The organism is Brevibacillus schisleri (assembly GCF_055685845.1).
This window is the reverse complement of record NZ_JBVNDM010000001.1, coordinates 5,972,501-6,030,171: the sequence shown is the minus strand read 5'-3', so window position 1 is coordinate 6,030,171 and position 57,671 is coordinate 5,972,501. Positions and strand designations below refer to the sequence as shown.

The window sequence follows — 57,671 nt, the reverse complement described above, 5'->3', positions numbered from 1 at the left end:
GTAAATCTAAAAGATCGTCAAGGCCAACCCTTGGCGATCTTCTTTAAAATCTAAGGCAAACAAAAAAGCAGGTAGGTCAAATATCTGACTACCTGCTAATGTGTTTATTATAGCGATCATAAACAAAAAGATATGTTTGTTCCTTACATTTTTAAATCAATGGTTTTTCCTAACAGTGGATGAGATGCCTGTACGACTTGTTGAGAGTTTTGCTGCATTGCCCCTAACATCGTATCCATTTGTGCTTGAGCCACTTCCTGAACCTGCTTAGTCAAACTAAGACTAACAGCTTGTTTCAATTGTATCGCGTTCATAGATGGTCACCTCTTTGCTAGATTTGCCTTACCCTATCTTTATCGGCATTTCATGTATCTTCCTTACATAATCCAATCGAATGTTTGTCTCATCTCGCTTCCACCATCTGCTATAATTTAAGAACAACTTGCTGAAAAACTAGGAAGGTGAAACACTTGTGTCCACAAAACGCCGCTCACTCGTCTTAATCGGAGCCGTCCTCCTCATCTTCATACACGCGGTCTACCTAAACGGAACCTTATCGGACCTCCTCAACGTAACCGCCGTCGAGCTAGTCGCGCTCTCCGTAGTCATGTCCTACGCAGTTAAACGCAAGCATCTCGACTTGAAAAAAATCTGGCGCCTGCTCATTCACGGTCGGCAAAGCAACGTCGAAGAAACGATCAAGCGCTTCTACTACTACGCGCTCGTCCAAAAGGAACAGGGCCATATCGCGCTCGAAAAGGAGCTGCAACAAGAATCCGATTCGTTTGTCCAGCGAGGTTGCTTACTGGCGGTCGAGGGTGTTCCCGAAGAAGAGCTGCGTCTGATCCTGGAGAACGAGCTCAAGGGCGAGCAGTATCGCTACCAACAGTCAGCAGGGTTCTTCCGTCTGATCAGCTTGCTGGCACCGGGGATGGGGCTGGTCGGTACGCTCTTGGGGATGACAGGTGTACTGAAGTCGCTAGAAGACATGGCCTTGACCGGACACAGCCTGAGCGCAGCGGTCGTGGCGACGTTGTATGGCGCGCTCTTGGCGAACTTGTTCGCGTTGCCATGCTACTACCGCCTGATGGATCTGTACGACCGGGAAATGTTTGAAAAACGTCTTTTCATCGAAGGGTGTGTCGGTCTCCAGCGCATGGAGACACCACGCTTGTTGTTTGAAAAGCTGAACTCCTTCTTGCCAGGTGACCAAAAGCTGGTGCTGATTAAAGAAGCAGGCAGCATGAAGGGCACGATTGAAAGGCAGGACCGCTATGCATGACGAACGGCTATACGACGAAAAAGAGCTAGAAAAAAGCTGGCTGCTTAGCTACAGTGACCTGATTACGTTGTTGTTCGTGATCGTGATTATTATTGCGGCGACACAGACGAAGAGCATTCAGTCACAAAAGGAAGATGTCCAAAAGGAAAAAGCGAGCTTGGAGAAGGTGCATGAGAGTCTCGATCTGCTCAACCTGCAAAAGCTGGAGCTGCAGCGAGAGGTCTACCAATTGGAGGCTCGCCAGAAGGAGCTCAAGGGCGAAAAAGGAAAAGAAGGCTCCGAAGACACCGTAAACGTGCCGAAGCGGCCGATGGGCATGTCTGACTCGAGTGAGCGCGATATGGAGACGGTACGCAATCAGCTATCCTCCGCTTTGGCTGAGCTGAATCTCGACTACGAGGAGACCGAAGAAGGCTTGCGTATCCGTTTGCCGGAAACGATCTTGTTTACGAGTGGTTCGGCAGACCTACAGACCCAAGGGAAGCAAGTCGTCGGGACGGTAGCAGGGGTTTTGAAGCGTTTTGAGCACAAGGTGCGAATCGAGGGCTACACAGATGATGTGCCGATATCTCGTAGTTCCTTCCAATCCAACTGGGAGCTATCCTCAGCGCGCGCGATCTCTGTCATGCGTGAAATGGTGGATGCTAACTCCTTACCCGCGTCTCGCTTTACAGTGGCTGGCTTGGGCGAGTACAAACCGCTTGTGGATAACTCCAACGCGGAGAACCGTGCGAAGAATCGCCGGGTAGAGATCGTGATTTTGGGGGAAAAAGAATAATTCATTATTTTCAGATAAAAGCAGGATTTTTATATGCAGGATAGAACTATATCCCGTATATATGAATCCTGTTTTTTTGCTGCTAAATATACTTATTTTCCCATTTCTTTCCCCTTACTTTCGTACTAAAGTGGCAGAATATACAGGAAAATAGTTATGCCCAGCTTGTGCACAAGGGTATGTGGATAATGTGGATAACTCTGTGGAGAACGCAAAAAATCCGTAATTTCCATGTGGACATTGCTGGGGACAAAATGGGCAGATAGAGAGACACAAGGGGGATTTCGAGATGCGTATCGGGACAAATTGGTTCAAATCGCTCGCGTTGGTCGTCGGTGTGGGGATGCTCCTCGCAGGCTGTGGATCGGGTGGTCAGCAAACGTCTGGTAGTGGCGGAGCGAGTGGTGGTTCGGGTGACAAGGTTTACGTAGTGGGTACAGATGCGGCATATCCACCGTTCCAAATGCTTGAGGCAGACAAGATTAGTGGCCATGACATCGATGTGATGAACGCGATCGCAGAAGCTGGCGGATTCAAGATCGAGTGGAAAAACACCGGGTGGGACCCACTTTTTGATGGACTGGACAAAGGGACGGTTGATATTGGGATCTCGTCTATCACGATTACAGAGAAGCGCAAGGAGAAATACGATTTTTCGGACTCATACTTTGAAGCGAATCAACTCATTCTGGTAGCGGAAGATTCTCCAGTGACGAAGCTGGCAGATTTGAAAGGGAAGAAGATCGGGGTTCAAGCTGCGACTACGGGTGAAGAAGTGGTCAAAAAAGCGTTTGGAGATACGTATGAAGGCTTGAAGGGCTATGATGATATGCCATCCTCCGTCGATGACTTCTTTAATGGTCGAGTCGATGCAGTGATTGGCGACAATGGGGTTTTGTCATACTACGTGAATAAAGTAAAAGATAAGAAGTTTAAGCTGATAAAAGATGATTCCTTTGAAAAGGAATTTTACGGAATTATCGTGAAAAAGGGCAATGCCGATGCGATTAACAAAATCAACGACGGATTGAAAAAGATAAAAGAAAATGGAAAGCTGCAGGAAATTTACACCCAGTACTTTGGCAATAAGTAGGCAGCAAAATGGCCGGGTGCGTCTTTCGACGTAGCCGGCGTTTGTTCGCAGCTTGGCTTGCTGACAGGAAGAAGGGAGGATGAGCCATTGGACTGGAGTGTCATCTACGACTACCGTGAACTGTTTATCCGAGGCATCATGAATACGATTTTACTAACGGCAGTGGCTACGGTTTGCGGAACATTTTTGGGGTTGTTCATCAGCTTGGGCAAAATGTCCTCCAAGCGAATCTTGCGTTGGACCTGTTCGATTTACGTAGAGCTGTTTCGGGGAACTCCGATGCTGGTCCAAATTTTGCTGATTCATTTTGCGGTGATTCCGTCGATTTGGGGTATTCTGTATCCGGGAGCGAGCAGCCCGGAAGCGATTTATTCAGGCTTCGTCGCGCTTTCACTCAATGCGGCTGCCTATATGGCGGAAATCTTTCGGGCCGGCATCCAATCAATTGATCCGGGACAAATGGAAGCGGCACGATCACTTGGCATGAACAAGGGCCTTGCGATGCGCCAAATTATACTTCCGCAAGCGTTTACACGAATGCTGCCTGCGATCGGAAATGAGTTTATTGCTCTTTTGAAAGATTCATCTCTTCTGGCAGTAATCGCGACACCGGAATTAAACTACGCAGCCATGAACGTGGCGAAAAGTACATTTGAGCGCTATCCCCCGTATTTAACGGAGGCGGCTGTTTACCTGGTGCTTACGTTGTTCTTGTCCCGTGTAGTCGTGAGAGGACTAGAGAAAAAATATTCCACGCGGTAGTGAGTGAGCCTGTGAAGACGAAACAATAGCAAAATCCCCCTGATTCCTTAATCGGACAGGGGGATTCGTTTTTTTTCACGTGTTTAACTGATCATTCTTTGAATGCGTAGCGAACGCTGGAGTCTCAGGTCTATAAATTCATCCCCTCTACGAACGAGAGGGCGCATCGGCTCATCAGTATGAATCATAATGATTTCGACGTGGTCGCCATTGTTCAAAAGCGCATGGGAGCCGACGTAAAGTAAGATAATGTAATGGATAAAACGAGACACAATCATCGGATTTAATTGGCCTGTACAAGCTGACTCCCACAGAATATTCGCGGCTTCAAAGGGAGAGGTTCCCTTCCGATACACGCGATCTGTGCATATCGCATCAAATGTGTCTGCGACACTGATGATTTGGCATTCAAAAGGGATGCCATCTTTTTTTTGTCCGAGAGGATATCCACTTCCATCCCAACGTTCGTGGTGCATCAGGGCGCACTGTGCCAGCAAGTTGTCGGCATCGTCCATGGTGCGCAGAAGCTCGTAGCCGTATACGGTATGCTTTTTCATTATCGTATATTCTTCGTCTGTCAAACGTTCTGGCTTGGACAGTAGCTCATCGGGAATTTTCATCTTGCCGATGTCATGAAGAAGACCTGCAAGGCCCAAAAAATGAACATCACGTTGCGGCAATCCTATGATTTTTCCGATTAAAGCTGCCACGATACCTACATGCAGGGAGTGGCGATACGTATAGCTTTCTGTTCCTTCATTCAAATAAATGAAGCGCAGAAATCTCATGTGATGAAGAACTTGATCGAGCATAGGGTGAACAGCGTCGCTAAATTGTTGCAGTTTGGGAGTACCCCCATTTGCGAGCTGGTTAAATAAATACTCGGTTTTTTGTACGGCCACCATATAGGCCTTTGCAGCCTCCGACTCACTCCAATAAAGGAGAGGGAAGGGCATTTCGGGTGCTTCCGAGTCTGTAGTAACGTGTACGGCTTCTACCTGGTGGGCCTCTAGTAGTCGTATATCACTAAGATGAAGGATTGCACCAGCGGGTAGTAAAAGCAGCCCGTATTCATTGTAGACGTCTTGAGCGAGCGTTGTTCCGATAAGTGAATGGGAAGGTTTTACCTCTGCCATGAGGACTCCTCCAGTGCGATGTACGACCGCGATATAGGATGGGATGATTACATGTCCTATTATAGCATAGGGAATCTAGTAAGTATTGGTAAAATAATGTCGGATATTGATGGTTTGTAAAAGATTTGCAAAGATTTTTTTAAGCTGAGTGGAAGGATTATTTACAGAGGTGGCGAATACGTATGTATAGACGGAAGGAGGTTGGAACCATGAAATTTAACATTCGTGGAGAAAACATTCAAGTCACCGCTGCACTTAGAGAATATGTCGAAAAGAAAGTCGGCCGTCTGGAAAAATATTTTGAAACTCCACAGCCTACAGAAGTACAAGTCACCATGCATGTACACAGAGGAGAAGGCACGATCGAGGTAACGATCCCGTTGAGTGGGGTGATTATCCGAGCGGAGGAAACGCACGAAGATATGTATGCTGCTATCGATCTGGTAGTAGAAAAGCTGGAACGTCAGATTCGCAAACACAAAACGAAGCTGATGAGGAAGCTTCGAGTGGATTCGACTGGAAGAATCGCACAGCGTGAGAGTCAGCCAGTAGCAGTCATGATCCCGGATGTGGATGAGGAGGATATCGACATCGATATCGTTCGAACCAAACGCTTCGATCTGAAGCCGATGGATGCACAGGAAGCGGTCATGCAGATGGATATGCTGGGACACAGCTTCTTCGTTTTCCAAAACAGTGACACCAATGACGTCAGTGTGGTGTATCGCCGCAATGATGGGCGTTACGGATTGATCGAACCAAAATAACGAAACTTTACACATTCTCATTCGTATAAGACTAGGGAGTTGCTATTGGCAACTCCCTTTACTTGTGTAGAGGATGCTCTATTTGATAAAATACCTTTTTAGAAAGTATTATTTTCGTAGAATCGGTATCCTTTTTTATTATTGGACTCATGCCGGCTTGTGCATTTTTGTTTGGCAGTATATGGAAGGGGTGTCCTCATGCTAGGACTCGTTAAAAAGATATTCGGCGATAGCAATGAACGCGAAGTAAAGAAAATGTTTAAGCGTGTAGAAAGTATCAACGCGCTGGAACCAACGATTAAGGCACTCTCGGATGACCAATTGCGGGAGAAGACAGCTGAGTTTAAGGCTCGCTTGGCAAATGGAGAAGAACTGGACAAAATTTTGAATGAAGCGTTTGCCGTTGTACGTGAAGCGTCGATCCGTGTACTGGGCATGCGTCACTTCGACGTCCAGATGATTGGTGGTATGGTGCTTCAGGAAGGTCGTATCTCCGAGATGAAGACGGGGGAAGGTAAAACGCTGGTTGCGACACTGGCGACATACCTGAATGCCCTGATGGGAAAAGGCGTGCACGTCGTTACCGTGAACGAATACTTGGCTGAGCGTGACTCGAACATCATGGGTAAACTGTATAACTTCCTCGGGCTGACAGTCGGTTTGAACAAGAATGGACTGAACCCAGAAGAAAAGCGGGAAGCATACGCATGTGATATTACGTATGGTACGAACAATGAGTTTGGCTTCGATTACTTGCGTGACAATATGGTTCTGTACAAGGAACAAATGGTGCAACGTCCACTCTTCTTCGCTATCATCGACGAGGTGGACAGCATTTTGATTGACGAAGCACGTACGCCGTTGATCATCTCCGGTTCTGCTAACAAATCGACAGAGCTGTACTACATCTGCTCGCATTTTGTGAAGCGCTTGGAAGAAGAAAAAGATTTCACAATCGATGAGAAGCTGAAAATCGTCAACCTCACAGATGATGGTGTAAGCAAAGTCGAACAGGCATTCAACATCGACAACCTGTACGATACGGCACATATCACGTTGAACCACCACATTACGGCCGCGTTGAAAGCACAAGTGCTGTTCAAGCGCGATGTCGATTATGTGGTGCAGGAAGGCGAAGTGGTGATCGTCGATGAGTTCACCGGCCGTCTGATGGTTGGACGTCGCTACAGCGATGGCTTGCACCAAGCGATTGAAGCCAAAGAAGGTCTGCGTGTTCAGAGCGAGAGCATGACACTGGCGACCATTACCTTGCAAAACTACTTCCGTATGTATGAGAAGCTGGCGGGTATGACAGGTACAGCGAAGACGGAAGAAGAAGAGTTCAAAAAGATTTACGGTCTCGATGTTGTGGTTATTCCAACGAATAAGCCAGTACAGCGTGTCGATTCACCTGACCTTGTTTTCAAAACAGAGGCAGCTAAATATCGTGCGGTTGTAAACGACATTGTGGAGCGTCACAAAAAGGGCCAACCGATCCTGGTAGGTACCATTTCCATCGAAAACTCGGAGCGCTTGTCCCAAATGCTGAAGCAAAAAGGCGTACCGCATAACGTATTGAACGCGAAGCAGCATGAGCGCGAGGCAGAAATTGTTGCACGTGCAGGTGTGTACGGAGCGGTGACCATTGCCACAAACATGGCGGGTCGTGGTACGGACATTCAGCTTGGCGAAGGTGTTGCGGAGCTGGGCGGTCTTCATATTATCGGTACAGAACGCCACGAGAGCCGCCGGATTGACAATCAGCTGCGCGGTCGTGCCGGTCGTCAGGGGGACCCGGGTTCATCCCAGTTCTTCCTCTCGATGCAAGATGAGCTCATGCGTCGTTTCGGTGCGGACAATATCATGAATATGATGGATCGTTTGGGTATGGAAGAGGATATGCCGATCGAGAGCCGCCTGGTTACTCGTGCGGTAGAATCCGCGCAGAAGCGTGTAGAGGGATCGAACTTCGATGCACGTAAAGGCGTTCTCCAGTACGACGACGTGATGAATCAGCAGCGTCTGGTTGTCTATAAACAGCGTAAAGACATCCTGGAGCAGGAAAACCTCAGCGATGTTGCTTTGAATATGATCTACGCAGTGATGGAGCGTGCAGTGTCTCTGCATTGCCCAAAAGAAGAGGTACCAGAGGATTGGGATCTGCAAGCATTGGCCGATGCTGCCAATAATGGATTCCTCTATGAAGAAACGATTACGGCTAAAATGCTGAAAGGCATGGAAGCAGAGGAAATTCTCGAGCTGTTGAAAGCAGAAGTTGATAAGCAGTACAAACAGCGTGAAGAAGAAATCGGCGAATCGATTCGCGAGTTTGAAAAAGTCGTTATTCTGCGTGCTGTCGACAGCAAGTGGATGGATCACATCGATGCAATGGATCAGTTGCGTCAAGGGATTCACCTGCGCGCCTACGCACAAAACGATCCGCTTCGTGAGTACCAGTTCGAAGGATACGAAATGTATCAAGGTATGCTGGCTGCTGTTCAGGAAGAAGTCGCTATGTATATCATGAAGGCCGAAGTTAGCCAAAACTTGGAGCGTCAAGATGTCATTCGCGGTCAAGGAATCGATCCGGACAACTTGCAAACCTCCGGACCATCTGATCGTCCAGATCCGGAGACCTCCGGTGATGCTGATCGGAAAAACCGTGCACAGCGTCGCGCTCAGGAGCAGGAACGCAAACGCCAAAATAAGAAACAATAAGCAATAACAGAACATTCTTCTCGTATCGGCAAATTCGGTACGAGGGGAATGTTTTTTTCTTGCCCATTCCTAATGCCTTGACAGTATTCGTCCTCATCTATTCTTCCTCGTCTGATATTAACGATCTATTTGTCTAACACTGGTAAATGTGATCGAACGATTCAGGTGGTAATTATCTGAAAAATAAATAGAATCGTAAGTACAACACTTTTACCAAAAATTCACGAAGACGGGGGAATGAACAAATGAGAACGTCAGTGAACGTGATGGGGATACAAACGAAGAATACGATGGAGCGCATTTCCGTTACTTTAAAAGCAGTCCTAAAGACAGGAAAAGAAAATAAAAAAGTACAGCTCATTGAAAAAGAGGAGGGAATTGAATTACCGAGAGTCATCTCAGCGCAAGACCCAGTATTTGAGGACAAGCGACTGATGGAGGAAATTCCGGAGCCGAATTGGAACGAGGCTTTGATCGCACCGCCGAGTGGAATGGTGGATCGAACGCGTGAAAGTCCGCTAGCCAAAACCTATCGAAAAACACACAACTGGAAGCGACAAGCTATCATCAAGCAAGCATACCAGCAAAAAGCAAGTGAAGCTCGGCGTACCCATCTCAATCTGGTTGCTGCACCACAGGCGGAAAATAAACAACGACATGAAATCCGAGACCTGAGATCCTCGCCATCACCACCTGTGGTAACGTAAAAAAGGTAGCGGCGAAGTCCCTTTTCGAAACGTGACAAGCTACCGTATTTGCGCATCCGGCAAATTACGTTACAATAAAACATAGCTTACGTAAAGAGAAGGTGATTCGCAACATGGCATTAATCGATATTGCGGACATCAAACAAGAGATGTCTAGCATGGCTAAGCGTTTAGCGGATATCAGGGGGTCTCTTTGACCTCCCAGTAAAACAGGAACGAATCGGTGAACTGGAAGAGCGCATGCTGGCACCCGATTTTTGGGATGACAACGATGCAGCGCAGAAGACAATCAGTGAACTGAATGCAATCAAAAGCCTCGTGGAGACGATGGCCAAGCTGGATTCCCAGTACGAGGATCTCCAGGTAATGTTGGAACTCGTCATCGAAGAAGGGGATTCCTCCCTCATTCAAGATCTGTATGACAGTACGCAGGAGCTGCGCAAGTCATTTGAGAGCTTTGAACTGGAATTGCTTTTGAGTGATGAATACGACAAAAACAACGCCATTCTGGAGCTGCATCCGGGAGCGGGTGGTACGGAGTCCCAAGATTGGGCGTCCATGCTTCTGCGTATGTATACACGTTGGGGGGATGCCAAGGGCTTCAAGGTCGAAACATTGGACTATTTGCCTGGCGATGAAGCCGGTGTAAAAAGTGTCACTCTCCTGATTAAGGGCTACAATGCGTATGGCTACCTCAAATCAGAAAAAGGGGTTCATCGTCTTGTGCGGATATCTCCGTTTGATGCCTCTGGACGTCGTCACACATCGTTTGTGTCTTGCAACGTCCTGCCGGAGATCGAAGACGATAACGTGGTAGACATACGTACTGAGGACCTGAAAGTCGATACGTATCGTTCCAGTGGTGCGGGTGGTCAGCATATCAACACGACTGACTCCGCTGTAAGGATTACTCACTTGCCTTCAGGAATTGTGGTGACGTGTCAAACAGAACGCTCCCAGATTAAAAACCGAGAGCGTGCTATGAAGATGCTGACGGCACGACTGTTTGAGAAGAAACGGGAAGAACAAGAGAAAACGTTGGCCGCGATTCAAGGTGAACAAAAAGATATTGCATGGGGCAGCCAAATTCGTTCCTATGTCTTCCACCCTTACAGTCTGGTAAAAGACCACCGGACGAATATGGAGGTAGGGAACGTTCAAGCAGTCATGGATGGTGAAATTGATTCGTTTATCGATGCCTATCTGCGCGCGCAGATTAATCGTTAACCGAAACAGTAGGCTTCAAGGCTTTTGGTATAGAAATCGATACGGTGGTTCCTTTGCCGACATCGCTGGCGATGTTGATGGTACCGCCGTGATCGCGAATAATTTTTGTGCTTACCATTAACCCCAGGCCAGTTCCTGTTTCTTTTGTACTATAAAAAAGCTCTCCTAATCGGGGAAGTAGCTCGGCAGGGATGCCCTGTCCTTGATCGCTGATTCGGATGATCACATCAGAAGGGCGCTCTACAACCTTGATTGTGAGAATTCCACCTAACGGCATGGCTTCCATGCCGTTTTTTATGATGTTTATGAAGACTTGCTTGATTTGATATTCCTCACACAATATGAGGGACGTGATTTGCGGAAAATCAGTAAGAATGGATACATTTTTAAGAAGTGCCTGCGGTTCCAAAAGCTTAATGACAGACGAAAGCAATGGCAAAAGGCCGTTGGGAGCAAATCGCAACGTTTGCGGCTTCGCCATTATCAAAAGCTCACTGGTAATCGAAGTAATCCGGTCGATTTCGGATCGCATAATTTGCAGGTATTGCTGATTGGCGAACTCGTCCCCTTCCATGAGTTGAATAAACCCTTTCAAAGCCGTAAGCGGATTGCGAATTTCATGGGCGATACCTGCGGCAAGCTCTCCTAGAACCGACAGCTTGTCAGAGTAACGAAGCAATTCTTCTGATTGCCGACGTTCTGTAATATCACGTGCCACAAAAACCGTGCTGAGAATATGACCGTTTGAACAAACGCCAGGTGTCCCCTTCACATCGAACAGCAACATTCTACCGTCTGGGTGCAGGTAATGGTACTCGGCATCGAGCGTGGTCTTCTGCTTCATCATTTGAGCAAAATCGCTCTTGGCGTTGGTTACTTGCTCAGGATGAATCAAGATCGAAAAATGCTGGTTGATCACTTGATCAATCGTCAGCCCCGTTACCGCCTGAACAGATGGGGAAGCGTAGGTAATCATTCCGTCCACATTTACAATAAAAATCAAATCCATAATGTTTTCGGATATTAACCGAAAGTTCTCTTGCATCTGATGAAGAGCCTCTTCCATCTTCTTCTGCTGCGTGATGTTTCTGGCAATGGAATAACGGCTGATGATTTCGCCGTTTTGAAAAATGGGAAAGCTAGAAGCGATAATATCCACAACCTGCCCGTTTTTATGGAGCAACTGATAATGCTTATTTTTTCTGATTCCTGTTGAGAAGATTTGTTGTTGTTTCTTACTGTCGAGCCCCTTAGTAGAAGCGACAATTTCCCAAATTTGCATACGCAGCAATTCTTGAGAGGTGAATCCTACCAATGCTTCACCAGCAGCGTTTACGCCTGTGAATCTGCCCTGCATGTCGAACATGAAAACAGCGTCAGGATTGTTGTGGAAGAGAGATGTATATAACTGTATCTGCGTGTCCATACCTATCCGCCTCTCTGTTGCTACTTGCTACCTTTGAATCGTTCGCTGTAGAAAGGAAAAATCCTACTAGACCAAAGTCCGTATTCATAATTATGTTATACTTCAGAAAAGAACAAGGCCATGAAAAAGGAGAGAAACCGTCATGTTGTATGCCGCATTTTTGCCAATCGTGAATCAAGAGTTGAATGCTCAAGTAAGACCTGCGCATCTTTCGTATATCAATGATTTGTACAAGCAGGGAAAAGTGGTCATGGCAGGACCCTTTACAGATAAACTTGGCGGATTGGTTATTTACAAAGCGGGTTCTCTGGAAGAAGCCCGCAAATTAGCTGAGGCAGATCCAGTTGTTGTAGAAGGCGCGCGGACGTTGGAGTTACGTGAATGGAGTCCATTGGAATTTCCTTTGTCCTAAATGGCTGTAGTAAGAATGAGAAGTGGTAGTTGGAGGCATACTTAGCGAAGAAATCCGAATAAAGGAGGGAACAGCCTTGAAACGTATTCCACTCGTTTTGACAGCGGCTGTACTCGCATTCTCGCTAAGTGCCTGTGGTACCAGCAAGCAAACACAGCCGCCAGCACAACAACCAGCACAACAACCTGCGACAGAAACGCCGGCAGGTGAAAAACCGGCGACAGAAACACCAGCACCTTCGACGACGCCATCCGGCAGTTATGATGCAGCAACTGCAGAATCCACGTTCAAAAATACTTGTTCAGGCTGCCACGGACAGACGTTGGAAGGGGCAGTTGGACCGAACTTGCAAAAGATCGGTAGCGAGTTGAACAAGGAACAGATCCTGGCCATTTTGGAAAAAGGAAAAGGAGCAATGCCTCCGGGGCTCGTCAAAGGAAAAGATGCAGAAAACATCGCTGCATGGTTAGCGGACAAAAAGTAAACAGGGCAAAAAACCAGCGCTCGAGCAATCGGGCGCTTTTTCTTTGGACGTAAAAAAGTTTTTCTGTTGTATTCTATATGGATTTTTATTATTATTCATGTATAAAAATACAGATAGGAATAAAGGGGAGAGAGCATGGTTCGGGTCGGGATTGTTGGAGCAACGGGGTATGGTGGCGCGGAGTTGATCCGTCTTTTGGCTGGGCATCCGCATGTTGAGATTGCCAATTTATATTCAAGTTCATCTGAAGGAGATAGCTTGGAAAAATCGTTTCCACATGCAACTGGGCTCGGGTTGCCTACATTGTCACCAATTGATGCAGACAGCATGAGCGGTGTGAACGATTTGATCTTCCTTGCTACACCTGCGGGGGTAAGTAGCACGCTGTCCCCCAAGTTGGTCGAAAAAGGCGTGAAGGTTATTGATTTATCCGGGGATTTTCGTCTCGAAAATGGTGCGGTCTACAAAACGTGGTACAGACATGAGCCGGCCCCGTCCCAATGGATAGATGAAGCGGTTTACGGTTTAACCGAGTGGAATCAAGAGCAAGTGGCGGGTGCCAGTCTCATAGCGAATCCTGGCTGCTATCCCACTGCTACGCTCCTCGCCTTGCTTCCGCTGATGAAGACAGGCTGGGTACAGTCTAACAGTTGGATCGTCGATGCCAAATCAGGTGTGTCCGGCGCTGGACGTGGAGTATCGCTAGGGGTTCATTACAGCGAGATTAATGAAAGTATTCATGCTTATAAAGTTGCGAGTCATCAGCATACACCGGAGATTGAACAGGAGCTGCAAAAACAGAGCGGGGAAGAGACGCTTGTTCAATTTACGCCGCATCTGGTGCCGATGACGCGCGGGATTTTAGTCACGGCTTACGGACAGCTAACGGCTGATGTCACTCAAGCGCAAATCCAGGAGCTATATGAAGCTACTTATGCGGATAAGCCTTTTGTGCGTGTACGTCCCGCAGGCAGTCACCCACATACGAAAGAAGTTTATGGCTCCAATTACTGCGATATCGCCATTCATGTTGATCAGCGCACGAAGCGTGTTATCTTGCTGTCGGTAATCGATAACATGATGAAGGGCGCAGCCGGGCAAGCTGTACAAAACATGAATGTCATGTTTGATTTGCCTGAGAAAACGGGCTTGCCGCTCGTACCTGTGTACCCGTAGAGGAGGAGAGCAGATGCAAGGAATTGTCGTGATCAAATGTGGCGGAAGCACCATGGATCAATTGCCTGACTCCTTCTTCCAGGCGATTGCCGGACTGCAGGCGCAAGGACAAGAGATCGTCATCGTCCATGGGGGCGGACCTGCCATTAACAGTATGCTCGATCGAGTTCAGATCACTCCGCAATTTGTCGATGGGCTGCGTGTTACCTGCGAGGACACGCTGCGTGTTGTAGAGATGGTCTTATGCGGCAGTATCAACAAGGCGCTGGTAAAAAGACTGACGCAGGCAGGAGCCAAGGCTTGGGGAGTTAGCGGAATCGATGGTCAGACCCTTTTGGCAACAAAAACGCCGAAGCCACTCGGGTGGGTAGGAGAAATCAAGAAGGCTGATACGACCATTCCAAAAGCGATTCTTGATCAGGGCTACGTCCCGGTGATCGCTCCCCTTTCCGTTAGTGAAGATGGCACAGAGACATATAACGTCAATGCTGATGTAGCCGCAGGAGCGATTGCAGCAGCACTTAGCGCCGAAAAACTGATCATGGTGACAGACGTTCCGGGCATCATGCAACCACAGCCAGACGGAACCAAGGCAGTAGTGCCAGCCACAAGTGCAGAAGAGATACAGGAAATGATTCGGGAAGAAATTATTACTGGCGGAATGATTCCGAAGGTTCAGGCAGCTCTCGACGCTCTCGGACAAGGCGTGGAGCAGGTTGTCATCTGCCGGGGAACCGCTGAAGATCTGCTCGGTGTTTGTGCGGGGCAGGCAGTTGGGACAACAGTCCGTATGAATGTCAATTACGCTTAGGATGAGGAGGGCAATGAATATGCATACAACAACAGCGCCTGTGCATCTCATGAATAACTATGCGAGATGGCCAATCAGTTTGGTAAAAGGACAAGGAAACCAGGTATGGGATGATCAAGGCAGGCAATATCTCGATTTTACCTCGGGAATTGCCGTGACCTCGTTAGGGCATGTCCCGCCAAAAGTAACGGCAAAGCTACACGAACAGCTCGATACGTTGTGGCATTGCTCGAATTTGGTGCATGTTCCTCAGCAAGAGATTTTGGCGGAAAAGCTGAGTCGTCTGTCTGGACTGGATCAGGCTTTTTTCTGCAACAGTGGAGCAGAGGCGAATGAGGGCTTGATCAAGCTCGCTCGCCGCTATGCACAAAAAATAAAAGGGACCGATCGCTACGAAATCATCAGCTTCGAACAGTCTTTTCATGGGCGGACATTGGCCACCCTGACAGCTACTGGGCAGGAAAAGGTGAAGGACGGCTTCGCACCACTGCCGCAAGGATTTGTCACCGTTCCTTACAACGACCTTGATGCCGTCAAGTCAGCCATTACAGACAAGACATGCGCGATCATGCTGGAGCTGGTACAAGGAGAGGGCGGCGTGCATCCGGCAGAAGAGGCGTGGGTGAAGGCGCTGCGTGAATTGTGTGATGCCCACGGATTGCTCCTGTTAATCGACGAGATACAGACTGGGATTGGCCGCACGGGTACGTGGTTTGCCTTCCAGCACTATGACGTGAAGCCAGATGCGATTTCATTGGCAAAAGGCTTGGGAAGTGGTTTCCCGATTGGAGCAGTCGTCGCGACCAAGGAAGTAGCAGAAGCGTTTGCTCCGGGTGCGCATGGTACTACTTTTGGCGGGAATCCATTGGCAGCAACTGCTGGGATCGCGACGCTTACGACGATGGAAGAGGAGCAGATTTTGGAGCGGGTAGCCCATATCCATGACGTATTGATCAAAGAGCTGGAGAAGCTCAAGGCGGAGCATCCAGACAAAGTGGTTACGGTTCGGGGAAAAGGGCTGCTTCTCGGTGTGGAGCTAACGATTCCTGCTGGTGAGCCGGTTGCGTATGCACGGGAAAAAGGAGTCATTCTGCTGATAGCTGGCCCACAAGTAGTGAGACTCTTGCCTTCGTTTGTAACGACCGACGAGGAAGTAAAGCAGGCCATTACTGTACTAAGCGAGGCACTGTCGCATGTTTAGATGAAAAAGCAAAGAATGCAACGAGTGGAAGTGGTCAAAAAACTCGTTGCATTTTTATAATCAAAAATGTATATTAATACAAAAGGTTGCATAAATTTTCGGTAAGAGCGATCAGCCCGGCGCCCATTGGAGAGGAGTGGCTTCATAGATGGATAGAGAGAAACAATCGTTAGGAACAGGGTATTTAACGCTGGAGAGCGGCGAGGTTTTTACAGGAAAGCTGTATGGCGCACCCATTAACGGATTCGGAGAAGTGGTTTTTCATACAGGAATGACGGGATACCAAGAGGTGATGACCGACCCTTCTTTTGCAGGGCAAATCGTTACCTTCACGTATCCCTTAATCGGAAACTACGGGATCAACGAAAAGGATTATGAAGCAGGCAAGCCAGCATTGACAGGGATGATTGTCAGCGAGCTATGCACGGAGCCAAGCCATTACGAATCAAACATGACTTTGGACCAAGCCGCAGAAGCATTTGGATTTCCGATCCTTGCGGGGATTGATACGCGAACGATTACCAAGCGCGTCCGTCAAGACGGTACCGTATTCGGTGTCATTTCCGATCAGCCTATGCAGGTAGAGGAAGTGGTGTCACTGCGCTACAAGCACGCGAAGAAATCATTAGTTGCCAACGTATCCAGACAACAGGTGGAGCGTTATCCCGGAGCAGGGGAGCATGTTGTCTTGATTGACCTCGGCATGAAGCAATCGATTTTGGATGCCCTTCTCCAGCAAGGCTGCCGTGTTACGGTCGTTCCTTTTGATACGAGTTTTGCTCAAATCAATGCTCTCGCACCAGACGGCTTGTTGTTTTCCAATGGGCCTGGCGATCCGGAGCACTTGCTTGCGTATTGCAGCGAATGGCGCAAAGCTGTGGAGCAGTACCCGACATTAGGTATTTGTTTGGGGCATCAAGTGTTGGCGCTAATGTACGGCGGCAAGACAGAAAAGCTCGCATATGGTCACCGCGGTAGCAACCATCCGGTCAAGGATCTGATGACTGGCAAAGTATATATGAGTTCACAAAATCACGGGTATGTGGTCAAGGAAGAGTCTTTGGATAAACGTCAATTAACGGTTTCCTACCGCAATGTCAATGACGGTTCAGTCGAAGGAATGCGTCACGTTAGTTTGCCTGTTTTCAGTGTGCAGTTCCATCCGGAGGCACATCCGGGTCCCAGTGATACATCCCACATTTTCCACCAATTCTTGCAGTCGATGCGCGTAGTAGGAGCGAAGAGATATGCCTAAATTGCCACACATTCATAAAGTATTGGTCATTGGTTCTGGCCCGATCGTCATCGGGCAGGCAGCGGAGTTTGATTATGCAGGCGCACAGGCTTGCCTTTCCCTAAAAGAAGCTGGCGTGCAGGTCGTGCTGGTGAATAACAATCCGGCAACGATCATGACAGATGAACAAGTAGCGGACAAAGTATATCTGGAGCCGCTCACGGTGGAATCTGTGACAGCTATTATCGCAAAAGAGCGTCCCGATGGTCTCTTGCCTACATTAGGCGGCCAAACGGGACTTAATCTTGCTGTTTCGCTGGCAGAAGCGGGCGTGCTGGAAAAGTATAGCGTGGAGCTGCTGGGTACGCCGCTGGCTGCCATTCAAAACGGGGAAGACCGTGAGCTGTTCAAGCAATTGATGCAACAAATCGGAGAGCCTGTTCCAGAGAGCGATACAGTCGAATCTGTAGAGGCAGCAATCGAGTTTGCGAACACTATCGGCTATCCAGTGATTGTCCGTCCTGCTTATACGCTCGGAGGAGCAGGTGGAGGGATCGCGGGGGATGAAGTGTCCTTGCGAAAGGTTGCAGCCGGTGGGATTGCAGCTAGCCCAATCGGTCAGGTACTGATTGAGCGCAGTGTAAAAGGCTGGAAGGAAATCGAATACGAGGTCATGCGGGACGCAAATGATACCTGCATAATCGTGTGCAATATGGAAAATTTGGACCCGGTAGGTATTCATACGGGAGACAGTATTGTCGTTGCGCCTTCGCAGACGCTGACAGATCGTCAGTACCAAATGCTGCGCAGCGTATCAACGAAAGTGATTCGTTCGCTTGGGGTAGTTGGCGGTTGCAATATTCAATTTGCGCTCGATCCGCATTCTGATCGGTATGTGCTGATCGAAGTAAATCCTCGTGTCAGTCGATCCAGTGCGTTGGCGTCCAAAGCAACAGGCTATCCAATCGCGCGGATCGCAGCCAAGCTCGCATTGGGCTACGGGCTGGATGAGGTACTTAATCCAATCACGGGCTACACGTACGCTAGCTTTGAACCAGCGTTGGACTACATCGTTGTCAAAATCCCACGCTTCCCGTTTGACAAATTCCCGCTGGCAGACCGCAAGTTGGGGACGCAAATGAAAGCGACTGGCGAGGTCATGTCGATCGCCCGCAATCTGGAAGCAGGACTTTTGAAGGCAGTTCGTTCTCTGGAACAGGGGTGCACACATTTGACTCGACCAGAGCTGGCATCATGGACGCGTGAGGAGCTTGCCCAATCCTTGCAGGGCGCAACGGATATCAGACTGTTTGTTTTTGCCGAGGCGATTCGCAAAGGCTTTACAGAAAGTGAGCTGCACAATCTGACTGGTGTCGATCCGTTTTTCTTGCGGAGCTTGCGTAAAATCGTGGACTTGGAAGTAGAGCTGTCTTGCCACGACGGCAAAACATTGACCCCAGAGCTGTTGTTGGAAGCAAAACGTCGCGGGTTTGCCGATGAAACCATCGCTACACTGGTTGGTGCTACACCTGCTGAAATCAAATCACTTCGTCAAGAATCAGGCATTACGCCTACTTATAAAATCGTGGACACTTGTGCGGCAGAATTTGATGCCCAAACCCCTTACTACTATTCGGATTGGCAAGGAATAGATGAGGTCGAGTCACTGTCTAGCCGCAAAGTTCTGGTACTTGGCTCAGGTCCTATACGCATTGGTCAGGGAATCGAATTTGACTACTGCTCTGTGCATGCAGCCAAAGCACTTCAGGCCAGCGGTATTGCGGCAGTCGTTGTGAACAACAACCCAGAGACGGTCAGCACTGACTATGAAACTGCCGACCATCTTTATTTTGAACCGCTTCACGTAGAAGACGTGCTGCATATCGCAGAACGCGAACAGGTTGAGGGCGTCATGGTTCAGTTCGGTGGTCAAACCGCGATCAATTTGGCAGCCAAGCTGGAGAACGCGGGGCTGAAAGTAATGGGTACGTCGCTTACCGCAATCGAACGCGCGGAGGACCGCGAGCTGTTCTACACCATGCTACGCAAGCTGGACATTCCGCATATCCCCGGTAAAGGAGTATCGTCCTTGGAGGATGCAACCGCGATAGCGGAGGAAATCGGCTTCCCTGTTTTGATGCGACCTTCGTACGTCATCGGCGGGCAAGGTATGGTCGTTGTCCACAATATCGACGAGCTGCAAGCTACCCTTCACGACTGGTTGAACCATCCGGAAATGAGCATGTTTTTCCCGCTCCTCGTGGATAAATACGTTCCAGGCAAGGAAGCAGAAGTAGACGCGGTATGCGACGGACAAACTGTTATCATCCCAGGCATTTTCCAGCATGTGGAGAGAGCGGGCATCCACTCAGGCGACAGTGTAGCCTTGTTCCCAGCTCCTCATCTGACGGATAACATCAAGCACAAAATTGCGAGCTATACCGAAGCAATCGCGAAGGAAATGGAAGCAGTCGGGTTAATCAATATCCAGTTCGTCATTGATGGCGAAACGGTTTATGTACTGGAGGTAAATCCTAGGGCATCACGGACCGTACCGATTACAAGCAAAGTGACTGGCATCCCGATGGTTCAACTGGCGGTTCGCGCACAATTGGGTGAAAAGCTTTCGGAGATGGGCTACGGTACAGGGCTTTTGCCAGAGATTCCGTTTGCAGTCGTCAAGGCACCGGTTTTCTCCACGATCAAGCTGAACGGTGTAGACCCGGTACTAGGTCCAGAGATGAAATCGACGGGCGAAGTTCTCGGCTTGGGGTATTCTTTCGAAGAGGCAGCAGGCAAAGCCTTTGCTTTCAAGGATAATTTGTACGGTGACTGGCAAAAAGGTCAGTTGGTCATGATTTCTCTGGCAGATGGAGATAAGCAGGAAGTAGTAAGAGAGCTGCTCGGACGACTCCACGCTGACGGAGCGAAACTGGCGGCGACTCCGGGAACGGCTGAGTGGCTGGCAGCCAAAGAAATTGTCGTGAAGCATATCGTGGCAGATGAAGCGGCGTGGATCGAGCTGTTGCAAAAGGAAGAAGCGGCCTTCGCTCTCGTTACTGCGACGAAAGGCAATCGTCAGGGCCGGACAGGATTTGCCCTGCGAAGCAGGATGGTACAACAAGGTGTGCCATTGTTCTCCGCTGTCGATACGTTCGAGTTATACGTGAAGTCTATTTTGAAGAAAAGAGGTGGCTCGCATGCAGCCAGTGAAGATATTGGAACACTTTCAAAACTTGCCGTTACAAAAGCATAAAGGAAAAGACTTTCTGCGCGTCGATGAATTCAACGGGGAAGAATTGATGGAGCTGCTTCATCTGTCTGCTCACGTTAAGCAATTGCAAAAGCTGGGTCAGCCATTTCAGCCTTTGCAAGGCAAGACGTTGGGAATGATCTTTGACAAGGCTTCGACCCGCACGCGCGTCTCCTTTGAAGTAGGGATGCACCAGTTGGGCGGCCTGGGGATGTTCATGAGCGGAAAAGAGCTACAGCTCGGACGCGGGGAGCCGATCAGTGACACAGCAAAAGTTCTCTCTCGGTACGTGGATGCCATCATGATTCGCACCTTTTCCCACTCCTATGTAGAAGAGCTTGCTCTGCATGCGTCGATCCCCATTATCAATGGTTTGACCGATCTGTACCATCCTTGTCAGGCTTTGGCTGATCTACTGACGATCTGGGAGCATAAGGGCAAGCTGAAAGGAATCAAGCTCGCCTATGTAGGAGACGGCAATAATGTGGCGAACTCACTGGTGCTGGGCGCAGCTTTGCTAGGCCTCGACGTGCGGGTGGCGACTCCGGTTGGATACGAAATGGATACAACCATTGTCGCAAAAGCTACAGGGTACGCGAAACAAAGCGGTGGGAAAATGATGGTGACCACTGATCCGATAGAGGCTGTCATGGGGGCAGATGCTGTATACACGGACGTTTGGACTAGTATGGGTTTTGAAGAAGAAAATGAGGTGCGATTGAAAGCATTTGCCGACTATCAAGTGAACGAAAAATTGGTAGCAGCGGCAGACCGTGATTATCTCTTCTTGCACTGCTTGCCAGCACATCGTGGGGAGGAAGTGACAACCGGGGTCATCGACGGATCGCGCTCTGTCATTTTTGATCAGGCTGAAAATAGATTGCACGCACAAAAAGCGATCTTGGCGGCGCTGGTGTGAACATAGTTCTAGTTAAATAGAACTATCTTCAATTAAATCGAATAGACTATGAATCTATGATTGCCGAATTTTGTCACTTATGTGTAAAATAAAGGTAGGAAAGAAGCGAAGAAGTACGGACTGTATCTGGTCGCTTGGTCCGTATGGAGCCAGTAGCGAATCCACCCTTTTTCTTAATGGAAAAGGAAAGGGGAGCAGGGGCTGTACTTGGTCGCTTGGCCTCTGCATCACGGACAGTAGCGAAGCCAGCTTTCTCCACTATGCTTGAAGGAGGGGAAAAGAAAATGAAAAAATGGTTCGCGGCAATTATGATGGTGGTAGCAATCGTAGCAGCTACTTCTGCAAACTACAACATTGGGTAATATTGGATGCAAATAAAACACCGCTTGTAACAAGAGTGGTGTTTTTCTCTAATATTTTGGAGGAATACCTTTATGCTACTTGATGTAATCGGTTTATCGTTTGTAGTTGCTCTATTAAGAGGTGGAAGGATTAAAGAGTTTCCGAAGTTTCATAAACTTTCTCTTCTCTTTATTAGTATAGTTCTACAAGCTCTTTCAGCGCTCTATCCTCCGGCAGGGGGTATATTCGTATCAATCTCCTATGTATTTATACTAGTCTTTCTCTTATTTAATCGCCAATTTGAGGACATACGCATCTTTATGATGGGCTGGTTTTTAAATTCATTGGCGATTTGGACGAACAACGGAAGAATGCCGATTGATTTGGAACAGGCGAAAAAGTTGCCTTACGATCTTACTCCGGTTATCAATGGGACGAATTTTAAACACAGCATTTTGAGTGAGAGTACAAATTTGCCGTTTTTAACAGATGTTATTTACATGCCTTCGATTATTCCAAGGGTTATCAGCATAGGCGATATTTTTATTATGCTAGGTGCATTTTTATTAGTACAACGCTTAATGAATAAGCCAATCTCACTATTACAACTCCGAGAAGGAAAAAACTATGCAACGAAAAGTTGAGTTTGGATCAACAATGAAAAAAATAGTGGTGACATGGATTTTTCCACTAGCGGCGTTAGTGATTTTTTATGATTCGTTGTCTGATTGGGAGCCAAGAGAGCATTGGGGAGTTTTGTTTGCGTATACATTACTCACCATCTTTTCTACGTTCGCTCCCATACGGACGTTGAACACCATATTGACACTAAACAATGCAGTTATTTTATCCGGCATTCTCCTTTTTGGAGCCTGGGTAGGGGTTTGGTCGGCCGTTGTTGAAACGTTGATACTGGCATTTCTAATCAGGTCCAACCCGTTAAAGGCCTTGGCAAACATTGGACAGCTGGTGCTAACTATTTGGTTTGTCGATCTCTTCAAAAACTCTATAGACAATATCCCAGCTTCCACGATGTTAACGGATTTACTCTTAGCGGTATCGTATTGGTTTATCAATATAGTCCTTTGTGGGTTAGGGATTTCCTACTTTTTTAAAACGAATTGGTTTACAACGGTTCAGAAAATGGCAAAGGGAACCACGCTGACATACCTTTTACTAATGGTAATGGCGGGAATGGGATCTCGACTGTTTGAGACTTATGGATTATTCACATTAGTTCCGATGATGGCTGCTTTTATCACGATTAGTTTTGTATTCCATCAATATTACGACAGTATGAATAAACTCCAACAAAAAGTGGAAGAAGTCAAAACATTCAACCACAAGTTTTTGACTGCCATGGCAGCTTCTATTGATGCGCGTGATCGTTACACGAGTGGTCATTCCCAACGAGTGGCTTACTGGGGAAGAGAAATTGCCAAGGATATTGGTTTGTCTGCTACACAAGTAGAGGAAATTTATGTTGGTGGTCTTTTGCACGACATTGGAAAAATTGGCATCGAAGACGAAATTCTCAATAAAAAAGGAAAGCTCACTCCAGAAGAGTATGACAAGATCAAGCAGCACACGGTTATTGGTTACGAAATCATTTTGCAAGCAGGGATGTTCAATGAATTGCTTCCGGCGATCCGCTCGCATCATGAGCGTATAGATGGAAGGGGATATCCGGATGGTTTAGCCGGGGATGAAATTCCGCTGATGGCGAGAATTTTAGCCATTTCAGATGCTTTCGATGCGATGGTCGCGGACAGGCCTTATCGAAAAGGCTTGCCTGTGGAGGAAGCGCTTCAAGAAATCAAAAGGGGCTCCGGCACCCAATTTGATCCGATATTGGCGGAGCATTTTATCAGAATCGTTCAGCGACTGCCGTGCGATGAGTTACAGAGCATTATCGGAATAGAGTCCATCCCACATAAACAGTTACAGGAGGCAATCAGATGAGCTGCCCCTTGTAACTGTTTTTATTCGTTTACGACCATATGCGGACGAGCTCTCTGGTTTCTAAATGGCAGGTAAGCTTGAAGACATCTGGATTGCTTAATTTCTCCCAATCGTGAAAGCCAAAGCGATTATCTATTGATTTCATGAGCAAGGCCAGCAGGCATCCGTGACTAACAAGCACAATGTTTTTATGCACGTCTGCCAAGATCTCAGTGAGCAGCGAATTTGCCCGGTTGATCGCAGTAAGACTGGATTCGCCTCCTTCGAGCTCAAGAGTCAAGTCATCGAACGTATCGCGGAGTCGCTGGAACCAATCCTCACGTGGTATTCCGCTGAGGACACGCTCGACCAAGCGCGCGTCTTCTTCAACTACGATTCCGCGTTCCTGTGCAAGCGGCTGGATGGTAGCAACCGCCCGATGATACGGACTCGAAATGATTCGATCAATGGGGGAACCAGCGAAGAAGGTGGCAAGCTCCCGAGCTTGTACTTCTCCCTTTTCCGTGAGCAAGGCTTCGGGTTCTTGGCCAGCAGCCTGACAATGACGTACCAAATAAATTGTTTTCATAATTCCTCCAACAGATTTCTCCTATGGAATTCCTCCATTCACTCATTCGCTATCCTGGATAAGTTTCCCTCTTGATCACGCAAACGTTTATGCATAAACGGAAGATGAGTATGCATAAAAACAAGATACTTTTTATGCGAGAATTGTATATTTTCATAGCGTCTCCGTCTTTGACTGCGAATTAACAAGAAATTCACAAGAAAAATAGTTGTATTTTTATTAGTTAGTTTGTATAATTACTCGCATAAGAGAAACTTCGAAACGGGGAGAGAGAATGATGGCAAAAGAAAAAATTGTGTTGGCCTATTCAGGCGGTTTAGATACATCGGTAGCAATTAAATGGCTGCAAGATACGTATAACTACGATGTCATTGCAGTTGCATTGGATGTAGGGGAAGGGAAAGACCTCGATTTCGTACAGAAAAAAGCATTGCAGGTAGGGGCATTGAAATCAATCGTAGTAGATGCAAAAGACGCATTCGCAGAGGAATTCGTATTGCCCGCTCTGAAGGCGAACGCGATGTACGAAGGGAAATATCCGCTAGTGTCCGCACTGTCGCGTTACCTGATTTCGCGCGTGCTGGTTGAAATCGCGGAAAAAGAAGGCGCGGTGGCTGTCGCACACGGTTGCACAGGAAAAGGAAACGACCAGGTACGTTTCGATGTTTCCTTTACAGCACTGAACCCGGATATCAAAATCGTGGCGCCGGTTCGTGAATGGGGCTGGACGCGTGATGAAGAGATCGAATATGCGAAAAAGAACAATATCCCGATTCCAATCGATCTGGACAATCCATACAGCATTGACCAAAACCTGTGGGGCAGAAGCTGCGAATGCGGTGTTCTGGAGGATCCATGGGCAGCTCCTCCAGAAGGTGCATACGATCTGACGAAGTCGATCATGGATGCTCCGGACGAAGCAGAAGAAATCGAAATCACCTTCGTGCAAGGGAAGCCAACTGCATTGAACGGCGAAGAGCTCCCATTGGCTGACCTGATCCTCAAGCTGAACAAAATCGCTGGAAACCATGGTGTAGGCCGTATCGACCATGTGGAAAACCGTTTGGTGGGCATCAAATCTCGCGAAGTTTACGAGACACCGGCTGCGACTACTTTGATTCTGGCGCACCGTGAGCTGGAATTCTTGACCCAACCACGTGAGGTCGCTCAATTCAAACCGATTGTTGAGCAAAAACTGGCGCAAGTGATTTACGAGGGTCTTTGGTATTCGCCAATTCGCAATGCTGTCCAGGCATTCATTGAAGAAACGCAAAAACACGTAACGGGTGTCGTACGCGTGAAGCTGCACAAAGGACATGCGATCGTTGTAGGCCGTACATCTGCATCGTCTCTCTACAGCCATGAGCTGGCGACTTACAATGCAGGTGACCAATTCGACCACAAAGCAGCACTCGGTTTCATCAAGCTGTGGGGGCTGCCAACAAAGGTATACGCACAGGTAAACGAGGGTGTACTGCACGAGAATAAAAACACGGCCATTAAGATTTTGGATGAAAAGGATGCGATCAAGCAATGAAACTCTGGGGAGGACGCTTCACGAAGCCGACAAATCAACTCGTAGAAGAGTATACCGCTTCTATTTCTTTCGACCAGAAAATGTGGCGACAGGACATCGTTGGAAGCCTGGCTCATGTTGCCATGTTGGGCAAGTGTGGCATCCTGCCGATGGAGGAAGTAAGACAGATCATTGCTGGCTTGAAAAAAGTAAAAGAGAAAATTGAGCGCGGGCAAGCTGAGTTTCTCGTTGCGCACGAAGATGTGCATATGAATATTGAAAAGATGCTGATTGAAGAGATCGGTCCAGTGGGGGGCAAACTCCACACTGGACGCAGCCGCAATGACCAGGTTGCGTTGGATATGCACCTGTACCTCAGAGAAAAGCTGATGGAGATTATCCAATTGGCGATGTATTTGCAAGAGGCATTGTTAGAGCAAGCAGGTCAGCATCTCGATACCGTCATGCCAGGCTATACACATTTGCAACGTGCGCAACCGGTATTGTTTGGCTATCACTTGATGGCGTATGTGTCCATGCTACAACGCGATATCGAACGGATGACCGAGACGTGGAAGCGTGTGAATGTGTTGCCGCTTGGAGCAGGTGCTCTCGCAGGTACGACATTCCCGATCGACCGCACATTTGTAGCGGAATTGCTGCAATTTGACGGTATCTATCAAAACAGCATGGATGCCGTGAGTGATCGTGATTTCATTGTCGAATTTTTGGCAGACGCTTCTTTGGTCATGACTCATCTCTCCCGTCTGTGTGAAGAGCTCGTCATCTGGAGCAGTCAGGAATTCTCTTTTGTGGAGCTAGACGATGCTTTTTGCACAGGGTCCAGTATCATGCCGCAAAAGAAAAATCCTGATGTGGCAGAGCTGGTTCGCGGAAAAACAGGGCGTGTTTACGGCAATCTATTTGGATTGTTGACCGTATTGAAAGGTTTGCCGCTGGCGTACAACAAGGACATGCAAGAAGATAAAGAGGGCATGTTCGATACGGTAGTTACCATTCATGGTGCGCTAGCGTTGCTCACGCCGATGATTAAAACGATGCAAGTCAAAGCAGATCGTATGCGTCAAGCAGTTACCAATGACTTTTCCAATGCGACAGATTTGGCAGATTACCTGGTTCGCAAAGACATGCCGTTCCGTCAGGCGCATGAAGTCGTAGGGAGAACCGTTTTGTACTGCATCGAGCAGCAAAAATATCTTCTCGATCTGACCTTGGAAGAATTCCAGAGCTTCTCAGAGGCTATTGGAGCAGATGTGTATGAAGCTCTAGCTGTTGAGACCGTCGTCAATGCGCGCAACGTGTTGGGTGGGACCGCTCGTAATCAGGTAGAAGTCCAAATCGATTGGTACCGCAAGCAACTAGTAGAAACACATGCTTGGGTGGATAAAAACAGTCAAAAGGTCATGATTGAATCCCTGATCGATGTTGGTTCACCTGCATAAAAACGAACATGTATACAAAGAAAAACCCCATAGCTTTGGGGTTTTTTTGCGTTCTATCCTTATCTACCGACTATTTTCGAATCAAAGCCAACTGCGGTTGCGTACGCGAGAGGCAACTCCATACGGGCTGTCTTTAAGGGATCCACGACCTGACAGATGCGCAAATCTCCCGCAGCGGAGAGCAGGAAGGTGGCTTCGGCCTTTTCTACGCCGAGCTCTTCGTGTAGAAATTGTACCATGTTGATGACCGCTCGATCCGCAGCCTTGTCCAGCTCTTTTTCCGACGCAATTGTGATTAAATGCTCTTGGTTGACTGCCATCGGTAACGGCCACTGTTTTCCTTTTATCACATCGAGCTTTACGGTTACTTCCCCTGCGATTTCCGCACCACATACTGCAACTTCACCGTCAGCCATTGCAGCATGAAGGTCACCCAGGGCAAACAATGCGCCGGGAACATTTACGGGTAAAAGCAATGTAGTACCTTCGCGCATTTGCTTGCAGTCCATGTTGCCGCCGTGATCGCCCGGCGTACCGCATGAAATGGCTTCTTTGGCAGGTGCTGTCCCAATTACGCCAATCATGGGACTGATCGGAACCTGAAGCTTGTCTGACAAGACAGCTTTTCCATCTTGTATCGGAATCATTTTGATCACATTTTCTTGCAGGTCGAAACCCATTACACCCAGTTCCGGCCCTGTAACCATTACACCTAAATTTTTAATCTCAATTTTCTGAATATGAACAACCAAAATATCGCCTGGTTCTGTTCCTTCTATATAAATAGGGCCGGAAGCAGGGTTGATCCGATTCCAATCAAGCTCTTGAAACACCGTGTCAGCCGATTGGATTTGGTCCTCGAAGCAATCGCAGGTTTCAAACGTTACGATACTGCCTGCTTCTACCTTCAAGACCGGCCGATTTTCAGGAGACATGGCATAAATTACGTCCTGCTTTTTTACTCTGTACATGGTTGCAGTCCTCCCATCCATTTTACATATATTTCTTTATCATAGCATGAAATGCCTACGTGTTTAGCGCCGATTCATGGAGGAAATAATTGTATAAAGGGATCGAAGGCCTAAAGAGAGCAGGGAGCAATCATGCAAGAGAGCTACAAGATCAGTCCCCGGCAACTATTGATGCTCGTCACCCTTGTTACCATTGGGGATTCCGTTCTCGTCCTGCCTGGCATGACGGCTACACTCGCTAAACAGGATGCGTGGATATCCGTCCTGATCGGGCTTGTGGTGGGACTGCTCAATATTGTCTTACTCATAGCTGTGGGGAAGCTTTATCGGAATCAGAGCTTCTTTACCTTCGTTGATCAAACCGTGGGGAGAGTATTAGGAACGATCATTACCCTCTTGTTTATTTGCTATACGCTGTTTTCAGCAGGGGCCCATGTGATGGAAATCGGCGACTTTGTTGGCACGCATCTATTAGTCTCGACTCCAAGATTCGCGATACAGCTATTGTTTGTCATTGTGATTATGTTTGGTGTGAGTTTGGGACTGCAAACAGTCGCAGAATCGGCAGAAATCTATTTTGTCTGGTTCTTTTTCTTTTTTGGTTTACTCATGATTACTCTTCTGCCGCAAGCGGACATGTCGAGAATTCAACCTGTATTTGAAAATGGGTGGAAGCCTATTTTGCAGGGATCTACTGCGGCATTCGCCTTTCCTTTTTCAGAGCTGGTCATTTTTATGGCGGTTCTTCCGTTTGTCTCGCCTATCCAAAAACGTATGAGATCTTTTTTTCTGGGGACGTTGCTTGGAGGCATTGTGCTGTTCATCATCATGCTGATGTGCATCCTTGTTTTGGGGGCAGAACAGACTTCGCGGCATTTTTATCCAACCTATGTTCTCATCAAACAGCTAAAGCTCGGGGATTTCATCCAGCGGCTAGAGGTGATTATCGCGGTGATTTGGTTTATCGCGGTGAGCGTCAAAATTACATTGTATTGCCTGTTTTTTCATTTGGGCATCCGTCACGTCTTTCGAATCGACAACTTCAGGGTTCTCATCCTTCCGTACATCGTTTTGCTCATGGTAATGTCTACGATTTTCTCGCCCAATATGGTTGTCTATGGCGACATCATTGCGAAGTACTGGCCATTCTATGATGTTACCTATAGCATCGGTGTACCGTTGGTGCTGTTATGCGGAAATGTTATTCGGAAAAAAAGGTAATAAACGCCGTACTCCCATTCTGGAATACGGCGTTTGTTTGTGTTTACAAAGTAAGCGTCAAACTCTTCCCACCTTCAACCACTATGCTAGCTATGAGATCATGAGATTAACCTGAATACGGAGGGTATCTCATGAATGCCAAAGAACAACGCAGACAAGATTGGTATGTACGCATCGAAGCCTATCGGGCAAGTGGCCTCACGATGAAAGCTTGGTGCACCGCAAATCAATGCTCTGTCGAACAATTGAAATATTGGCTCTAGCTTGCCGCCGTAGATCTGCCTGGTAGCACCTTTCCTGTTCCTTCTCTCATTCTTCATATCGGTCAGGCTAGTATCGAGCTTCATTCCGGTTTTGACCCGAACCTTCTGCGCGAAGTAATTCACGCGCTTACTTCATCATGCTAACCTTTCCAAGCAATCAGCGTGTGTTTCTCGCCTGTGGTTCTACCGATCTGCGCAAGTCGATCGACGGACTTGCCGCCATCGTTCAGGAAAGCTTTGGTCTGAATCCGTTCTCCTCCGGCTTGTTCGTATTCTGTAACCGGGCATGTAACAAGCTCAAGATTCTCTACTGGGATCATAATGGGTTCTGGCTTTATTATCGCCGTCTGGAACGTGGCAGATTTCAATGGCCGACAGTTAAAGAAGAAGTAGTGGCCATTTCGAGCAGGGAGCTTCGCTGGCTGCTGGATGGTCTTTTACTCAGCCAGCGGCAAGCGCATCCCAAGGTTAATGCCGTTTCCGTCATTTAGTCACATCTTTGTAATCACTTTGTCAGAGGCACTTACAGGAATTGGGTTTTTATTATCTAATGTGTAAAGTATGGAAAAACATGCAGATATGCCAACCATTGAATCTCTACAACAACAAATCATCGAACTATCGGCCAAGCTCAAATGGTACGAAGAGCAGTTCCGCTTAGCGCAGCAGAAGCGTTTCGGTGCTTCCAGCGAGCAGACGCATCCGATCAATTAGAAATCCCGTTGTTCAACGAAGCCGAAATGCTTGCATCGCCTGCCGATGAAGAGCCGCTGTCTGAACAAATCACCTACGAGCGGCGCAAGTCATCCGGCAAGCGAACAGAGGATCTTTCCAAGCTACCTGTAGAGACCATTACCTATACACTTTCTGAAGGCGAGCAAATATGTGCGTGCTGCGGTGGGTTTCTTCACGAGATGAGTACCGAGACACGCAGTGAAATTGCCGTTGTACCACCACAAGTGAAGGTCATCCGTCACGTGCGGAATGTGTATGCTTGCCGTTATTGTGAACGTGAAGATATTCAAACCCCGATCGTCACAACTGCGATGCCAAGACCTGTTTATCCGGGAAGTTTGGCTTCACCGTCAAGCATGGCTTACGTCATGAGCCAGAAATACGTCGACAGCTTGCCGCTATATCGGCAAGAGCAGCATTTCGCGCGTCTTGGATACACGTTATCTCGTCAGACGATGGCGAATTGGATGATCTACGGAGCCGAGAAATGGCTCATGCCATTGGTCTCCGTGATGAAAGCTTATCTGCTAAGGCAGGATGTGCTTCATGCAGATGAGACGACGCTGCAAGTGCTGCGTGAGCCCGGGAAGTCTGCCCAATCGTCCTCGTATTTGTGGCTGTATCGCACCGGACGCGGCGTAACGCCGGCGGTCATCTATGATTACCAGAAGACACGTGGCGGCGAGCGAGCGGCATGGCCGCAACGTCGACATACCGACCCGATCACACCAATATTGAGGATTCTTTCAAAAAACAAGTCGGCTTACGAGAGTTGGAGAAACATAGCGACCTGTTGTCGAAAATACGGGCGGCATTGGACAACCACGGGTTTGAAGATTTTTACATCAACGCGAGGATTGATACGTACTTCCAAAAGAAAGATCCTCTTACCGAAACGATTGAACGAGCAAAAGCTTAAGTGGAAAGTGGAGCAAGCGGCATTTTTGTCCCCGGCTTGAGAAACGATGAGGACATCCAAGCCATTGCGGCACAAGTCAACGCCCCTCTGAATGTCCTGTCTTTACCCGGGGTCACAAATTGCCAGAAGCTTCATAAGCTTGGCGTCAAGCGGTTAAGTATCGGCAATGCGCTATATGACAAAATGGTTGCTCATGTAGAGAGCAGCGCAGCTCATCTTTTTGAGGCGAAGGATACGTCTTTGTTGTTTGAGCCAATAGATGTGTAACGTGAGTATAGTTTGGGAGAGAAAAAGCATGTTGCTGCAGCAGCTCTTTTTCGTGCTGGTTATCCTGCCTTTTGACTGGGTTTGTTTTTGGCGGGTTGAGGTCGAATATCATAGATGAGAAAAATGCTCCCCAGAATCACGATCAGTCCCGTAATCATGCCGGCGGTGATCGTTTCATCCAGGAAAACGACACCCCAGATCATCCCGAACAGCGGAATCAGCAGCGTAACACTTTGGGTCTTCGTCGGGCCTGCATTGGAAATCAAGTAAAAGAACAAAGGATACGCGATCGCCGTGCAGAAGATCGCCACTCCAACCACAGAGAATATGGCGGCAGGTGTCAATGAATCCATGGAAGTAGGCAGATTGAAGAGAGTAAACGGAATCAGGAGAATCGATGCACCGATTTGCTGACCAACTGCCACTGACAAGGGAGGAACGCCGGCAAGCGCTTTTTTGGCATACACGCCTCCAAATCCATACGACACGGTAGAAAGAATAGACAGTCCAACCGCTACAATCACTTCGAATGTAAGCGGGATGGAACTCCACCCTACCAAAATAGCAACCCCGATAATTCCTACGATGATGCCAACCCATTTTCCAAGCGTTAACGTTTCCTTGATCCACCCCCACGCGACGAGGGCCGAAAACACAGGAGTCAGCGAGTTGAGGATCGCCGACATGGACGCATTCAGATGGATCGCCGCAGTCGCAATGAGCATGAAGGGAATCGCTGCATTGAGAGCGCCCAGGATCAGATACTGTTTCCAGCGTGATTGAAAATCAGCGGAACGCCCGATGCAGGCAGTATAGATCAGCAAAGCAATCGCGGCGATCGTTACGCGTCCCTGGATGGTTAGAAACGGTCCCAGCACTGGGGATGCGATTCGAATAAAGAGAAAAGAAGCACCCCACAATGCGGCCAAACCAAATAAAGCGCTTAACACTTTACTTTTCATAATGCAGTTCTCCTCGTCCTCTTCTTACGACTCATCATACAGAGCGGATTGACATGAAAAAAGATCCAATTTACAGTTCATTTATTGTACCAATTTTACTGGCGGTGATCGTGGTGGATTTTCGTGTGTCATTCCACAAGTTTCTGCAGGAATATCGGTTTACTTATTTAGCGCTCTATCACGCGATTAAAGAAGCGATTGCGACAGGTGCACTCCATCATGGAATGAAGTTGCCTTCCAGCCGTGAATTGGCGGGGCTCCATCAAATTTCGCGGGGAAGCGTGAATCAGGTCTATGACATGCTGGTTGCTGACGGATACGTCGTCTCGGAGGTCGGGCGAGGCACTTTTGTAACCTTTCAAGTGAATCATGAACTTCCTCTGGAAAAAGCGGAAACACCGCTGCAGCTGTCGAATTGGGGAGAAAGAATTTGCCGGATGCCGCTTCGGAAGCAGATCGAGGAAGGTTCCCCGATCAAAGTTGATTTTCGGATCGGGCGGACTGACTATCATCAGTTTCCCTTTCAAGAATGGAATCGCTTTATGTATGCGGAAGTGAGAAATTTCCTGGCCAAGCAGCATGAGGAGGCCAATGTCGCGCAAGGGCATCTCCCTTTGCGGGAAGCGATTGCGGTCCATTTGCGCAGAACACGAGGTATCCCGGCAAAAGCCGATCGGATCGTCGTCTGCAACGGATCCATGCAGGTGATTACCCTGCTGGCGCAATTACTGGTGAATCCGGGCGATCCGGTTATCGTGGAAGAACCGAGCTTTACGGGCATAAAAAAGGCGATTGCCTCGACAGGAGGCGTGCCCTCCCCCGTCCAAGTGGACAAATTCGGCATACAGGTTCATGATTGGAAGTCGCGTTTGCTCTTTGTTACACCTAGCAGACACTTTCCAACTGGCTCTGTATTAAGCCAAGACAGGCGCAGGCAGCTTCTCGATTGGGCATCTCGTCAGGGAAGTATCATCGTAGAAGATGATTACGACAGTGAGTTCCGCTGGGGTGGAAGGCCCGTTGAGCCGTTGAAGGCACTAGATCAAGAGGATCGAGTCGCGTATGTCGGAACGTTTACGAAAACGATGCTCCCAGACTTACGAATCGGCTACGCTGTGCTGCCGAAGTGTCTTGTAGAGCCGATGATTCGGGCGAAACAATTATTTGAGCCGCATCCTTCGAACATGATGGAACAGCGGGCGCTGGCCGCATTTATGAAAAGCGGTCACTATGAACGGCACATACGCAGGATGAATCGAGTGTACGGGAAAAAATACGCTTTGTATCATCAAATGCTGCAAGAGAACATGGGATCGTTGTTTACTTTTCTCCAATCGGATGCGGGACTTCATATTTACAGTGTCTGGAAAAGGACGGAAGATGAATATATTCGTCTGCGAACTGCTTGCCGGCAAAAAGGCGTGATTTGGGAAGATGCTACTACTTATTTTATGCGCCCACCCGCTTCCGCTGCGTGCTTTGGTTTCTCGCATTTGAACGAGGAAGAGATGAAAGAAGGGATTCGCCTTGTCTTGGAGGAATGGGAATCTATAAGCACATAGCCACTCCGCTGATTGGAGTGGCTCTTTTTGCATGAAAAAAGAATCTATACCTTTTTCACAAATTCAGACTTTAACTTCATCGCTCCAAACCCGTCAATTTTGCAATCAATGTCATGATCGCCATCAACCAATCGGATGTTTTTGACTCGTGTTCCGATTTTAAGAACGGATGAGCTTCCTTTTACTTTCAGGTCTTTGATGACGGTTACTTTACAAAGACATGCGAAGAATCTGTGCCACATCGTCACTCGTCAATGTTTTAAACTGGCCGATCGGTCCAAACGGAGTAGCTTTTTCTGCCATGAGCTGCAAATGCTCGTCGGTGATGTCGTAATCAGCCAATCGGGTAGGGGCACCGATACGCGCAAAGAAAGCTTCCGTAGCGGCGATCCCTTCCAGGGCGATCTCATCGTCTGTCTTGCCGGAAGGATCGACATTCCATACCTCTGTCGCGAACCGCACGAAGCGAGCGACGTTTTCACGGTACACATAGCGCATCCATTTCGGGAAGATGATTGCCAGACCGCCACCGTGCGGGATGTCGTAAACAGCACTGACAGCATGCTCAATGGAGTGGGTTGCCCAGTCTGTTGTGACGCCAACCGGGAGAGTGCCGTTCAATGCCATTGTTCCGCAATACAGGATGTTGGCCCGGGCATCGTAGTCTTCCGGATTGGTCAGGACGCGTTCTGCATTTTCGATGACGGTTTTCATGATCGACTCGGCAAAACGTGTTTGCAGTGGAATTTCGGCTGTATGCGTGAAATACTGCTCGAATACATGGGACAAAATGTCGCTGATTCCGTAGATCGTTTGGTCTCGAGGTACGCTAAACGTATGCTCCGGGTCTAGAATCGAAAACGTAGGAAACGTCGTGCCAGCTCCATGCTTTTCTTGTGTCTCCCAGTTGGTGATAACACTTCCTCGATTCATTTCAGAACCAGTAGCAGCAAGTGTCAGTACGGTACCGAGGGGCAGAGCCTCTTGTGCGACCGCTTTGCGCGTATAAAAATCCCAAACATCTCCCTTGTAAGGCACACCAATCGCGACTGCTTTGGCCGCGTCGATTACACTACCACCACCTACAGCGAGTATCCAATTGACCCCCTCTTGGCGGCATAACTCAATTCCTTTGTTCACGGTACTCAGACGTGGATTTGGCTCCACTCCTGGCAACTCATGCACGCGGCAGCCCGCAGACTGGAGGAGAAAAATCACTTTGTCGTAGAGACCAGTTCGCTTTATACTGCCACCACCATATACCAAAAGAACGGTGGGACCTAGCAGTCTTGCTTTTTCTTCGAGCTGGGCCAATTGACCCCGTCCAAAAATCAGCTGTGTCGGGTTATGGTAAACAAAATTTTCCACGTTGATAACCAGCTCCTTTTTTATGATGACCTCTTGTCACACTCATTGTAGCCAACTGGTTTCCATGATGCTAGGCGGGAATGTGCAATCCTATTATCTCCCTAATTCGTGACAGTTGTTAACAATCGAAGCTGTTTCGACAAGAAATGAGAGATTTAGTGGATACCATCCGTGAATCGTGGTGGTATAATGGATAAGATGGGAAATCCCGCTGTTTTTCAGCAAGGTATGGCAGCGGTTGCTAGTGGGTAGAGGGGTTTTGTCGATTTTACCGTTAACAAAAAATAAGGATCAAGATACATAGACAAGGATCTGACGAAGTAGGATGTGATTGGCTTGATCGAAATGTTCGATGTATGGAAAACATACCCGAATGGAACCAATGCTTTGAAAGGAATCAATATTCGGATTGAGAAAGGTGAATTTGTTTACGTAGTAGGCCCCAGTGGTGCGGGTAAATCTACGTTTATCAAATTGATGTACCGTGAAGAGAAGCCGACGAAAGGACAAATCTTTTTGGGTGGCTTCAATGTCAGCAGAATCAAAGAGCGCCAAATACCATTAGTCCGCCGCAGTATCGGTGTCGTGTTCCAAGACTTCAAACTGCTGCCGACGTTGACCGTTTTCGAAAATGTCGCATTTGCGATGGAAGTAATCGAGAGCAATCCGAAACAAATCAAGCCGCGCGTGATGGATGTTTTGGGTCTCGTAAAGCTCAAGCATAAAGCCAAAATGCTACCAAGCGAGCTGTCCGGTGGTGAGCAGCAACGGGTTGCCTTGGCGCGCGCATTGGTGAATAGTCCGGGAATTATTATCGCGGACGAGCCAACGGGGAACCTGGACCCAGAGACCTCTTGGGAAATCATGAAGCTTTTTGAAGAAATTAATCAGCGTGGAACGACAGTCGTTATGGCTACCCACAATAGAGAAATTGTAAACACCATGAGAAAACGGGTGGTTGCGATCGAAGCAGGCCAAATTGCCCGTGATGAGCAGAGAGGGGAATACGGTTATGAAGATTAGGACGCTGAGGCGCCATGTCCGTGAAGGGGTCAAAAACCTCGGGCGGAACGGCTGGATGTCGTTCGCTTCAATTAGTGCCGTGACCATTACTCTCTTTATCTTGGGAGTTTTCCTCATTCTGGCGATGAACGTCAATTACTTTGCGCAAACCGTGGAAAAGCAGGTAGAAATCCGCGTCTTCATGGACTTGCTGGCGACAAAAGAAAACATCACACAGGTTGAGAACAACATCAAGAAGCTTCCGCAAGTGGAGTCTGTGTCATTTGTTCCGAAAGACGAAGGACTAAAGAAATTTAAAGAGAGCCTTGGTGAAAAAGCGTATTTGTTTGAAGGATTGGAGGAAAGCAATCCTCTGCCAGATGCGTTTACCGTAAAAACGAAGCAACCGCAAGACACTGCTGCTGTTGCTGCTCAAATTAAAAATATCCAGTATGTCAAAAGCCTAACCTATGGAGAAGGCACTGTGGAAAAGCTGTTTTCCTTGACAGGAGCAGTTCGTAATGTCGGGATTGCCTTTATTATTGGACTTGGTTTTACCGCGATGTTCTTGATTGCCAACACGATTAAGCTGACAATTGTGGCACGTCGCAGAGAGATTGAAATCATGAAGCTGGTTGGTGCCACGAACTGGTTTATCCGTTGGCCATTCTTTGTGGAAGGGCTCATGATGGGTGTGGCAGGGGCATTGATTCCGACCATTATGTTAATGGTTGGGTATTACTACCTCCTGGATGCCATTCACTCCAGTTTTGAAGCTTCCCAACTGTTTAAACTGTTGCCGCTATTCCCGCTCGTGTATCAAGTGGCGTTGGCTTTGCTGGCGATTGGTGCATTCATCGGGATTTGGGGAAGTTTGGTGTCCGTACGTCGCTTCTTGCGAGTTTAATAATTTGAAGAGCGTGGGAGGAGTATCATGAGAAAGAGAATCCTGCTAGCACTCGTAATCACTGGGCTTGTAGTCGGTACGGTGCTCCCGACAAATGTGAGCTTGGCAGCGCCTAGTAAGGCCTCTTTGGACAAGATTAATCGAGAGCTAAAAGAGATCCAAAAGAAGAAGAAAAGCCAGCAGCAGCAAATGAAGAAGACAGAAGAACAGATCAATGTCGTGCAAAAAGAGAAAAAGGGTTTGGAAACGCAATTGATGCAAATCGATTTGCGTCGCAACGATACACAGAATAAGCTGGACAAGCTTGAGCAGCAAATGGATGATACCAAGGAAAAAGCAGCAAACGCGCAAGATAAACTGGATGAGGCAAAAGACCGCGTAGCGAAAAGGGATGCCTTGCTCAGAACACGTGTGACTTCCATGTATGAACGTGGTACCGTCTCCTATTTGGATGTTCTTCTCGGTTCCTCTGACTTTGGGGACTTTTTGACGCGTATGCAGGCCTTGCAGCTTATTTTGGAGCAGGACACGCGTATTTTAGAGGATAACATTCGCGATAAGGAAACCATCGAGACCAAAAAGAAAGAAATTGATCATCAGCTGACCGTGTACGCTGGGATGTTCGATGAGGCTGAGGAGCTCAAAGTCGAATTGGACAAGCAGTACAAGCAAAGTTTAGTGGTCAAGGCTGAGCTGGATAAGAAAGAATCTGCTCTTGAAGTGGATTTGGAGCAGTATGGGCAGGAGCTTTTGGCTATCACCAAACAAGAATCAGCCAAATACGCGGAGCGAGTACGTGCGCTGAGCGCATCCAGTACAGGCTACAAAGGTGGAAAGTTTGGTTTGCCTGTCGCAAGTGGGCAATTCCGCTTCACTTCAGGCTTCGGAGTGCGGTCCGACCCGTTTACAGGCCGTTCAGCTGGGCATAATGGTGTAGATATGGCAGCACCTAAGGGAACGCCAATTTTGGCTGCGGCTGACGGAATTGTTCTCTTTGCAGGATATAACGGCGGCTTCGGGAATACAGTAATGATCAAGCATAACGCAGAATATACCACTCTGTACGGTCATATTCGCGAGGGAGGTATCAAGGTTTCAGTTGGGCAATCCGTATCGAGAGGTCAAAAGATCGCAGAGGTAGGATCAACAGGTCGCTCAACCGGAAATCACGTACACTTTACCGTCTATAAAAATGACGTAGCAGTTAACCCAATGCCGTACTTGAAGTAGACCCTCGTGCGACCAGACAAATATTGTGAACGGAACATGCATACACTAGCAGCATATCTTTTTCCGGTAGCACAAAGGATGGTGACGTAACAGTGAGATGGAAAGGACGTACCGTAATCGCGCTTGTACTCATCTCCATGGTAGCCAGTAGTTTTGTTACGATGGCGATCATGAAGACATCGGCTAGCGCCAGTTCGAGTCAAGGTGGGGCTTTAACAGCATCCAGCATGGCGCTGTTTTCTGGAAGTGGAGATTATCCGAAAGAGTTCCAGAAGCTGTACGAGGCGTTTTCAGCAATCAAGAAAGATTACATCCAAAATGTCACCACTGAGCAGTTAGTAGAGGGTGCAATTGGTGGAATGGTCGGGTCGCTTGAAGATCCGTATAGTGATTATATGGACCCTCGCTCTGCTGAGGAGTTCACATCTACCCTACACTCGACCTTCCAAGGGATTGGGACAGAGGTAACGATGCAAAATGGTCGGGTAACGGTTGTTTCCCCATTCAAAAACTCCCCAGCGGAGCGTGCGGGGCTGCGGCCAAACGACCAAATTTTGAGCGTAAATGATGAATCCCTTGAAGGATTGGACCTGCATCAGGCAGTGACGAAGATTCGTGGTCCAAAAGGAACGAAGGCGGTTCTCAAAGTAGTGAGAGCTGGAGTACCAGAGCCTCTTACCATTGTGTGTGTACGTGACGATATTCCGATTGAGACGGTAAACAGTCAGATTATCGAGAAGAACGGTGTTAAAGTAGGGGTAATCAACCTTACCCAATTCTCTACAGACACAGCTAAGCACTTCAAAGAACAGCTGGCTGCTCTTGAGCAGAAGGGGATTGGCGGTCTGGTAATTGACGTTCGAGGCAATCCGGGTGGGTATTTGCTGGCTGTGAAAGAAATCGGCGAAATCCTCGTACCGAAAAAAGGCAAGATCGTACAAATCGAGTATGGAAATGGCGGACAGCAAAAAGAAGAGTATTTCTCGACTACAGAAGCTGCCAAGCCTTACCCAATCTCGGTACTGATTAATGGCGGAAGCGCCAGTGCATCGGAGATTCTCGCGGGTGCTCTGCGAGATAGCGGCAACTACAAGCTGGTCGGTGAGAAGACCTTTGGTAAAGGAACCGTTCAGAGTACCATGGAAATGAACGACAAGAGCCAATTGAAGCTGACGATTGCCAAGTGGATCACACCGAGTGGGGATTGGGTCCATAAAAAAGGCATTAAGCCAGACTTTGAAGTCAAGCAACCTGATTATTTCAACGCAACTCTGCTGCCGGCAGATAAAATATTGCAGCGCGACATGGCTGGTACTGACGTGAAAAACCTGCAGCTCATCCTGAAAGGCTTGAATCTGTCCCCAGGACGAGAAGATGGCTATTTTGATGAAAAGACAGAGGAAGCAATCAAGCAGTTCCAAACCTCCAGCAAACTTGAGGTAACTGGCAAAGTAGACGCGAAGACACGCTCTTCGCTGGAAGAAAGCCTCCGTAAAACGATGACGAAGCCAGAGAATGATCTGCAATTGCAAAAAGCTCTGGATGTAGTCACGGGCAAGTAATGAATAATCAAGAAAATGGAAGCAGGTAATTCCCTGCTACCCGTAGAAATGATAACCACGGCAAATCAAATGCCGTGGTTTTTCTTTCCTTTAGTTGAGGTGAGGCAATTGGCAATACAGGCAGATATGCTTACCATTGCATATGGCTTTGCTGCATTTTTTATCAATCCTGTCTTCTATCTCTTTCTGGTTTTTATTTATTTGCATTATCGCAGACAGATGAATCTGGAAAGACAGCTTTTTTCTGCACGCATTCAGTCCCCCTTGCTCTCAACGATACGGGCTGTAGGGATGGGCTTGGTGGGAGGCTTGCTGATTTCTCTTCTTAGTGCAGGACTCGGCGTGGTCGTGCAAGCACAGGATTTGTGGATACTATGGGGATTGGCTCTCATCTTGGCGCTGATTCGTTTACGATTTCTCTGTTTCGCATATGCTGCCGGGATTTTAACGATTTTACACGCGATCACACTGGTTATTCCACCGGTTACGGATGTTTCAGGACTGAGCTATATCTGGGAAATGATTCGTCAGGCGAAACCTTTGCCATTGCTTGCATTAGTTGCGATTATGCATCTAATTGAAGCGATGCTCGTACGCTGGAATGGCGGGCGGGATGCTTCTCCACTGTTCGTGGAAGGGCAGCGTGGTCGGATTGTCGGTGCCTATTTGCTTCATTCTTTTTGGCTGACGCCAGCCGTGCTGTTCGTACAGATGGAGCCAGGTGCTATCAGTGGAGCGTTGTATCCGGGGTGGCCGTTCTTTTCGCCCGAGGCTGCTTCATTCGGACTAATGCTTCTGCCGACAGTGACGGGATTCTCTGATATGACGCAAACGATGACTCCGTATAGAAAAGCAACGCAGGTTGCAAAAAGTTTGACGCTGTATGCGCTCATTTTGTTGGGATTGTGTGCTCTGACTGTATGGTTTTATCCATTGATCATGCTGACCGCGATCTTTGCACTATTCGGTCATGAGGCGCTGTTTTTCTGGAGTCAGTATCAAGAAAGAAAGCGAACGCCTTATTTCATCCAGTCTTCTCGCGGTGTAAAAGTAATGGGGGTCATTCCGGGAACGAGAGCAGAGGAAATAGGCATTACGCCCGGTGAGATTATCGTGAAAGTAAATGGCATTTCGGTGCGGGAAAAAGAAGATTTATATCCAGCACTACAAGCCAATCCTGCCTTTTGTAAAATGGAAGTACTCACGCATGAAGGTGAGCTGAAGTTCGTACAGTGTGCGGTCTATGCGGGCAATCATCACCAACTGGGGATCATTGTGGTTCCAGATGCCAATACCCGTGCATTTGTTGATTTGAAACGCGCCAGTGTAGTCGAGCTGATCAAGCAAAAGCTGGAGAAGCTGAACGTAGGAGCATAAGGATAGTTGGGAGAAGGTATGCAGGCAAACGTGCATACCTTCTTTTTTTCGAGATAAGCTTGTCCAATGGGAAACTTACTGGTGGCTGTTGCGTCTCAATGTAGGAGGAAAAAAGAGGGAGTGGGTTCGGTGTTGAAGGTAAAAAGAACGGCCTCGTGGTTTTTGTCGGGTACATTAGCTGCTGCCACGGTTTTTGCCGCACCCTTATCAGGAGCAGGCGCAACGACAACTATGACCGTAGCACAGGCCCAATCGGTTGTAGCTGTACCGATGCATGTGACGAAAGGTGTCCAAAAGCTAGTCAAGCTTTTGCCGGAGCTGTCTTCGCGCTTTGTCGTTTACGGTGGCGATGTAGATGGACCTGGTGTTAGCGGGGTAGTGGTCACGTTTGCACAGTCTGCTGCTGAGGCTGAATCGTCCATGGATGATGCGATTTTTGACGGACAGACAGGGGAGTTGCTCAGACTGAATCTTACCCCGAAAGCAGCATCAAAGCCTGCCTACCCGACTGAGCAGCAAGCCAAAGCACGCGCGCTGGCTTTTGTCGCTGGATTGCAGGGGACTGGTACAGGAAACACCTATCAAGCGAGAGAGGTTTATAAAAATAAGGATTTATTGACGGTTCGGCTGGTGCGAGTCCTGAATAATGTGGTGCTCGATGACGATTATGATTGTCTCGTCAGTTTTGATGCATCGGGAAGAATCGTTTGGTTTTCCACGTTTGATGGCAGGCTTTACGAAAAAGTAAGTCCCTCTTCCCTCCCATCTCCGCAGCGTGTCATCTCCTCCGAACAAGCTGTACGAAAGTGGCAAGAAAGCCGGCCATTAGAGCTTGTTTATTTATTGCCCATTCATAATCAAAGCGAACAGGTAGAAGCAAAGCTCGCTTATGTCCTGAAAAATGGAATCATAACGCAACAACATACAGGTAGTGCACTGGATGCCTTCAGTGGCAAACGATTGGTCACAGCAAATTCCCGAGCGACAACCAACACGTCTCAGACCATCAATGTGATCGGAACAGGTGAGAAGTGGTTAGCGCAAACAGAGGCACAAGCGCGTGATTTATTACGCGTATTGTTTAGAATCGAAACAGAAAAGCTGCCGCTGTCTATCTACGAGGCGAGTTACGATAATGGTCCAGCCCTTCGCTATTTCATATGGGGGAATTTTGGTGAGGGGGTTTCCGATGCTGACAAGATATCTCGAATGGCTACCTTTCCTGAGGGAAGCACTAACGGTGAGCAGCATCATCTCCTCGTGACGGATGCAAAGACTGGTGAACTGCTTCAATTTTCCACAAAGGTGAACAATCCGCAATGGTCTAATGTGAAAACGGATAAGAAGCGGGATCGGATGGAAGCGGATAAGCTTTTAAAAAGACTGACTCCGTCTGGAAACAATCAGATCCAAATAACGGAGGATGGAGATGAAAGGTACACCTCGATCATAGCTGATCCCCTTATGAACGGCATTCCAGTTTATGGGGTCAATCAGAGTGTGGAGAACGGGATGTATACGATTCGGATCGATTCATGGACGAGTACATGGGATCAGGTGAGCATAAACAAACCGGCCAGTGTCAAATACCCGGCCCGTTCTCAAGCCCTTAAAGAACAAGTGGCCATGACCCGATTACTGCAAACCTATCCACTTGAGCTGACCTATATCCACCAGCCAGATTATAAGAAGAACACGATTATCTGGAAGCTCGGCTATGACCTTTCGTTTCGCCAAACTCGCTCACATTGCTTTAGCGGGGGAGAATTTAAAGTAGATGATACATTTTATGTGGATGCGATAACCGGAAAAGTGATCGTAAACGAATAGGAATTTGTAAAGAAAAAGCCGCCTTCTCCGATTTCGAAGATGTGCGGCTTTTTGTATAGGATTCTAGGCAGTTGCTTCGAATCCTGTGATTTGATTGAGAGCGACTTTTTTATCATCCTGGAGGACGAATTCGACGACTCCGTTTTTCATGCTGACAGCTTTGACCACTCCGGAAAGAGGAGTATTAGTATTGGTGCCGTCTGGGTTTGTCTGAGACTGGTTGTACGTGATGTTGTAGCCGATCATTTGCGCATAGGCAAGGGAGTTGCCCATTGTTCTGTTTTCAGGTTTCACCGTCATGCCTACGATTTCTTCGGCTTTTACGGTTGATCCATTATCCAGTTGGAATTGTGCGGTACCGTTTTTGGTGGTAAAGCCAGTGATGACGCCATTCAAGATTTCATCAACCTTGGAAATGTCGTTTTTGGTATCTGGATTGCCATCCCGGTCGACTTCCTTTGTTACTTTATAGGAAATCTCACGACCGATCATTTCCATGTACTTCACGCTGTTGTCGAGCGTATTGCCAGCCAGACCTTGCGATTCCAATCCGGAGACGTCTGCCAGCGGAATCGGTGTCGATTCGCCTGCGATACGGAAGTAGATTTTGCCTTGATCCATGTAGACGGCATCAAGTACGCCTTCTTTCTTCTCCGTCTTAGTTTCTCCCGTCATCTCGTCTTTTGTAGTGAGAGAATACGAAGCAGTACGACCTACCAGCTTTTCATACTTATCCAAAGTGACCATGCTGTTGTTCGATTGCTCCATCAGCGTGGTCATTTTTGTGATTTTTTCTACCATGGTCAGCATGCTTGTTTGCTGGATGAACTGAGAGTTGTCCATGGGGGACATAGGATCCTGATGCTTTAACTGCTCCAGCATGAGCTTCATAAAGGCATTTTGGTCGAGCTCCGTGGTGAATTCCTTTTTGCCTTTATAGCTCATATGCGGTTGTATATAAGGGTTATTTTTGACGGTTGATCCGGTATCTGACATGTCAATCCTCCCTGAAGGTGGCGAGTCTATCTGCGTATGTTTGTACTTCCTTCATGTTATATCGGAAAAATCGGTGGAAAGATGAAGACAAACGTTTGTTCGAATTTTGGGCTTAAACTAGCCGGAATTGTGTTATAATGGAAGTAGAAACAGTCATGCTATGAGGAGATGAACGAGGGAATGGAGCGTTTTGAATTGGTATCGGAGTTTCAACCGTCCGGTGACCAGCCAACCGCCATTGCCGAGCTGGTGGCAGGGTTACAGGCTGGCAAGCGACACCAGACATTGCTGGGTGCGACGGGAACGGGAAAGACTTATACGGCTGCCCAGGTAATTGCTCAGGTGAACAGGCCAACACTCGTGATGGCACACAACAAAACTCTGGCCGCTCAGCTCTGTGCAGAGTTTAAGGAGTTTTTCCCGAACAACGCGGTGGAATACTTCGTCAGCTACTACGATTACTATCAACCCGAAGCATACATTCCCCAATCGGATACGTTTATTGAAAAAGACTCGAGCATCAATGAGGAGATCGACAAGCTCCGCCACTCGGCTACCAGTGCGCTGTTTGAACGCCGAGATGTGATCATCGTTGCCTCCGTCTCCTGCATTTACGGATTGGGTTCGCCCGAGGAGTATCGGGAGCTGCTCTTGTCTTTGCGTGTTGGTATGGAAACAGGACGGGACGAGATATTGCATCGTCTGGTCGATATCCAGTACACACGCAACGACATCAACTTCACGCGCGGTACGTTCCGTGTGCGGGGTGACGTCGTGGAGATTTTCCCTGCCTCAGAGAGTGAGCAGGCGATTCGCGTTGAGTTTTTTGGAGATGAAATTGAGCGGATTACTTCGATTGACGTGCTGACCGGCGAGATTTTGGGACAGCGTGATCACATTGCCATCTTCCCTAAATCTCACTATGTGACACGCGAGGAGAAAATGAAGCTGGCTGTCCAAAGCATTGAGGCCGAGCTGGAAGAAAGACTGAAAGAATTCCGTGATGCGGGCAAGCCCCTGGAAGCACAGCGACTGGAGCAACGCACGCGGTACGATATTGAGATGATGATGGAGATGGGCTTTTGCTCCGGGATCGAAAACTACTCGCGCCATCTGACGGGACTGCCTGCCGGGCATGCTCCGTATACCTTGCTGGATTACTTCCCAGAAGATTTTATCGTCATGATGGATGAGTCGCATATGACCTTGCCGCAGGTGCGGGGGATGTATAACGGTGACCGCGCACGGAAGGATGTACTGGTCGAACACGGATTCCGTCTGCCCTCTGCACGCGATAACCGCCCACTCAAGTTCGAGGAGTTTGAAGCAAAGCTAAAACAAGCGATCTACATTTCGGCTACACCTGGTCTTTATGAGCTGGAACACAGTCCGGAAATGGTGCAGCAGGTGATTCGTCCGACAGGCTTGATTGATCCAACGGTTACGGTACGTCCGATCAAAGGACAGATTGACGATTTGATTGGCGAAATTCAAGCCACGATTGCGAAAAATGAGCGAGTTCTCGTCACGACTCTGACAAAGAAAATGTCTGAGGATTTGACGGACTATCTGAAAGAAATCGGAATCAAGGTCCGCTATCTTCACTCGGATATTAAAACGATTGAGCGGATGCAGATTTTACGCTCATTGCGTTTAGGTGAGTTTGATGTGCTGGTCGGGATCAACCTCTTGCGGGAAGGTCTGGACTTGCCGGAAGTATCACTCGTGGCGATTTTGGATGCGGACAAGGAAGGCTTCCTTCGCAATGAGCGCTCGTTGATTCAGACAATCGGTCGGGCTGCGCGGAACGCTGAGGGACGCGTTATCATGTACGCGGACAAAATGACAGATTCGATGGCCTCTGCGATTCGAGAGACAGAACGTCGTCGTTCCATTCAGATGGCATACAATGAAGAGCACGGCATCACGCCGCAAACCGTGAAAAAGTCCGTCCGCGAAGTGATCGAGGCTACTAAGGTAGCGGAGGAAAAAGCGGATTACTTACCACATGCAGACTTCAAAAAAATGCCGAAGAAGGATCGCGTGGCTGTCATAGAACGTATGGAAGAAGAAATGAAAGAAGCGGCACGCAACCTCATGTTCGAGCGTGCGGCCGAATTGCGTGATTTGATTCTTGAGCTGAAGGCGGAACTCTAAGGAGAGGTTTTTTTCATGCCATTAGAACATATTGTCGTAAAGGGTGCACGTGCCCACAATTTGAAAAATGTTGATGTAGTCATTCCGAGGGACAAATTCGTCGTTCTGACGGGTTTGTCCGGCTCGGGTAAGTCATCGCTTGCTTTTGACACAATTTACGCAGAGGGACAACGACGCTATGTCGAGTCTCTGTCTGCATACGCCCGTCAATTTCTCGGGCAAATGGACAAGCCGGACGTGGATTCGATTGAGGGACTATCCCCTGCGATCTCGATTGACCAGAAAACGACGAGCCGCAACCCTCGCTCTACAGTAGGAACGGTTACAGAAATCTATGACTATTTGCGCCTTTTGTATGCGCGTGTCGGTAGAGCAGTTTGCCCGGAGCATGGCATCGAGATCCAATCCCAGACTATTGAACAAATGGTCGATCGACTATTGGAGTATCCTGAGCGCACGAAAATGCAGATTTTAGCTCCTATGGTGCAAGGACGCAAGGGGGAGCATGTCAAGCTGCTGGAGGACATCCGCAAGCAAGGCTTTGTCCGCGTGCGGGTCAATGGTGAAATTACCGATTTGTCCGAAGACATCAAACTGGAAAAGAACAAGAAGCATAACATTGAGGTTGTCGTTGACCGAATCGTCGTGAAGCCGGATGTACAGGCGCGTCTCGCAGACTCCTTGGAAACCGCACTTCGTTTAGCAGATGGCAAGGTCATCGTCGATGTGATGGAGCAAGAAGAGCTGCTGTTCAGTGAAAAGCATGCTTGTCCGGTATGCGGTTTCTCCATTGGAGACCTGGAGCCGCGGATTTTCTCCTTTAATAGCCCATTTGGTGCTTGCTCAGAGTGCGATGGATTAGGTGTCAAACTGGAGGTCGACCCGGATATGGTCGTTCCGGATGCGACGAAGACGCTCGATGACGGGGCGATTGGCGCATGGGAGCCGAAGACCTCGACGTACTATCAACAATTGTTGGAATCGGCATGTCGCCACTTTAACATTCGGATGGATGTGCCATATGAGGAGCTTACGGCAGCCCACCGACAAATCTTGATGTACGGTAGTGAAGGCGAAAAAATTCACTTCCGCTATGAGAACGAGTTCGGACAAGTACGCGAGGCAGTCGTTCCGTTCGAAGGTGTCGTCATTAACCTGCAACGACGTCATCTGGAGACCAGCTCGGATTACATTCGCGAGCAAATTGAAGGATTTATGAGCCAAAAGGCGTGTCCTGTCTGCAAAGGCCAACGTCTGCGTCAGGAGAGCTTGGCGGTTAAGGTCGGGGAGCGTAGCATTTCCGAGCTGACTACGCTGTCGATTCTCGATGCGCATCAGTTTGTCGATGGCCTGGAACTGACAGAGCGGGAAACAAAGATCGCGAACCTGATCGTAAAAGAAATCAAGGCAAGACTGAACTTCTTGATTGATGTCGGACTGGATTACTTGACGCTGAGCCGTGCGGCGGGAACACTGTCTGGGGGAGAAGCGCAGCGGATTCGACTGGCTACGCAGATCGGTTCTAGTCTGATGGGCGTTCTCTACATTTTGGATGAGCCGAGTATTGGATTGCATCAGCGGGATAACGCGCGTCTGATCAAGACGTTGGAGCATATGACCAAGCTGGGGAATACATTGATCGTCGTCGAGCATGACGAAGATACGATGATGGCCTGCGATTACATTATCGATATTGGCCCGGGCGCCGGCATACATGGCGGTCAAATCGTAGCGGCAGGAACTCCGGATGAAGTCATGAAGGACCCTAACTCCTTGACGGGTGCCTATTTGAGCGGGCGCAAATTCATCCCTGTTCCGATGGAACGTCGCAAGCCTTCGGACAAATGGATCAAGATTGAGGGCGCGAAGGAAAACAACCTGAAAAACGTCACTGCGAAGCTTCCTCTTGGCGTTTTTGTTGCCGTAACAGGTGTATCTGGCTCAGGAAAAAGTACGCTGATCAATGAAATTTTGCAAAAGACACTGGCTCGCGATTTGAATAAGGCAAAGGTGAAGCCGGGTGAGCATCGTCGCATCCTGGGACTGGAGCATTTGGACAAGGTGATCGACATCGATCAATCTCCAATTGGACGTACACCACGTTCCAATCCAGCGACATATACAGGTGTCTTTGATGATATTCGCGACCTGTTTGCTTCCACCAACGAAGCCAAAGTGCGCGGCTATAAAAAAGGTCGCTTTAGCTTTAACGTCAAGGGTGGCCGTTGTGAAGCGTGCAGCGGTGATGGGATCATTAAAATTGAGATGCACTTCTTGCCGGATGTGTATGTGCCTTGCGAAGTTTGCCATGGCAAGCGCTACAACCGCGAGACGCTCGACGTGAAGTACAAAGGCAAGAGTATTGCTGATGTTTTGGAAATGACGATCGAGGATGGGGTAGAGTTTTTCCGCAATCTGCCGAAGATTGAGCGCAAGCTGCAGACCATCGTAGACGTAGGATTGGGATATATGAAGCTGGGGCAGCCTGCTACCACCCTCTCTGGAGGGGAAGCACAACGCGTCAAGCTAGCCTCTGAGCTGTATCGACGCAGCACAGGACGAACTCTGTACATTTTGGATGAGCCGACAACCGGTCTGCATACAGACGATATCGATCGTTTGCTGAAAGTACTGCAGCGATTGGTGGAAAACGGAGATACGGTGCTGGTCATCGAGCACAATCTGGATGTCATCAAAACGGTGGATTACATCGTAGATTTGGGGCCAGAGGGTGGTACACGTGGCGGAGAAATTGTCGGAACGGGTACACCAGAGGAAGTGGCAAAAATGGAGGGTTCCTACACGGGCATCTATTTGAAGCCGATTTTGGAACGCGATAAAGAACGGACGAATGCCAAGCTAGAGCAATTCGTTTCAAAGTAATCGATAGACTGCCTCCCTGATTCAGGGGGGCATCTTTTCTACGTGAGCGCCAAGGGGGAGGAAAAGATGGATTACGTGAAGGATTCTCTTGCCGCACTACCTGCCGAGCTGGTGGCAGAAGCACAGAAGCGCTTTGATGGACAAGATCCTGCACACGATTGGCAGCATAATTTGCGTGTGATGGCAATGTGCGAGCGGATTGGCTGCGAGGAGGGGGCAGATATGGAAGTGCTGCGCCTCGCTGCTTTGCTGCATGACATCGGGAGAGCAGAAGAACGGCACACAGGAGAGTGCCATGCCGAAATCAGCGCAAGACTAGCAGGAGAATGGCTCGCCGAACGCAGTATGACGGAGGCCTTCATCTCACGTGTGCAGTCTGCGATTCTCGCCCATCGTTTTCGCAAAGAACGACCTCCACATACCCTGGAAGAAAAGGTCTTGTTTGATGCCGACAAGCTGGATTCGATTGGGGCTATTGGAGTAGCGCGGGTTTTTGCTTATACTGGGGTTATTGGGCAACCCATACAATCGGATGACCCTAATCAGCATACGCCTTATAAGGAATATACTTGGAAGCTGCAGCGCATCAAAGACAAGCTTTTCACCAAGACTGCCCAGAATATCGCCGAAGACAGGCATCGATTCATGACAATGTTTTTTGAACAATGGGAATGGGAAGTAAAAGGGATTCGCTAATTGTTGCGCGAAGGCCAGACTGTATAGGGGGATTGCACCATGAGCCGCTGGATAATCAAAATGCTTTTAAATGGGGCCGCGCTGCTTTTGATCAGCAATTGGTTCCATTCCATTTATGTCGCGAATTTCACAGTAGCACTATGGGCTATATTGATTCTGGGGATGGTCAACACAGTGATTCGGCCGATTCTGCTGTTTTTTACTTTTCCCTTGCAAGTATTGACGATCGGTTTGTTCTGGTTTGTCATTAATGCCGTGACGTTTGCGTTGACTGCCTACTTTATTGATGGATTTGAAGTGGGACCATGGCCTGATAACATTGGCACGGTTATCGTGGCAGCAGCACTGATGAGTATTTTTGGCTACCTCATTGAAGTTGTGGTAGGGACGAGAAAAGAAAAGAGGTAATATGTTCGAAAAAGCCCCGTATTCTCTCAAACGAGTCACGGGGTTTTTGGCTAATCAGGATGCTCGGTCTTATTAGGTTGTCGTAAGCACAAAGGTTTCGATACAATAGAGACACAACCATAGGGACGGAAAATCCCATGTGAGGGGGAAGTTTCATGCGTAAAACGAATGTGAGCCATTTAGTGGATCATTTCAATATGACGATCTTGAGCGGGGAAGAGGGCTTGGGTCGTGAGATTACCGTAACGGATTTGAGTCGTCCGGGACTGCAGTTAGCCGGTTATTATTCGTACTTTGCGGAAGAGCGGATTCAATTGTTCGGTTTGACGGAAATCAAATTTTTTCAAACGCTGACTCCAGAAGAACGGCTGGAACGGATGAATTTTCTCATGCAAAGTCAGGTTCCTTGCTTCTGTGTGACCCGTAATCAGATGGTGCCTGAAGAGATGATTGACGTTTCCAATCGGTTGGGGGTACCTGTACTTCAGTCCCCTCTGGCAACGACGACATTGGTCGGGAAAGTAACCAACTTCCTGGAGAATCGTCTTGCACCAACGACGACGATTCATGGGGTACTGACAGACATCTACGGCGTCGGTGTTTTGATTATGGGATCGAGCGGAATCGGGAAGAGTGAAGCTGCACTTGAGCTAGTAAAACGCGGACATCGACTCGTAGCAGATGACGCAGTGGAGATTAAACAGACACAGGGAGGGCAGCTAAGCGGTAGCGCTCCTGAGCTGATTCAGCATCTCTTGGAAATCCGCGGTGTGGGGATTATCAACATTATGACGATGTTTGGTGCAGGTGCTGTGCGCAATGTGAAAAACATCGAGATGGTTGTCCAGCTAGAGTTGTGGGAGCCACATAAAATGTACGAGCGGTTGGGGCTCGATGAGGAAACATTGAAGATCATGGATACGGATATTCCGATTATTACCGTTCCTGTTCGACCAGGACGAAACTTGGCAGTCATCATTGAGGTTGCAGCGATGAACTTCCGTCTGAAACGGATGGGTTATAACGCAGCGATGCACTTCACACGGAAACAGTCGAATGCCATTTTAGAAGATGCCGATTCTGACTTGTAGGAGAAAGAGACGCATATGAGGAAGACCACACGTTATCCCGTAAATGGGGTAAACCCGCTTTGGCACATGTATCGAACGGTAAGCTTCTGGAAAGTCATGAAAAATTTTATCGTCATCCAACTCTCCAGATATACGCCGATTGTTTCATGGAAGAACTGGATGTTTCGTACATTTTTGCGTATGGAAGTAGGGCAGCATAGTGCGGTTGCGTTGATGGTGATGATGGATATCATGTTTCCCGAGAAAATCAAGATCGGTCGTAATTGCGTGATCGGTTACAATACGACCATACTTGCCCATGAATATTTAATAGATGAATACCGTTTGGGAGAAGTGATTATTGAGGATGCTGTCCTGGTGGGGGCCAACACTACCATTTTGCCTGGGGTAACGATTGGAAAAGGGGCCATTGTCGCAGCGGGAACGGTTGTTCATAAAGATGTCCCGCCTGGTGCCTTTGTAGGTGGGAATCCCATGCAGCTCATACGAATGAAAGCTTCAGAGGAAGAAGTCTTGTAGTTTCACTTCCATTATGTTCAGCCGTCAGGTGCTTATCCTGGCGGTTTTTTGTTTTGTGTTAAATTTTCCGACTATTCTTATCTTGGTTGACCTAAGATTCTCGACGTGGTAATCTTCTTCATAACACTTTAGTTTGTTACCATATTAGCAGAGTAAAGCGAATGTGATGGAGGGAACAAAGATGGCAAAGCCGTTGGGATTTGAAAAGCCGCTCGGGATGCGGGACATACTGCCGGAATCACTGGGGAAGCAACGGCACTTGGAGCGGGAACTGCGGCAGTGTATCGAGAGATGGGGCTATGACGAAATATCCACACCCTCTCTGGAATACTTCGATACGGTAGGGGCCGCAAGTGCGACGCTGACAGACAGGATGTTTCGCCTCCTGGATAAACAAGGTCACACCGTAGTCCTGCGGCCGGACATGACGACGCCAATTGCAAGGGTTGTTTCCTCCCTTTATAAAGATATACCATTGCCGATTCGGTTGTATTATCAGGCAAATGTGTTTCGGGCACAAGAAAAGGAAGCGGGACGGAATGCGGAGTTTTCTCAAACCGGGATCGAGCTGATCGGAGATGCGTCTGTCGATGCGGATGCGGAAGCCATTGCGCTTGCGGTGGTTTGCCTGCGGGCAGCTGGTGTGGAAACGTTTCGGATTGCCATTGGACATGTCGATTTTGTAGACGGTCTTTTGGAGGAAGAGATTGAGGATGAGCCTATTCGCAATCAATTCCGCCAGTTTTTGTACGAGCGGGACTTCGTTGGCTTCCGTCAGCTACTCGCGACAGTAGACATTTCGACAGAGGCAAAAAGCCGATTGGAAGCCTTGCTACGGTTGCAAGGGGGAAAAGGGAAAATCGAGGTAGCACGTGAATTGGCAGGTACCGGAAAGGCAAGGAGGGCAGTCGAGACGATTGCTTCCTTGTGGGAGTCGTTAGAAGCCTATGGGGTGACAGAAGATTTGTTGATCGATTTCAATCTGATTATCAATTTGAACTACTACACAGGCATCGTTTTTGAAGGATACGCGGCAGACCTAGGCTCCCCGCTATTGGGGGGAGGACGCTACGATCAATTGCTCTCCCAATTTGGGCGGGCTGCATCCGCTACAGGCTTTGCGATCAAGATGGATCGGCTACTTCAGGTCACTCCTTCGGTAAAAAGGCAAACACCTACGCGCGTTTTGCTTGTTTACACGGAGGAGTGCCGCGGCACCGCTTTGGCAGAGGCACAGTTATTACGTGAAGAAGGGCTCGTAGTAGTGACACGTCTCGTCTCCAAGATAGATGAGAAACAGGTTGGACAAGAAGCGGGATTTACCAAGGTCATTTGCATGACACAACAGGAGGAGTAGGAGATGGCACTCACGAAAAACGACCAAAAACTGACGATCGCCATGCCAAAAGGGCGGATTTTTGAAGAGGCCGTCCACTTTCTCCAGCAGGCTGGCTTGCAGGTCACTGCGGATCTACAAGATTCGCGCAAACTGATCATCCCTGTGGAAAATGCCAAGCTCGAATTCATTATGGCGAAGCCTACCGATGTTCCTACGTATGTCGAGTATGGGGTGGCTGACGTTGGCGTGGTCGGCAAGGATGTTTTATTGGAAGAAGAACGAGATGTTTACGAGCTGTTGGATTTGCATATTGGTTATTGTCGCATGATGGTAGCGGGTCTGCCAGACTGGAAACCGACGGAAGCTCTGCGTGTTGCGACGAAATATCCGAAGATTGCGTCACGTTATTTTCGTGAGCAGGGACAGCAGGTTGAGGTAATCAAGCTGAATGGTTCAGTGGAGCTTGCACCGATGATTGGGCTGGCTGATCGGATTGTGGATATTGTCTCAACAGGGAGGACATTGCGGGAGAATGGCTTGGTCGAACTGGAGAGCATTTGTGAAATTACGACGAGGCTCATTGCCAATCGAGCCAGCTATCGGATGAAAAGTGAAGCGGTGGATGAGATCGCTGGAAAATTTCTAGAGGTCATTCCTCGCGGGAACTAGAGAAGAAGGGGAGGCAGCTATGCGTATCATGTCAGCCAGCCAGTATGACGGGAAACGATCGGTAGACGCTGGGACGAGAGAACAGCAAGAAGCGGTGAAGGCGATCCTTACCTCGGTTCGCCAGCAAGGCGACGAGGCGCTGCGCTATTACACAGAGCGATTTGATCGTGTGCTTCTACAAAACTTCCGTGTGAGCGAAAGAGAATTTGCAGAAGCAAGTGAGCTCGTTTCTTCACCAGTCAAAGCGGCATTGGAAGAAGCAGCCGAAAACATTCGGACGTTCCATGAGCGACAAGTGCGCCAGTCCTGGTTTACTACCAAAGAAAGCGGCACATTGCTGGGCCAACTAATACGTCCATTGCAGCGCGTAGGGTTGTATGTTCCAGGCGGAACGGCAGCTTATCCATCCAGCGTATTGATGAATGCCATCCCTGCCAAAATTGCAGGTGTTCCAGAAGTCGTTATTACGACGCCCCCAGGAGCGGATGGGAAAATCAATCCGGCGATACTCGTTGCAGCTCAAATTGCAGGAGTAAGTGAGATATACAAGGTAGGCGGAGCGCAGGCGATTGCGGCATTGACCTACGGGACGGAGCAAATCAAGTCAGTCGATAAAATCGTTGGCCCCGGTAATATTTTCGTGGCACTGGCAAAGCGAGAAGTATTCGGATTGGTCAGTATCGACATGGTGGCAGGGCCTAGCGAAATTGCGGTGATCGCAGATGAGACAGCCAACCCGCGTTACGTCGCGGCAGACCTGCTGTCTCAAGCCGAGCATGATCCGATGTCAGCCGCTATATTGGTTACGACATCGCAAACGTTGGCGGAGCAGGTGTCACAGGAAGTAGAGCGACAGCTTGCCGATCTTCCACGCAAATCGATTGCAGAAGCGGCAATACGCGACTACGGGGCTATTTTACTCGTCGCCGATTTGGAAGAAGGTTTTGCTGTCATTAACCGCATCGCACCCGAGCATTTGGAAATCATGATGGCGGAGCCGTTTGAGCATCTCGGAAAAGTGGAAAATGCAGGTGCGATTTTCCTCGGCCCATACAGCTCAGAGCCAGTCGGCGATTATTTTGCTGGTACCAATCATGTGATTCCTACGAATGGAACGGCGCGATTTTCCTCGCCATTATCCGTCGATGATTTTATCAAGAAGTCGAGTGTTGTTTCCTACAGCAAGCGAGATTTGCAGGAAAATGGACATAAAATTGTGGCGCTGGCAGAGCAGGAAGGATTGTCTGGGCACGGTCGAGCGATCCTTGCGCGTTTGCGAGATTTTGAGACCGAAGAGCAGGAGGGTGAAAAGAGATGAGTGAAGGGAAACAACGTGCAGCACAGATCGAACGCAATACGAATGAGACGCAGATCGCGCTTTCCTTTGCTGTAGACGGTGCGGGTGAGAGCAAGCAAAACTCAGGTGTACCATTTTTGGATCATATGCTAGACCTGTTTACCCGACACGGACATTTTGACCTGACTGTAAAGGCAAAGGGAGATATTGAAATCGACTATCACCACACGGTTGAGGATATCGGGATTTGTCTTGGGCATGCTCTGCAGGAAGCGTTGGGAGACAAAAGAGGCATCAAGCGTTATGGAAATGCGTTTGTCCCGATGGATGACGCGCTCGCACAGGTCGTCATTGATATCAGTAACCGTCCTCATCTGGAATATCGCGCTACGTACCCGACGAATATGGTTGGTCAGTTTCCTACGGAGCTGGTGCACGAATTTTTATGGAAACTCGCACTGGAGGCGCGGATCAATCTTCATGTGATCCTGCACTACGGTCACAATACGCACCACATGATCGAGGCGATTTTCAAAGCGCTAGGCCGTGCACTGGATGAAGCGACGACGATCGATCCGCGTGTAAAAGGGGTCCCGTCAACAAAAGGGGTTTTGTAACATGATCGGCATCATTGATTACGGCATGGGGAATCTGTATAGCTTGAGCAAGGCGCTGGAAAGATTGGGTTATTCGTATGAATTCGTTTCTCAAGCAGAGCGTCTGCAAGAATATAGCGGGTTGATTTTGCCGGGAGTCGGGGCGTTCGGAGATGCTATCGCCAATATACGTGAGCTTGGATTAGAGCAAGCAATCAAAGGATACGCAGCAACAGGTCGTCCGATCTTGGGCATTTGTCTCGGCATGCAGCTTTTATTTGAGCAAAGTGCGGAACATGGCGAGCATACGGGCTTGGGACTGCTCGGTGGTGAGGTCGTTCGTTTTCGCGGGGATTACAAGGTACCGCACATGGGCTGGAACCAACTGATGATCAAGCAAAAGCAACCGTTACTAAACGGTGTGCAGGATGGCGATTACGTCTATTTTGTCCATTCGTATCATGTCTTGTGTCAGTCTGATGTCTTGCTCGCGACGAGTGACTATCACCAGGAGGTCACAGCCATTGTAAATCGTGACAACGTATACGGTATGCAGTTTCATCCGGAAAAGAGCGGGGAGACAGGAATGCTGCTGCTGCGCAACTTTGCCGTTCAATGCGAGGGGGTTTTGACATGAGCTTTATTGTTTATCCGGCGATCGATATTCGCGGGGGCAAGTGTGTTCGACTTTTCCAAGGAGATTACGGGCAAGAGACAGTGTACGCCGATTCACCGCTCGCGATGGCGAAACGCTGGGTAGAGCAAGGTGCGTCCTGGGTTCATCTCGTAGATTTGGACGGAGCAAAGGAAGGCAAGCCTGCAAATGCAGCGATCATCAAGGAGATAGCGCGCTCGATCCCTGTACCCGTGCAGGTTGGGGGCGGCATTCGGACAGAAGAGCAGATCGCGGACTATTTGGAGGCGGGCGTCGCCCGAGTGATCGTCGGGACTGCTGCTATCGAAGACGAGCCTTTTACGAAGCGAATTCTTCAAAGCTATGGAGACAAGATTGCGATTGGTCTGGACTGCCGGAATGGACTGGTGGCTACCAGAGGTTGGTTGACCACGACAGATGTGCAAGCGACAGAGCTTGCCAAGCGGTTGGTTACGTATGGGGCGGAGACGTTTATTTATACCGATATCGCCCGTGATGGCACGATGACAGGACCGAATGTAGAAGAAATTGCAGCCTTGGCGATGGCTACAGGAAAATCGGTGATAGCTTCGGGAGGTGTCAGCCAACTGGACGACTTGTTGACGCTGGCTGCCCATGCTTCGGACGGAGTCTCAGGAGCCATTGTTGGCAAAGCACTCTACACGGACGCTTTTACATTGGAAGAAGCGCTCCAGCGTATGGAGGGGGGTGAATCCTATGCTGGCTAAACGAATCATCCCGTGTCTCGATGTAAAAGACGGACGGGTGGTAAAAGGCGTGCAGTTCGTCGGACTTCGCGATGCAGGCGACCCGGTCGAACTGGCAAAAAAGTATAGCGACGAGAGAGCAGACGAGCTGATCTTTCTCGATATTTCTGCGTCCCATGAAGGGCGCAAGACGATGGTGGATGTCATCGAAAAAACGGCCGCAAACATTACGATTCCTTTCACTG

Annotated in this window: 54 protein-coding genes, 2 pseudogenes and 1 riboswitch (2 of these 57 running past the window's edge); of the genes and pseudogenes, 47 read left to right on the top strand and 9 right to left on the bottom strand. The window is 48.5% G+C overall.

Translation table 11 applies throughout. The features are described 5' to 3' along the window. A protein-coding gene (locus ACUUHJ_RS28570) for an IPT/TIG domain-containing protein (protein WP_472300657.1) crosses the window boundary here: on the top strand, nucleotides 1-4 show its end. Its footprint begins 3,464 nt before the window's first position; the window shows 4 of its 3,468 coding nt (coding positions 3,465-3,468); its start codon lies off the left edge, out of view; the stop codon is at nucleotides 2-4. A 139-nt stretch (nucleotides 5-143) separates the two neighbouring features. Here the strand turns inward: ACUUHJ_RS28570 and ACUUHJ_RS28565 are convergent, their stop codons facing one another. Next, complete coding sequence (locus tag ACUUHJ_RS28565) at nucleotides 144-314, bottom strand: putative motility protein (protein ID WP_472300656.1); 171 nt, start codon at nucleotides 312-314, stop codon at nucleotides 144-146. Nucleotides 315-472: 158 nt separating this feature from the next. Here ACUUHJ_RS28565 and ACUUHJ_RS28560 point away from each other — a divergent pair, with 158 nt between their 5' ends. The 4 genes from ACUUHJ_RS28560 (at nucleotide 473) to ACUUHJ_RS28545 (ending at nucleotide 3,915) form a co-directional block, all read left to right on the top strand. Then, nucleotides 473-1,282 carry a motility protein A gene (locus ACUUHJ_RS28560; RefSeq protein WP_472300655.1) on the top strand — a complete coding sequence of 270 codons (810 nt, stop codon included), beginning with the start codon at nucleotides 473-475 and terminating at the stop codon, nucleotides 1,280-1,282. Beyond that, complete coding sequence (locus ACUUHJ_RS28555) at nucleotides 1,275-2,060, top strand: OmpA/MotB family protein (RefSeq protein WP_289674872.1); 786 nt, start codon at nucleotides 1,275-1,277, stop codon at nucleotides 2,058-2,060. The genes ACUUHJ_RS28560 and ACUUHJ_RS28555 overlap by 8 nt, the downstream gene beginning before the upstream one ends. A 289-nt stretch (nucleotides 2,061-2,349) precedes the next feature. Next, nucleotides 2,350-3,153, top strand: a complete 804-nt coding sequence (locus ACUUHJ_RS28550) for a basic amino acid ABC transporter substrate-binding protein (protein ID WP_142497944.1) — start codon at nucleotides 2,350-2,352, stop codon at nucleotides 3,151-3,153. Nucleotides 3,154-3,240: 87 nt separating this feature from the next. Further along, nucleotides 3,241-3,915, top strand: a complete 675-nt coding sequence (locus ACUUHJ_RS28545; RefSeq protein WP_064200463.1) for an amino acid ABC transporter permease — start codon at nucleotides 3,241-3,243, stop codon at nucleotides 3,913-3,915. An 83-nt stretch (nucleotides 3,916-3,998) separates the two neighbouring features. Here the strand turns inward: ACUUHJ_RS28545 and ACUUHJ_RS28540 are convergent, their stop codons facing one another. After that, nucleotides 3,999-5,051, bottom strand: a complete 1,053-nt coding sequence (locus ACUUHJ_RS28540) for an HD-GYP domain-containing protein (protein WP_472300654.1) — start codon at nucleotides 5,049-5,051, stop codon at nucleotides 3,999-4,001. 209 nt (nucleotides 5,052-5,260) lie between these two features. On the opposite strand from ACUUHJ_RS28540, the gene hpf reads away from it, so the two are divergent. The 4 genes from hpf (at nucleotide 5,261) to prfB (ending at nucleotide 10,470) form a co-directional block, all read left to right on the top strand. Next, a complete protein-coding gene (gene hpf / locus ACUUHJ_RS28535) occupies nucleotides 5,261-5,818 on the top strand; it encodes a ribosome hibernation-promoting factor, HPF/YfiA family (RefSeq protein WP_015893536.1) in 558 nt (185 codons plus the stop codon). A 198-nt stretch (nucleotides 5,819-6,016) separates the two neighbouring features. Continuing rightward, complete coding sequence (secA, locus tag ACUUHJ_RS28530) at nucleotides 6,017-8,536, top strand: preprotein translocase subunit SecA (protein ID WP_472300652.1); 2,520 nt, start codon at nucleotides 6,017-6,019, stop codon at nucleotides 8,534-8,536. Between the two features lie 245 nt (nucleotides 8,537-8,781). Then, nucleotides 8,782-9,243 carry a hypothetical protein gene (locus tag ACUUHJ_RS28525; RefSeq protein WP_289674867.1) on the top strand — a complete coding sequence of 154 codons (462 nt, stop codon included), beginning with the start codon at nucleotides 8,782-8,784 and terminating at the stop codon, nucleotides 9,241-9,243. Between the two features lie 113 nt (nucleotides 9,244-9,356). Further along, nucleotides 9,357-10,470, top strand: a protein-coding gene (gene prfB / locus ACUUHJ_RS28520) for a peptide chain release factor 2 (RefSeq protein ID WP_289674866.1) whose coding sequence is annotated in 2 segments (ribosomal slippage) — nucleotides 9,357-9,437 and nucleotides 9,439-10,470 — 1,113 coding nt in all. Because the reading frame shifts where the segments join, the coding sequence is not laid out codon by codon here. Here prfB and ACUUHJ_RS28515 read toward each other — a convergent pair. Beyond that, complete coding sequence (locus tag ACUUHJ_RS28515; RefSeq protein ID WP_289674864.1) at nucleotides 10,460-11,896, bottom strand: PAS domain-containing sensor histidine kinase; 1,437 nt, start codon at nucleotides 11,894-11,896, stop codon at nucleotides 10,460-10,462. The genes prfB and ACUUHJ_RS28515 overlap by 11 nt on opposite strands. Nucleotides 11,897-12,038: 142 nt before the next feature. Between ACUUHJ_RS28515 and ACUUHJ_RS28510 the strand changes: the two genes are divergently transcribed. From ACUUHJ_RS28510 to ACUUHJ_RS28460, 11 genes are all read left to right on the top strand, one after another. Then, a complete protein-coding gene (locus ACUUHJ_RS28510) occupies nucleotides 12,039-12,308 on the top strand; it encodes a YciI family protein (protein WP_289674863.1) in 270 nt (89 codons plus the stop codon). 76 nt (nucleotides 12,309-12,384) lie between these two features. After that, nucleotides 12,385-12,792, top strand: a complete 408-nt coding sequence (locus ACUUHJ_RS28505) for a c-type cytochrome (protein ID WP_041749682.1) — start codon at nucleotides 12,385-12,387, stop codon at nucleotides 12,790-12,792. A gap of 135 nt (nucleotides 12,793-12,927) precedes the next feature. Further along, nucleotides 12,928-13,968, top strand: coding sequence for an N-acetyl-gamma-glutamyl-phosphate reductase (argC, locus tag ACUUHJ_RS28500; RefSeq protein WP_289674862.1), 1,041 nt, complete (start codon nucleotides 12,928-12,930; stop codon nucleotides 13,966-13,968). A gap of 13 nt (nucleotides 13,969-13,981) precedes the next feature. Continuing rightward, entirely contained in the window at nucleotides 13,982-14,779 is a 798-nt protein-coding gene (gene argB, locus ACUUHJ_RS28495) for an acetylglutamate kinase (protein WP_472300650.1), read from the top strand. 19 nt (nucleotides 14,780-14,798) lie between these two features. Then, nucleotides 14,799-15,980: an aspartate aminotransferase family protein gene (locus tag ACUUHJ_RS28490; protein WP_472300648.1), complete on the top strand. Its 1,182-nt coding sequence runs from the start codon at nucleotides 14,799-14,801 to the stop codon at nucleotides 15,978-15,980. A 148-nt stretch (nucleotides 15,981-16,128) separates the two neighbouring features. Then, nucleotides 16,129-17,235 carry a carbamoyl phosphate synthase small subunit gene (locus tag ACUUHJ_RS28485; protein ID WP_472300646.1) on the top strand — a complete coding sequence of 369 codons (1,107 nt, stop codon included), beginning with the start codon at nucleotides 16,129-16,131 and terminating at the stop codon, nucleotides 17,233-17,235. Beyond that, nucleotides 17,228-20,470, top strand: a complete 3,243-nt coding sequence (gene carB, locus ACUUHJ_RS28480) for a carbamoyl-phosphate synthase (glutamine-hydrolyzing) large subunit (protein WP_472300645.1) — start codon at nucleotides 17,228-17,230, stop codon at nucleotides 20,468-20,470. Before ACUUHJ_RS28485 ends, carB begins: the two co-directional genes overlap by 8 nt. Next, nucleotides 20,415-21,386, top strand: a complete 972-nt coding sequence (gene argF / locus ACUUHJ_RS28475; RefSeq protein ID WP_041749681.1) for an ornithine carbamoyltransferase — start codon at nucleotides 20,415-20,417, stop codon at nucleotides 21,384-21,386. Before carB ends, argF begins: the two co-directional genes overlap by 56 nt. Nucleotides 21,387-21,481: 95 nt before the next feature. Then, nucleotides 21,482-21,562, top strand: a riboswitch (cyclic di-GMP riboswitch). Further along, nucleotides 21,530-21,748, top strand: a complete 219-nt coding sequence (locus ACUUHJ_RS28470) for a hypothetical protein (RefSeq protein WP_289674856.1) — start codon at nucleotides 21,530-21,532, stop codon at nucleotides 21,746-21,748. Its footprint overlaps the riboswitch before it by 33 nt. A 72-nt stretch (nucleotides 21,749-21,820) precedes the next feature. Beyond that, nucleotides 21,821-22,372, top strand: coding sequence for a DUF5317 domain-containing protein (locus ACUUHJ_RS28465; protein ID WP_289674855.1), 552 nt, complete (start codon nucleotides 21,821-21,823; stop codon nucleotides 22,370-22,372). After that, nucleotides 22,356-23,690 (top strand): HD-GYP domain-containing protein, encoded by a 1,335-nt coding sequence (locus ACUUHJ_RS28460; RefSeq protein WP_289674854.1) that lies wholly within the window; start codon nucleotides 22,356-22,358, stop codon nucleotides 23,688-23,690. Before ACUUHJ_RS28465 ends, ACUUHJ_RS28460 begins: the two co-directional genes overlap by 17 nt. Before the next feature lie 28 nt (nucleotides 23,691-23,718). Here the strand turns inward: ACUUHJ_RS28460 and ACUUHJ_RS28455 are convergent, their stop codons facing one another. Continuing rightward, on the bottom strand, nucleotides 23,719-24,258 hold the full coding sequence (locus ACUUHJ_RS28455) for a histidine phosphatase family protein (protein ID WP_289674853.1): 540 nt from the start codon (nucleotides 24,256-24,258) through the stop codon (nucleotides 23,719-23,721). A 277-nt stretch (nucleotides 24,259-24,535) separates the two neighbouring features. Between ACUUHJ_RS28455 and ACUUHJ_RS28450 the strand changes: the two genes are divergently transcribed. Next, nucleotides 24,536-25,795 carry an argininosuccinate synthase gene (locus tag ACUUHJ_RS28450; protein ID WP_289678163.1) on the top strand — a complete coding sequence of 420 codons (1,260 nt, stop codon included), beginning with the start codon at nucleotides 24,536-24,538 and terminating at the stop codon, nucleotides 25,793-25,795. Beyond that, on the top strand, nucleotides 25,792-27,237 hold the full coding sequence (gene argH, locus ACUUHJ_RS28445) for an argininosuccinate lyase (protein ID WP_289674852.1): 1,446 nt from the start codon (nucleotides 25,792-25,794) through the stop codon (nucleotides 27,235-27,237). Before ACUUHJ_RS28450 ends, argH begins: the two co-directional genes overlap by 4 nt. 59 nt (nucleotides 27,238-27,296) lie before the next feature. On the opposite strand, the gene ACUUHJ_RS28440 is transcribed toward argH, so the two are convergent. Then, nucleotides 27,297-28,208, bottom strand: coding sequence for an acetamidase/formamidase family protein (locus ACUUHJ_RS28440; RefSeq protein ID WP_472300644.1), 912 nt, complete (start codon nucleotides 28,206-28,208; stop codon nucleotides 27,297-27,299). 132 nt (nucleotides 28,209-28,340) lie between these two features. On the opposite strand from ACUUHJ_RS28440, the gene ACUUHJ_RS28435 reads away from it, so the two are divergent. From ACUUHJ_RS28435 to ACUUHJ_RS28415, 5 genes and pseudogenes are all read left to right on the top strand, one after another. Further along, a complete protein-coding gene (locus tag ACUUHJ_RS28435; protein ID WP_472300643.1) occupies nucleotides 28,341-29,429 on the top strand; it encodes a GerAB/ArcD/ProY family transporter in 1,089 nt (362 codons plus the stop codon). A gap of 131 nt (nucleotides 29,430-29,560) precedes the next feature. After that, a complete protein-coding gene (gene tnpA / locus ACUUHJ_RS28430) occupies nucleotides 29,561-29,692 on the top strand; it encodes an IS66 family insertion sequence element accessory protein TnpA (RefSeq protein ID WP_289674849.1) in 132 nt (43 codons plus the stop codon). Between the two features lie 137 nt (nucleotides 29,693-29,829). Beyond that, on the top strand, nucleotides 29,830-30,183 hold the full coding sequence (gene tnpB, locus ACUUHJ_RS28425; RefSeq protein WP_472300642.1) for an IS66 family insertion sequence element accessory protein TnpB: 354 nt from the start codon (nucleotides 29,830-29,832) through the stop codon (nucleotides 30,181-30,183). Nucleotides 30,184-30,253: 70 nt separating this feature from the next. Beyond that, nucleotides 30,254-31,113 (top strand): annotated as a pseudogene (tnpC, locus tag ACUUHJ_RS28420) (IS66 family transposase); the annotation flags it as partial. Between the two features lie 233 nt (nucleotides 31,114-31,346). Continuing rightward, nucleotides 31,347-31,613: an isocitrate lyase/phosphoenolpyruvate mutase family protein gene (locus ACUUHJ_RS28415; RefSeq protein ID WP_472300641.1), complete on the top strand. Its 267-nt coding sequence runs from the start codon at nucleotides 31,347-31,349 to the stop codon at nucleotides 31,611-31,613. 59 nt (nucleotides 31,614-31,672) lie between these two features. Here ACUUHJ_RS28415 and ACUUHJ_RS28410 read toward each other — a convergent pair whose 3' ends face one another. Then, a complete protein-coding gene (locus ACUUHJ_RS28410) occupies nucleotides 31,673-32,575 on the bottom strand; it encodes a DMT family transporter (protein ID WP_142498748.1) in 903 nt (300 codons plus the stop codon). Nucleotides 32,576-32,628: 53 nt separating this feature from the next. Between ACUUHJ_RS28410 and pdxR the strand changes: the two genes are divergently transcribed. Beyond that, entirely contained in the window at nucleotides 32,629-34,137 is a 1,509-nt protein-coding gene (gene pdxR, locus ACUUHJ_RS28405; RefSeq protein WP_289674846.1) for a MocR-like pyridoxine biosynthesis transcription factor PdxR, read from the top strand. 44 nt (nucleotides 34,138-34,181) lie between these two features. Here the strand turns inward: pdxR and ACUUHJ_RS28400 are convergent. Together ACUUHJ_RS28400 and ACUUHJ_RS28395 are read right to left on the bottom strand one after the other, a co-directional pair. Beyond that, nucleotides 34,182-34,346, bottom strand: a pseudogene (locus ACUUHJ_RS28400) (zinc ribbon domain-containing protein YjdM); the annotation flags it as partial. A gap of 1 nt (nucleotide 34,347) precedes the next feature. Then, nucleotides 34,348-35,505 carry an iron-containing alcohol dehydrogenase gene (locus ACUUHJ_RS28395; protein WP_472300640.1) on the bottom strand — a complete coding sequence of 386 codons (1,158 nt, stop codon included), beginning with the start codon at nucleotides 35,503-35,505 and terminating at the stop codon, nucleotides 34,348-34,350. Nucleotides 35,506-35,841: 336 nt separating this feature from the next. On the opposite strand from ACUUHJ_RS28395, the gene ftsE reads away from it, so the two are divergent. The 6 genes from ftsE to ACUUHJ_RS28365 all read left to right on the top strand — a co-directional run bounded on the left by ftsE (nucleotide 35,842) and on the right by ACUUHJ_RS28365 (nucleotide 43,413). Continuing rightward, nucleotides 35,842-36,528: a cell division ATP-binding protein FtsE gene (gene ftsE, locus ACUUHJ_RS28390; RefSeq protein WP_015893511.1), complete on the top strand. Its 687-nt coding sequence runs from the start codon at nucleotides 35,842-35,844 to the stop codon at nucleotides 36,526-36,528. Then, a complete protein-coding gene (gene ftsX, locus ACUUHJ_RS28385) occupies nucleotides 36,518-37,414 on the top strand; it encodes a permease-like cell division protein FtsX (RefSeq protein ID WP_472300639.1) in 897 nt (298 codons plus the stop codon). Before ftsE ends, ftsX begins: the two co-directional genes overlap by 11 nt. A gap of 27 nt (nucleotides 37,415-37,441) precedes the next feature. Beyond that, nucleotides 37,442-38,644, top strand: a complete 1,203-nt coding sequence (locus ACUUHJ_RS28380; RefSeq protein ID WP_289674843.1) for a murein hydrolase activator EnvC family protein — start codon at nucleotides 37,442-37,444, stop codon at nucleotides 38,642-38,644. Nucleotides 38,645-38,736: 92 nt separating this feature from the next. Continuing rightward, a complete protein-coding gene (locus ACUUHJ_RS28375; RefSeq protein WP_289674842.1) occupies nucleotides 38,737-40,206 on the top strand; it encodes a S41 family peptidase in 1,470 nt (489 codons plus the stop codon). 15 nt (nucleotides 40,207-40,221) lie between these two features. Beyond that, on the top strand, nucleotides 40,222-41,583 hold the full coding sequence (locus ACUUHJ_RS28370; protein WP_472300638.1) for a PDZ domain-containing protein: 1,362 nt from the start codon (nucleotides 40,222-40,224) through the stop codon (nucleotides 41,581-41,583). 129 nt (nucleotides 41,584-41,712) lie between these two features. Beyond that, nucleotides 41,713-43,413 carry a hypothetical protein gene (locus ACUUHJ_RS28365; RefSeq protein WP_472300636.1) on the top strand — a complete coding sequence of 567 codons (1,701 nt, stop codon included), beginning with the start codon at nucleotides 41,713-41,715 and terminating at the stop codon, nucleotides 43,411-43,413. Between the two features lie 63 nt (nucleotides 43,414-43,476). On the opposite strand, the gene ACUUHJ_RS28360 is transcribed toward ACUUHJ_RS28365, so the two are convergent. Continuing rightward, nucleotides 43,477-44,409 (bottom strand): flagellar hook assembly protein FlgD, encoded by a 933-nt coding sequence (locus ACUUHJ_RS28360; protein WP_472300635.1) that lies wholly within the window; start codon nucleotides 44,407-44,409, stop codon nucleotides 43,477-43,479. A 180-nt stretch (nucleotides 44,410-44,589) separates the two neighbouring features. Between ACUUHJ_RS28360 and uvrB the strand changes: the two genes are divergently transcribed. The 13 genes from uvrB to hisF form a co-directional block, all read left to right on the top strand. Next, nucleotides 44,590-46,566 (top strand): excinuclease ABC subunit UvrB, encoded by a 1,977-nt coding sequence (gene uvrB / locus ACUUHJ_RS28355; protein ID WP_472300633.1) that lies wholly within the window; start codon nucleotides 44,590-44,592, stop codon nucleotides 46,564-46,566. Between the two features lie 15 nt (nucleotides 46,567-46,581). After that, entirely contained in the window at nucleotides 46,582-49,449 is a 2,868-nt protein-coding gene (gene uvrA, locus ACUUHJ_RS28350; protein WP_289674838.1) for an excinuclease ABC subunit UvrA, read from the top strand. A gap of 66 nt (nucleotides 49,450-49,515) precedes the next feature. Further along, nucleotides 49,516-50,145: an HD domain-containing protein gene (locus ACUUHJ_RS28345; RefSeq protein WP_472300632.1), complete on the top strand. Its 630-nt coding sequence runs from the start codon at nucleotides 49,516-49,518 to the stop codon at nucleotides 50,143-50,145. Nucleotides 50,146-50,184: 39 nt separating this feature from the next. Continuing rightward, nucleotides 50,185-50,553 (top strand): phage holin family protein, encoded by a 369-nt coding sequence (locus ACUUHJ_RS28340; RefSeq protein WP_064200491.1) that lies wholly within the window; start codon nucleotides 50,185-50,187, stop codon nucleotides 50,551-50,553. Nucleotides 50,554-50,708: 155 nt separating this feature from the next. Next, nucleotides 50,709-51,644 (top strand): HPr(Ser) kinase/phosphatase, encoded by a 936-nt coding sequence (hprK, locus tag ACUUHJ_RS28335; RefSeq protein ID WP_289674836.1) that lies wholly within the window; start codon nucleotides 50,709-50,711, stop codon nucleotides 51,642-51,644. A 15-nt stretch (nucleotides 51,645-51,659) separates the two neighbouring features. After that, nucleotides 51,660-52,163 (top strand): acyltransferase, encoded by a 504-nt coding sequence (locus tag ACUUHJ_RS28330; protein WP_015893499.1) that lies wholly within the window; start codon nucleotides 51,660-51,662, stop codon nucleotides 52,161-52,163. Between the two features lie 181 nt (nucleotides 52,164-52,344). Beyond that, entirely contained in the window at nucleotides 52,345-53,520 is a 1,176-nt protein-coding gene (locus ACUUHJ_RS28325) for an ATP phosphoribosyltransferase regulatory subunit (RefSeq protein WP_472300631.1), read from the top strand. A 3-nt stretch (nucleotides 53,521-53,523) separates the two neighbouring features. Then, a complete protein-coding gene (hisG, locus tag ACUUHJ_RS28320) occupies nucleotides 53,524-54,171 on the top strand; it encodes an ATP phosphoribosyltransferase (RefSeq protein ID WP_007718296.1) in 648 nt (215 codons plus the stop codon). Nucleotides 54,172-54,190: 19 nt separating this feature from the next. Then, entirely contained in the window at nucleotides 54,191-55,489 is a 1,299-nt protein-coding gene (gene hisD, locus ACUUHJ_RS28315; RefSeq protein ID WP_472300630.1) for a histidinol dehydrogenase, read from the top strand. Further along, entirely contained in the window at nucleotides 55,486-56,085 is a 600-nt protein-coding gene (hisB, locus tag ACUUHJ_RS28310; RefSeq protein ID WP_472300629.1) for an imidazoleglycerol-phosphate dehydratase HisB, read from the top strand. The genes hisD and hisB overlap by 4 nt, the downstream gene beginning before the upstream one ends. 1 nt (nucleotide 56,086) lies before the next feature. After that, nucleotides 56,087-56,701 (top strand): imidazole glycerol phosphate synthase subunit HisH, encoded by a 615-nt coding sequence (gene hisH / locus ACUUHJ_RS28305; protein WP_472300628.1) that lies wholly within the window; start codon nucleotides 56,087-56,089, stop codon nucleotides 56,699-56,701. Further along, nucleotides 56,698-57,447, top strand: coding sequence for a 1-(5-phosphoribosyl)-5-[(5-phosphoribosylamino)methylideneamino]imidazole-4-carboxamide isomerase (gene hisA, locus ACUUHJ_RS28300; RefSeq protein WP_472300627.1), 750 nt, complete (start codon nucleotides 56,698-56,700; stop codon nucleotides 57,445-57,447). Before hisH ends, hisA begins: the two co-directional genes overlap by 4 nt. Continuing rightward, nucleotides 57,437-57,671: the beginning of an imidazole glycerol phosphate synthase subunit HisF gene (gene hisF / locus ACUUHJ_RS28295; RefSeq protein WP_472300626.1), read on the top strand. It continues 524 nt past the right edge of the window; the window shows 235 of its 759 coding nt (coding positions 1-235); it begins with the start codon at nucleotides 57,437-57,439; its stop codon lies off the right edge, out of view. Before hisA ends, hisF begins: the two co-directional genes overlap by 11 nt.

Excerpts from the sequence above, each read along its gene's own strand:
- ACUUHJ_RS28540 (WP_472300654.1), bottom strand. The coding sequence starts at position 5,051 with ATGGCAGAGGTAAAACCTTCCCATTCACTTATCGGAACAACGCTCGCT.
- hisA (WP_472300627.1), top strand. The coding sequence starts at position 56,698 with ATGAGCTTTATTGTTTATCCGGCGATCGATATTCGCGGGGGCAAGTGT.
- hisH (WP_472300628.1), top strand. The coding sequence starts at position 56,087 with ATGATCGGCATCATTGATTACGGCATGGGGAATCTGTATAGCTTGAGC.
- hisG (WP_007718296.1), top strand. The coding sequence starts at position 53,524 with ATGGCACTCACGAAAAACGACCAAAAACTGACGATCGCCATGCCAAAA.
- ACUUHJ_RS28515 (WP_289674864.1), bottom strand. The coding sequence starts at position 11,896 with ATGGACACGCAGATACAGTTATATACATCTCTCTTCCACAACAATCCT.
- pdxR (WP_289674846.1), top strand. The coding sequence starts at position 32,629 with ATGAAAAAAGATCCAATTTACAGTTCATTTATTGTACCAATTTTACTG.
- ACUUHJ_RS28330 (WP_015893499.1), top strand. The coding sequence starts at position 51,660 with ATGAGGAAGACCACACGTTATCCCGTAAATGGGGTAAACCCGCTTTGG.
- ACUUHJ_RS28565 (WP_472300656.1), bottom strand. The coding sequence starts at position 314 with ATGAACGCGATACAATTGAAACAAGCTGTTAGTCTTAGTTTGACTAAG.
- ACUUHJ_RS28410 (WP_142498748.1), bottom strand. The coding sequence starts at position 32,575 with ATGAAAAGTAAAGTGTTAAGCGCTTTATTTGGTTTGGCCGCATTGTGG.
- ACUUHJ_RS28555 (WP_289674872.1), top strand. The coding sequence starts at position 1,275 with ATGCATGACGAACGGCTATACGACGAAAAAGAGCTAGAAAAAAGCTGG.
- ACUUHJ_RS28490 (WP_472300648.1), top strand. The coding sequence starts at position 14,799 with ATGCATACAACAACAGCGCCTGTGCATCTCATGAATAACTATGCGAGA.
- argC (WP_289674862.1), top strand. The coding sequence starts at position 12,928 with ATGGTTCGGGTCGGGATTGTTGGAGCAACGGGGTATGGTGGCGCGGAG.
- ACUUHJ_RS28465 (WP_289674855.1), top strand. The coding sequence starts at position 21,821 with ATGCTACTTGATGTAATCGGTTTATCGTTTGTAGTTGCTCTATTAAGA.
- hprK (WP_289674836.1), top strand. The coding sequence starts at position 50,709 with ATGCGTAAAACGAATGTGAGCCATTTAGTGGATCATTTCAATATGACG.
- hisD (WP_472300630.1), top strand. The coding sequence starts at position 54,191 with ATGCGTATCATGTCAGCCAGCCAGTATGACGGGAAACGATCGGTAGAC.
- argH (WP_289674852.1), top strand. The coding sequence starts at position 25,792 with ATGAAACTCTGGGGAGGACGCTTCACGAAGCCGACAAATCAACTCGTA.
- ACUUHJ_RS28340 (WP_064200491.1), top strand. The coding sequence starts at position 50,185 with ATGAGCCGCTGGATAATCAAAATGCTTTTAAATGGGGCCGCGCTGCTT.
- ACUUHJ_RS28435 (WP_472300643.1), top strand. The coding sequence starts at position 28,341 with ATGCAAGAGAGCTACAAGATCAGTCCCCGGCAACTATTGATGCTCGTC.
- secA (WP_472300652.1), top strand. The coding sequence starts at position 6,017 with ATGCTAGGACTCGTTAAAAAGATATTCGGCGATAGCAATGAACGCGAA.
- uvrA (WP_289674838.1), top strand. The coding sequence starts at position 46,582 with ATGCCATTAGAACATATTGTCGTAAAGGGTGCACGTGCCCACAATTTG.
- ACUUHJ_RS28440 (WP_472300644.1), bottom strand. The coding sequence starts at position 28,208 with ATGTACAGAGTAAAAAAGCAGGACGTAATTTATGCCATGTCTCCTGAA.
- carB (WP_472300645.1), top strand. The coding sequence starts at position 17,228 with ATGCCTAAATTGCCACACATTCATAAAGTATTGGTCATTGGTTCTGGC.
- ACUUHJ_RS28380 (WP_289674843.1), top strand. The coding sequence starts at position 37,442 with ATGAGAAAGAGAATCCTGCTAGCACTCGTAATCACTGGGCTTGTAGTC.
- hpf (WP_015893536.1), top strand. The coding sequence starts at position 5,261 with ATGAAATTTAACATTCGTGGAGAAAACATTCAAGTCACCGCTGCACTT.
- ACUUHJ_RS28460 (WP_289674854.1), top strand. The coding sequence starts at position 22,356 with ATGCAACGAAAAGTTGAGTTTGGATCAACAATGAAAAAAATAGTGGTG.
- uvrB (WP_472300633.1), top strand. The coding sequence starts at position 44,590 with ATGGAGCGTTTTGAATTGGTATCGGAGTTTCAACCGTCCGGTGACCAG.
- tnpB (WP_472300642.1), top strand. The coding sequence starts at position 29,830 with ATGCTAACCTTTCCAAGCAATCAGCGTGTGTTTCTCGCCTGTGGTTCT.
- ACUUHJ_RS28485 (WP_472300646.1), top strand. The coding sequence starts at position 16,129 with ATGGATAGAGAGAAACAATCGTTAGGAACAGGGTATTTAACGCTGGAG.
- ACUUHJ_RS28455 (WP_289674853.1), bottom strand. The coding sequence starts at position 24,258 with ATGAAAACAATTTATTTGGTACGTCATTGTCAGGCTGCTGGCCAAGAA.
- ACUUHJ_RS28450 (WP_289678163.1), top strand. The coding sequence starts at position 24,536 with ATGGCAAAAGAAAAAATTGTGTTGGCCTATTCAGGCGGTTTAGATACA.
- ACUUHJ_RS28325 (WP_472300631.1), top strand. The coding sequence starts at position 52,345 with ATGGCAAAGCCGTTGGGATTTGAAAAGCCGCTCGGGATGCGGGACATA.
- argB (WP_472300650.1), top strand. The coding sequence starts at position 13,982 with ATGCAAGGAATTGTCGTGATCAAATGTGGCGGAAGCACCATGGATCAA.
- ACUUHJ_RS28345 (WP_472300632.1), top strand. The coding sequence starts at position 49,516 with ATGGATTACGTGAAGGATTCTCTTGCCGCACTACCTGCCGAGCTGGTG.
- ACUUHJ_RS28360 (WP_472300635.1), bottom strand. The coding sequence starts at position 44,409 with ATGTCAGATACCGGATCAACCGTCAAAAATAACCCTTATATACAACCG.
- ACUUHJ_RS28510 (WP_289674863.1), top strand. The coding sequence starts at position 12,039 with ATGTTGTATGCCGCATTTTTGCCAATCGTGAATCAAGAGTTGAATGCT.
- ACUUHJ_RS28525 (WP_289674867.1), top strand. The coding sequence starts at position 8,782 with ATGAGAACGTCAGTGAACGTGATGGGGATACAAACGAAGAATACGATG.
- tnpA (WP_289674849.1), top strand. The coding sequence starts at position 29,561 with ATGAATGCCAAAGAACAACGCAGACAAGATTGGTATGTACGCATCGAA.
- argF (WP_041749681.1), top strand. The coding sequence starts at position 20,415 with ATGCAGCCAGTGAAGATATTGGAACACTTTCAAAACTTGCCGTTACAA.
- hisB (WP_472300629.1), top strand. The coding sequence starts at position 55,486 with ATGAGTGAAGGGAAACAACGTGCAGCACAGATCGAACGCAATACGAAT.
- ACUUHJ_RS28470 (WP_289674856.1), top strand. The coding sequence starts at position 21,530 with ATGGAGCCAGTAGCGAATCCACCCTTTTTCTTAATGGAAAAGGAAAGG.
- ACUUHJ_RS28550 (WP_142497944.1), top strand. The coding sequence starts at position 2,350 with ATGCGTATCGGGACAAATTGGTTCAAATCGCTCGCGTTGGTCGTCGGT.
- ftsX (WP_472300639.1), top strand. The coding sequence starts at position 36,518 with ATGAAGATTAGGACGCTGAGGCGCCATGTCCGTGAAGGGGTCAAAAAC.
- ACUUHJ_RS28370 (WP_472300638.1), top strand. The coding sequence starts at position 40,222 with ATGGAAGCAGGTAATTCCCTGCTACCCGTAGAAATGATAACCACGGCA.